This window comes from Longimicrobiales bacterium (genome assembly GCA_029245345.1).
Classification (GTDB): Bacteria; Gemmatimonadota; Gemmatimonadetes; order Longimicrobiales; family Gaopeijiaceae; genus CALFPJ01.
On the sequence record JAQWPM010000013.1, the window covers coordinates 57,672 to 103,698 of the forward strand.

Sequence of the window (46,027 nt, forward strand, 5' to 3'; positions counted from 1 at the left end):
AAGTGCACGTACTCCTCGTAGGTGCCCAGGTAGTCCCTGACCTCGTCCGGCTTGATTTCGACAACCCGCGTCGCGAGCTGACTGACGAACCAACGGTCGTGAGACACCAGGATCAGCGTACCGTCGAAATTCTTCAGGCCGTGTACCAGCGCCTCGATGGACTCGAGGTCAAGGTGGTTGGTGGGCTCATCCAGAATCAGGACATTCGGCCTTTCGATGGCCAGTCGGCTGAAGATCAGCCTCGCTGCTTCTCCACCTGACAGCGCCTCGAGTCGTTTCTCGCCCTCGTCTCCGGAAAAGAGCATCATGCCCATCTGGCCGCGCACATACCCGCGGTCACGGCTGGCGCAGAAGTCCCACAGCCATTCTTCAGCGGTTCGCGAAGCGTCGTCGAAGTCCTCTTTGTGATCCTGGGCGAAGTAACCGCGATGGGTCTCGTACCCCCACTTCACTTCACCTTCGTCCGCTTCGAGGTCGTCCATGACGATCTTCAGGAGCGTCGACTTCCCAATCCCGTTCGGGCCCATGATGGCGAGGCGATCACCGCGGCGGACCTCGAGGTCCACTCCGTGCAGTACCTGGTTCTCACCGAAGGCCTTTGTGATGCCGGAGATGGTCAGGACCTCCTTGCCGCTCGGCCGGCGTGGTTCGAACCGGAACTTGGGATATCGGCGCGAGCTGCCTGGAAGTGCCGTGAGGTCGGCAGACTTCTTTTCGATCAGCTTGAGCTTACTCCCAGCTTGACGTGCTTTGCTGGCCTTGGCTTTGAAACGATCGACGAACTTCTGATGATGCGCGATCTCTTTTTCGCGTGAACTGATTTCCTTCTCACGACGATCGCGGTCTTCCTGCTTGGCATTGATGAAGAACGAGTAGTTGCCCTTGTAGAGCATGACCGTCTGGTAGTCCACGTCCAGGATGTCCGTCACGACCTGATCCAAGAACCGATGATCGTGGGAGATCACGACGACTGGCCCGGCGAATTCACGCAGGAACTTCTCCAGCCAACGGATCGACAGGATGTCGAGGTGGTTGGTGGGCTCATCGAGGAGGAGAACGTCAGGAGCACTCGCGAGGACCTGGGCGAGCAGGACGCGAAGGCGGAACCCGCCGGAGAGGGTCGACAGAGGTCTTCTGTGTACCTCTGCAGGGAGTCCGAGCCCTTCTAAGATTGTCGCGGCGCGGGCCTCCGCCGTGTATCCGTCGTAGAGCTGCACGATCTCTTCGAGCTCGCCGAAGCGGTCTGCGTCGAATTCGGCCTCACCACCCTCGGCGGCCGCAAGGATCTTCTCTTTCTCCGCCATGGCGTCCCAGAGATCTGGGTTGCCCATGAGCGCCACATTCAGGACCTCTTGCTCTTCGTAGAGGAACTGGTCCTGACGCAGCACGCCAAGGCGTAACCGTTTGGGGATCGAGACAGATCCCTCGGTCGATTCCATGTGCCCGCTCATCACGTTGAGGAGTGTCGTCTTGCCGCATCCGTTGGCGCCTACGAGGCCGTAGCGCTGCCCAGAATTGAGCTGAAACGACGCGCCCTCGAAGAGAGTGCGGTCACCGAACTGTTTGGAGAGGTTAGATACGGAAATCATAGAGCGAAGAATCTACACAAAAACGGCCAGCCAACCCTTCCCGGGCCGTGTGCATCCATTACCATACCGTTTATGAAACTACTGATGTAATTCAACGTCTCGGGTCCCAACCCGAACCACTGCCCTATGACCGATACACCAAGCCTCGATATCGAGGTCATTCAAGCGAAGATCCAGCAGGAAAGTGCCTTCGTGGAGCGCCTGCTCACCGAGGTCGGCCGCGTCATCGTTGGACAGAAGACGATGGTCGAGCGTTTGCTCATTGGACTGCTCGCCGACGGGCATGTTCTGATGGAAGGCGTGCCCGGCCTGGCCAAGACGCTCACGGTGAAAACGCTGGCTCAGGCCATCGACACCGAGTTCCGTCGGCTACAGTTCACGCCGGATCTTTTGCCGGCGGATCTGACGGGAACCCTGATCTACGACCCGAAGGACCAAGAGTTTAAAACCAAGAAGGGTCCGATCTTCGCCAACATCATTTTGGCGGACGAGATCAACCGGTCGCCAGCGAAAGTTCAGGCTGCGCTCCTCGAGGCGATGCAGGAGCACCAGGTCACCATTGGGGAAAAGAGTTATCCCCTGGACGACCCGTTCCTCGTGCTCGCGACGCAGAACCCGATCGAACAGGAAGGCACGTATCCGTTGCCGGAAGCCCAGGTCGACCGGTTTATGCTGAAGTTGTCGGTGGAGTATCCGACGGGGGACGAAGAGCTGCAGATCATGCGCCGTATGTCGTCAGGCGTGACTGCGGAGGTGAATCCAGTCGTTACGCCGGCGGAGATCATCAAGGCGCGTAAGGCGGTCGAGATGATCTATATGGATCAGCAAGTCGAGCGGTACATTGTCGATCTCGTTCTCGCGACGCGTGATCCGGCGGCGTATGGATTGGATGATCTGACGGACCTCATCTCCTACGGGGCGTCACCCCGAGCGACGATCTGTCTGGCCAAGACGGCGCGGGCACATGCGTTCCTGCAGCGCCGCGGCTTCGTGACCCCGGACGATGTACGTGCCATGGGAATGGACGTGCTTCGCCATCGTGTCCTCGTTACGTACGAGGCTGAGGCTGAAGAAGTCACACCTGAAGATGTGGTACAGCGGATTCTCGACAGCGTCGAAGTACCCTAGGCCTTTCTGAGGCTGCTGCTTCTATGATCCCGCGCGAGATCCTTAAGAAGGTCCGACGCATCGAGATCTCCACACGGGGTCTGGTGAACGAGGTCTTCTCCGGTGAATACCACTCGGTCTTCAAAGGCCGTGGTATGAGCTTCGCCGAGGTGCGCGAGTATCAGTACGGGGACGACATCCGGTCTATCGATTGGAACGTCACCGCGCGCAGTGGCTCGCCGTTCGTGAAGATCTTCGAAGAAGAGCGCGAACTCACCGTAATGCTACTCTTCGACGTCAGCGGCTCCGGAGACTTCGGGACGCGGGAACGTTTGAAGAGCGAGGTCGCAGTCGAGATCTGCGCGCTCCTCGCGTTCAGCGCGATCAAGAACAACGACAAGGTCGGCCTCATCATCTTCTCAGATCAGGTCGAGAAGTTCGTGCCCCCAAGAAAGGGGCGACGACATGTGCTTCGCGTCCTGCGTGAGCTGCTGTACCACGAGCCGCAGGGGAAAGGCACGGACATCGCGGGAGCCTTGGAATACCTTACGCACGTGCAACGGAAGAAGGCCGTGAGTTTCCTGGTCTCGGACTTCCAAGACGAGGGCTTCGAGAAGGCACTCGCCGTGGCGGGCCGCCGGCACGACCTCATCGCGGTGCGGCTGGGGGATCAACGCGAGCGAGACCTGCCGGAACTCGGTTTCGTCGAGCTTGAGGATCCCGAGACGGGCGAGCGCGTCGTTGTGAACACATCTGGGAAGGGCTTCCGCTCTCGTTTCAGAGATCTCGCGGCTGCAGCTCAGCTGCGCACGAACAAGATGCTGCGGAAGAGTAAGGTCGATGTCATCGACATCGAGACCGGGCAGCCTTATGTGAAGCCGCTCATGCGCTTCTTCCGTGAACGGGCGTCCAGGCAATGATGCGTCGTCTCGTCGCCGTGCGACGCCTAGCGTGGGTCGCCCTGTGGGTCACGGCAGGGATTGGCATTGCCACGCCCGCAGCGGCGCAGAGCAGGCTGATGACCTCTATCGACACCACGCTCCTGACTGTGGGCGACCGGATGACGATGGAGGTTCGGGTCTCTCATCCGGCAGGGTCTTCTTTGGAGTGGCCTGACTCGGTCAGCCTGTCTCCCATGGAGATCCTGGATGCGGCGGCGTTCCCCCCGACTTCTGGCGAGGGTGGGTTGTACTCGACGTTGCAGCTCACCATGACCGCCTTCGAACTGGGCGAGTTGGAGATCCCGAGTTTCGACGTCGAGGTTCGTAGTGAAGACGGGACCGTAGAGACACTCAGGACCGATCGGTTCGGTATTGAAGTGGTCACAGTGGGCCGGGATGAGACCGGTGACATTCGCGACATCCGGGGCCCTCTCTGGATTTCTGTGGGTGTCATTCAGGTCGGTTTCTGGTTGCTGTTCATCATCCTGGTGGTTGTGGTCTCCACCTGGTGGTTCCGACGTAGGAAAGCGAGAGGCGATGACGGCGGTCATATAGATATCGGGCCGCCGCCACGCCCTGCGCATGAGGTGGCCCTAGAGGCTTTCGCGGTGCTCGAAGCGTCGCCGATGCTCGAACGGGGTCAGGTCAAGGAGTACCACATTGAGGTGTCTGACATCCTGAGACGGTACGTGGAGGGACACTTCCAGGTGCACGCGCTGGAGATGACGACGTGGGAGGTGCTTTCGGGTCTCGAAGGGGTCGGTGTGGGCGAATCGACCCGCGGGGACTTCCGGGGCTTCTTGGACCAGTGCGACATGGTGAAGTTCGCCAAGGTGCGGCCGAGCGGTGACGACTCTGGCAAGGTCTTGGTCTTGGGCCGGTCGATCGTTGAGGCGACGAAGGATTGGAGCGCGCCGGAGCCGGAGCCAGAACCAGAGCCGGAGCCGGAGCCAGAACCAGAACCAGAGCCGGAGCCGGACGCCGCAACGGAGGGTGAGCTGCCAACTGAGGCGACGCCTGAGGTGGAATCGGAACCCGAGCCAGCGGTTGCTCCTGATGTTGGGTCGGAGACTGAGACGGTGCCCCTCCCAGAAAGGGAGGCGCCCTGATGTTCCGTTTCAACGACCCACTCGTGCTGCTCTTGCTCCTCACGTTGCCTGTCATCGCCTGGATCCGTCACAGAGCTGAGGGCAGAAGAACCGGAGCGATTCGGTTTTCTTCGGTCTCGGCAGCACGCGAAGCCGCGGGAATCACATCCGGCTGGGCGCATCGCGTGCCTGGAATCCTCCGCGCAGTGGCGTTGACCGCGTTGATCGTCGCGCTCGCGCGACCGCAAACTGGGATGACGTCGGAAGACGTCCGCACGCAGGGTATCGACATCCTGCTGGCATTGGACGTATCGAGTTCGATGCTTGCCGAGGACCTCGAGCCGAACCGCCTGTCCGCTGCTAAGAGTGTCGCGGCGGAGTTCGTTCAGGGTCGGGGCAACGACCGTATTGGCCTGATCGCCTTTGCCGGGAAGGCGTTCACTCAGGCGCCGCTTACTCTGGATTACGGCGTGGTGACCGAACTCCTGGGTGAACTGGAGATCGGGATGATCGAGGACGGGACGGCGGTCGGCATGGGCCTCGCGACGGCGGTGAAGCGCTTGCAGGCTTCGAGTGCCACCTCGAAGGTGGTCATTCTGCTCACCGACGGCCGCAGCAACCGAGGCGAGATCGGGCCGGTCACTGCCGCACAAATGGCGCAGGCCTTGGGCGTGAGGGTTTATACGATTGGGGCCGGATCCCAAGGCACCGCGCGCATGCCCGTAGTCGATCCGCTGCGAGGAACGTCGTACGCGAACGTACAGGTAGACATCGATGAGGTGTCTTTGCAGGAAATCGCGGAACTGACCGGTGGGCAGTACTTCCGAGCCACGGACACGGAGAGCTTGGCTCAGATCTGGGCGCAGATCGACGAGTTGGAGACTACCGAGATCGAGGTTCAGAACTACACGCAGTACGAGGAGCGTTTCGGCCTCGTGCTCATGTTCGGGTTCTTGATGCTGGGCCTCGAACTCGGGTTGTCCTCTACAGTGCTGCGGAGGCTGCCATGACCGCCCGGAGGTCCGCCTGATGTTCCGGTTTGGCTCTGTCGAATGGCTCTTTGGCCTTCTGCTCGTTCCGGTCGTCATCACCTTGTTGATGATGGCTGCGCGGAGCCGTCGGCGAGCACTCGACGCGTTCGGTGACTCCGACCTGGTCCGGCGCCTCACGGGTTCGGTGAACCTGACGGCCCGGCGTGTGAAATCGAGTCTGGTGGTGACAGCTGTCGCGTTGGCGGCCGTCGCGCTGGCCCGTCCACAGTTCGGGACGCGGGTCGAGACCGTGAGCAGCGTGGGGCAGGACATCATCGTGGCGCTCGACCTTTCAGAGTCCATGCTCGCCGAGGATATGGCACCGAACAGGCTCGAAGTCGCCAAATTGGCAGTGCGCCGCCTGATGTCTCAGCTGGATGGAGACCGCATTGGCTTGGTCGCGTTTGCAGCGGATGCGTTCGTGCAGGCTCCGCTCACGATCGACTATGGTGCGGCGGCGATGTTCTTGGACGCGATGCACCCGGATATGATGCCGGTGCAGGGAACCGATCTTGGCGCTGCCCTGCGGGTATCACTCGATGCACTGGCCCGGAGTGAGCGGAGCGCGCGGTCGATCGTTCTTATCACGGACTTCGAGCACCATGAAGGGATCGATATGGAGTCGCTCGAGCTCCTAGAGAGCGGGGCGGTTCCGGTGCACGTTGTGGGCATCGGTACGCTGGAAGGAGGGCCGATCCCGCAGTTCGATGAGAACGGCAGGCGTGACGGCTTCTTGAGAGACGAAGACGGCAATGTGGTAACGACGCGCCTGGCAGAGGAAGCGGTGGTCGACGTCACGAATCTGTGGGAAGGTCGCTATGTGCGTGCTGCGGACGGGGGCGGAGGACTCGATGCACTATTCGCTGAGATCGCGGGCGAGACGGGTGAGGAACTCGATGAACAACAGATCACAGTCTTCGAAGAGCAGTACCAGATCTTCCTTGCCTTGTCTGTCCTGATGTTGTTGGTGGAAGGTCTGGTGTCCGAGCGTAAGCGGAGCGTGCACGAATGGGCGGGGAGATTCGAATGAGAACGTTCATGAACATCTTGGCTCTGACCGCATCAGTGGCATTCGCCCTGGCGGCTCCGTCGGCGGTGACGGCTCAAACCGGGCGCGCCCAGGTTCAGGAAGGAAATCGTCTGTACGAAGAGGGCCGGTTCGAGGAAGCGCATCAGCGGTATCTGGAAGCGTTGGCCGAAGATCCCGCGTCTGGCCTCGTCCGCTTCAATGACGGCAATGCGCTGTATCAACAGCAGGACTACGAGAAGGCGATGGAGTCGTATCAACAGGCCATCGCGACGGGAGATCCCGACTTCGCGAGCGCCGCGTGGTACAACCTTGGAAACGCCATGTACCGCGGACAGCAGTTCGAGCAGGCGCTCGATGCTTACAAACAAGCGCTTCGCCTGAATCCCTCAGATCCTGATTCAAAGCACAATCTCGAGGCCACGCTCCAGCAGCTGGAAACCGAAGAAGAGGACCAGGAGCAGCAGGACGACGGTGAGTCCGATGAGGATGAGGGAGACGAGGAACAGCCTGAGGACGGCGAGCAGCAGAACCAAGACGGTGAGCAAGATCCTGAGGACGAGCAGCAGCCTCAGGACGGGGAAGACGAAGACGAGGGTGAGCAGGATCAGCAGCAGGGGGATGAGGGTGAGGACGAAGAAGAGCAGCCCCCTGAGCAGGGTGAAGATGAGAATGTGGGAGAACAGCCGCCGGAGCCGCAGGAAGGTGAGGCTCAGGTGCAGCCGGGTGAGATGACCGAGGAAGAAGCCGAACGCCTCCTGGATGCCATCGAAGAAGACGCGGACGAAGTGAACCGGAAGCGTGCGAACGCTCGTGGCAGGAAACCCAGGAAGCCGTGGTAGCCTCTGCTGTCCTGCGTTTCGCCACTCGGGGGCTCGTTCTCGCCCTTCTGACGAGTGCGCTGGCCCCAGGTGTGTCCGCACAAGAAATCAGCGCGCGCGCGTTCTTGTCTCCCGGCACCACGGTCGGTCTCGGCCAATCGTTCGTGCTCAATGTCGAAGTGACCGGAGCTCAACGCATCGACAATGATCCTGTGATCCCGACGCTCACTGGATTTGCTCAGTATCTCGGTTCCGGCTCGTCCACGAACATGCAGATGGGCGGTGGCCGCACCATCGTGTCCCTGACGATCCAGTATCGGTACCAGGCGCTCGTTGAAGGGACTTTCGCGATACCACCCGTCGACGTTGTCGTGGGTGGTGAGACGCTCCGAACGGAGGCGCTCCAGCTCATCATTTCATCAGCTCCGCCGCCCCAGCAGCAGGATAGGCGCGCAGTAGGAGGCGGTGCTCAGGAGGTCGGTCCGGAGGATCTGTTCGTGACTGCCGAAGCGTCCCGGACCACAGTGCGAGACGGCGAGCCTCTTGTTGTCGAATACCGCATTTGGACCAGCGTGGACGTGAGTCAGTACAGCTTCACCTCACTGCCGGAGCCCCAGGGGTTTTGGGTCGAGGACATCACCCCGGCCGGGCAGCCCCAGGTTGAGCAGAGGACTCGGAACGGCCGCGAGTATGCATCCGCCGTGATTCGGCGGGTCGCCATGGTGCCGACAGGCTCGGGGCCACGTACGCTCGATCCTCTCGGGATCGAAGCGCAGGTTCGGGTACGGAACAGCCGTGACCCGTTCGAGGGAGTCTTCGGGCGGTCGTCCTTGTTCGGCACTTCGGTCGTTCCCATTTCGGTGCTCTCGAACCCGATCGAGTTGGACATCCAGGCGCTGCCGGAAGGGGCTCCGCAGCCGTTCTCGGGTGTCGTGGGGGCGCTGTCGGTGACGTCGAGCCTGGATCGGGACTCAGTCGCTGCGAACGATGCAGTGACGCTGACCGTCATCGTTTCGGGGCGAGGAAATATCAGGGGTGTGCCCGCCCCCGAACTCAATGTACCGCCCGACTTCGAAGTGTTCCCGCCTGAGATTTCTCAGGTCACGAATGCGTCGACGTCAGGGGTCACTGGGTCTAAGACGTTCGAATTCGTGATGATTCCCAGAGTGGGCGGCTCGAGGGCCATCCCTTCCATCGAGATGGGTTACTTCGACCTCGCAGCGGGTGAGTACCGCACGGCGGCCTCAGATCCGTTGCCGTTGACGATCGCGGCGGTGGGCGATGCTTCGTATGGATTCAGCCGACTGAACATTGATCCTCAGCGTCAGGACATCCGCTTCATTCGTCTCGACGTGCCGGTGTTGCGACGTATGGACCAGAACATCTTTTCGGGGGCTGCATTCTGGATGTTGGCGTTGCTGCCTCTGATGGGGATCGCTGGAGCTCTGGGGCTTCGCAAGCACCAGGACAGGCTCTTGGGTGACGTCGCGTATGCCCGGGGACGAAGTGCCGGCAAGGTCGCCAAGAAGCGGCTGACCGAAGCACGGCGCCTCGCCGGGAAGTCGGATTATCGTGCCTTCTATGCCGAGGTGGCTCGCGCCCTCAGGGGGTTGGTCGCGGATAAGCTCAACGTCGCCGAGGCCGGCATGCAGATGAATGATCTAGAAGCAGGCGTGAAACGGGCAGGCGTTGCGGACGCCCAAGTCTCGGAGCTCCGCTCCTGTTTGGAGCTTTGCGACCGACAGCGGTTCGCCCCGCCATCGGACGATCCTGGGGAAAAGACCCGGCTGCTGGATCGCGTGGGGGGCCTTATGACGGCTCTCGATCGAGAGATTCGGCGATGAGCGTGCGTTGGCTTCTCGTATTGCTCGTGGCTGTCGGCGCACCGCAGGTGGCGCACGGCCAAGATGAGCTGTTCCAGCAGGGCAATCAGTTCTACCAAGCTGAAGACTGGAGTGAGGCGATCTCGGCATACGAGAATCTCCTCGCTGCCGGATTCGAAGGCGCAGACCTCTACTACAACCTGGGTAACGCGTACTTCAAAAAGGGTGAGCTCGGGCGCTCCATCCTGAATTGGGAGCGCGCAGCGGCGATTCAGCCTGGAGAGCCCGACCTGAGGGCGAACCTAGACCTTGCCGGATCCCTGACCATCGACGTGATCGAACCGCTTCCAGAATTCTGGTTGTTGGGCGTGTGGTCTTGGTGGCTGCACCTCATCCCGTACACCGCGCTCGTACTCTTCGTGGGCGGGTCGTGGCTTTTGCTGGTCGGTGGGAGTATCACGCGCATTCTGGGACGTTCTGATGGCTCGAGCCGATGGGGCACTCGCGCCGCTTCGGTCGGGGCCGTGGTTTTGGTCTTGGCTGGGGCGAACCTGGTCGTGCGCGAACTGGGACTGGGTCAGGCGGATCGCGGTGTGATCCTACTGGAGGCCGTCCAGGTTCGATCGGCGCCGTCCGAAGATGAGGACCTGACTTTGTTCGAGATCCACGAGGGGACGCGCGTGCGCATCGATCAGCGTGCGGGTCTGTGGGCTGAGATCGTGCTGGAGGATGGAAAAGTGGGGTGGGTGCCAGTGGAGGCGATGGAGGTCATCTGACGCGAGGCGGCGTCACTGGTCGTCGAGTCGGTCGACGGAGGTGGGCGTCCTAGTGGAGGTCCGTCGCTACCTGACGAGTACAACGCAGAGTTCCGAAACCTCCTAGGGAAGGAATGACCGCGTTGGAGATCCGCGACTTCTTGGCGGGTCAGTTCACGCCGTTACCCGTGGAGGATCTCATGGCAGTTTTTCGGTCGTCCGAGGCCGCAGGTGCGATCCGGCTGGTGCGCCGATAGGGCGCTAGAAGACGTTGTCCTCGACAGGCACGTCTTTTCCGAATCGGTCGTGACCGAAGAGGCTCACGTCGACGGTATGGGATTGTCCGTCCACGATGATCTCAGAAACAGCGAGACCGGTCACCGGAGCGTGCATGATGCCGTGGCCGGAGAAGCCACATGCATCGATCCACCCCTCCACTCCCGGGTGGGGTCCGATGATCGGGCTGTTATCCGGACTCACGCCGTAGTAACCCCACCAGCTTCCTTTCATGTCGACGCCGAGGTCTTCCCACCAAGGGAAGCGGTCCACGCCCTTGAGGAGCACTGTTTCGAGCCATTCCGGGTCGATGCCTTCGGTGAAACCGAAGTCCTGCTTCAGATTGTCGAGTCCGAAGAGCACACGATCTCCTTCGCTTCGGACGTATACACCAGTGGCGGTGTCGATGGTGAGCGGGTAGGTCCGCTCGTCCGTGATGGGTGCGCTGAGGAAGATTTGGATGCGCTTGGGCCCAACGGGCACGTCGAGCCCTGCGAATCCACCCAGGGCTCCAGACCATGCCCCGGCGGCGTTCACCACGTACGGGGCCTCATAGGTGGACTCGTCCGTCCCGATCCGCCAATTCTCGGCGGTCCGTTCAACCGAGGTGACTTCAGACCCGAATCGGAAGTCGACTCCCGAACCTCGTCCCATAGAAACCCAAGCGTGCGTTGCCATGTGCGGATCGATCACGCCGTCCCACGGACCGTACGTAGCCCCTGCGACTCCCTCCGTGGAGAAGGGCACGAAGCGCTGCGCGTCCTCCGGCGAGAAGACCTCAACCGGTGCGCCGAGGCTCCGTTGGAGCTCGACGCTTTCGAGGTGTTGCTCCCAGCGTTCGTGCGGGACAACCAAGAGATACCCGATGTCTGAATACCCGACGTCGTATCCCAAACGTTCTTTGAAGGAGCGATAGAAGGGGAGGGAGTACATCGACAGGCGGATGTTGGCTTCCGTTGTGAACTGAACACGAACGCCGGCGGCGCTCTTACCGGTAGAGCCCATGGCGGGCGCCGATTCTCGTTCGAGGACGGTGACCCTCAGGCCCCGCTCAGCCAGATGCCACGCGATCGAGGCGCCCATGATGCCTGCGCCGACTACGATGACATCCGAACTTTGGCTCAACGGACGCCGGCCCAGCCCTTCACGGAGTCGAAGAGTTTCGCCGAGTCGTAGGCCACTCCGTCCTTGAAGACGATTCGCATGCGGCGGAACTGCTCGATGTCTGTGGTCACGTCTCCGTTGATCAGAACTAGATCTGCCCGCTTGCCGGCTTCGATCGTACCGATCTCATCGTCCTGCCCCAGGTAGATTGCCCCGTTCTTGGTAGACACCTCGACGGCTTCTTCCACGGTGAGGCCCATCTCAATAAGGAGTTGGATCGCACGCTGGTTCGCGTATCCGGGCACGACGTCTCCGCCACCCGTGGGGTCTGTGCCCACGACTAGGAAGCCCCCTCGATCGTAGAACGCCTTCTCCATCTCCATGTAACGATGGAGCAGGGCCGTTGCTGGATTGTCTTCACGTTGTGCGTTCCGCTCAACGCGAGCCATCACTGACTCGTGGAGCTCGGGGAGCATCGCCTGCTGCGCGCCGTAGGGCGGAGCAGGACGCCCGCTAGCACGGCGTTCCACGACCGTGAGGGTGGAGGTGAGCGCCACACCTGATTCGATCAGGTGGTCAACAACGTCCGTGAACTCAGGAGCGTCCAGGTCGAGGTCGAGGTAACGCAGGTCCTGCCCTCGAGGGCACTGGTCCGGCTCCTTGTTCTGTACCCAGTCGGTCGCGGCGAAGAAGCCATGCTCCAGGTTGTCGATGCCAAGGTCGGCCGCTTCCTGGTAGGTGATCGAACACAGGTGCCCGGTGACCTTCGCGCCGCGCGCGTGCGCCGCCTCGATGCCGGCACCTAGCGTTTCGCGCGTGATCAGGTTGTACGCCTTGAACGACGTCGCACCCTGGTCCATCCAGAAATTCACATGCGCCACCGCCTGCTCCGGAGTTGCGAGCTGAGGGAAGGATCGAATGAAGCCCCCAGGGCCCTCCAGATAGGGCCCCGTCACGTCCATGTGGGGTCCGGGAATCCGGCCCGCTTCAATGAGGCGGCGGGTGCTGAGATCCGAGTACGGGTCGACACTTCCGCCGGTGCGCATTGTCGTTACGCCGCCCGCCAAGTACAGCGGTGGGAAGGACTGCTCGTTCGTGTTGTACCGCGCCTGACCCGACGGGTAGAACATGTGCTCGTGTAGCATCACCAGGCCGGGGATCAGCGTCTGGCCGCTGCCGTCGAAGATTCGAGTCCCCGGCGACACAGGCAGTTCGGTGCCCGCCGGCGCCACGGCGGAGATGCGGTCGCCATCAATCAGCACCGAGGCGCCCCGCTGTGCAGGAGCCCCTGTGCCGTCGATCAGGGTGACGTTTCGAATCAGCACCTGATCGTTCTCGAAGCTGACGAACTCGCGCACCTGTGGGGACAGAGCGTCTAGTGTCTGAGCGTCGAGCGCAGTCGGTGTTGTCAGTGCCGTCACCATGCCGATCGAAAGAACAGCCACTGCGGCGATTCGGGCCGCCTCTCGCGTCCAGCGGATCATGATATCGGCCTACCTGGACGTGGCTGCGCGCCGGCCAGATAGATCCCGTTGAACAAGAACTGGAAGGTCCCGTGCGGCTGACCACGCATCGTGATCTCCGGACCGAACAAGAACAGGTTGCCTTCACCAACTTTGGCCTCGGCCATCGCGAGGCCTCCGTTCAGCCGGTGCTGCCCCCACGCCCACCCGCTGCGTAGCGGAGCATCGGAATCGAACCAGGCGATCGGGTTGACTCCGGCGGCGACGGCTGCCGGCCCAAGCCGCATTACGGGTGAGTTGCTGAAGAAGACGTCGAGCTCACTCGGCATCCCGAAGGCGAGCGGTCGTGTGTTGTCGACCTTCACCCGGAGTACCGATCCCGGGACGTAGTAGTCCTCCTCACCAAGAGCCTGACCTTCTCCGTCCACGATGTGATTGCTCAGCGGTAACCCGGCGTGTTGGGCCATCGCGATCGAGGAGCCGATGGCCACCACCGTGCCGCCTTCCTCCATGAACTCCACCAACTCCGGCACAGTCTCTGCGACGGTCACGTTCCCGAGCATGTGTTGATACTCGTCCGGGATCGACTCTTCGTCCGGACCGGCGCCGAAGATCGCGAAGCCATCGCCACCCCCACCGTCCTGAGCGGGGATCGCCCCCGTCACGAATACGATGACGTCGAAGTTGTCACGGAGATCACCGGCGTTCAGGTCGTCCGGGTAGACCATCTCGTAGGGGAACTCGAATTGTTCGAAGAGCCAGCGAGTCCACCCCGATGGCATTGAGCCACCGTAGCGGTCCCACAGACCGACTCGCACCGTGTTCAAGGCCAGCATGGCCGATGTGGGTGTGGAAGAGACCCCGGTTGCTGAGATGCCAAGCTCGGCTCCCCATTCAGCCAGTCTGTCCGCAACCCCGCTCGCGGCGGGGACCCATACGGTCCCGGCAGGGAAGGTCCTCCCTCCCATGGTGGCGGGCTCGGTGATCCAACTCACCTCCATACCTTCTTCCAACAGACGGTTCGTGATGATCGACACGTCGTTCGCGGCGTGGTTGAGCATGTACCCGACCGCCCCCGTCGCATTTGCCACGATCCCTGCAGGCGGCCTGGCCATCCCCTCTACTTTTTCGAACGGTCCATCAAATCCCTCGAGGATCCGGTCGAAGTCGATGCCCATCTGATATGCGAGTGTGTACCCAGCGTTGTCGTACGGAGCGACCGGCGGCCCTCCCTCATACTTGAAATCGTTCGGGTGATCCTGCGGCTCGAACATGTCGAGCACGTGCCCGCGATAAGCCTGCGCAGACTTGACGACCCAAGAGTTGGCCGGGTAGCTCGTGCCCATCACATCGAAGTCGCGAGTCGCCCGGTGCGCCGTGACCCCGTTCTTGATCAGCGTGTTCACGAACTTCGTAGCGGTCGGGAAGTCGGCCTGATCGGAGCGGAGGATGTAGCCACGCGGATCGCGGTCCTCTGGCTTCCTGAGTTCGTCGAAGTATTCGGTGGGTGAACCCATCGAGAAGTAGCCGGCTAGGGCTCCCGTCTGAGGTCCCACAAAACGCTCTTCCGCGTTGTTCTCGGCGAGCACATCCCCGAGCGCTGCCATGCGAGACGGTGTGACCCGCCACGTGTCCGTGTTGCCCTTCGCGATCTGGTTGGATCCAGCCTTCCAGATGTTCATAAGCAACTGCTCACGATAACGCGACGCGTAGTCCAGCACGGCTCGGTTCGCGGTCACGGAGTAATCGATCGATTGCCGGAAGTGCCACGGCTGCGGCTCGATGGGGAGGAGGTAGTCTCCGTCCGGCATGATGCGGCTCGGAATGAACGGCACCGTAATAGGGGTCGGATTCCCCTGCGTCTCTGTGAGAAGCCCGACGATGTTGTGGAAGTAGGCGGTCGTTCGCAGTCCACCGTTCCACCAGGTCGAGAAGGGACCACCTTCGCGCATGGTTACACCCGGCTTGTCTTCGAAGATGAAGCGAGACTGCATGGCCATTCCGACCTGCTCGATGCCTGACAGCACGAGGGGGTCGATGTTGTAGTTGGCAGGATACCGGAAGGGTGGAGCCCACATGATGGCGCCCGCCGGACCGATCTGGTGGTGGTTGTACATGATCTGTGGCATCCAATCGATGTACAGGACGCGCGCCATGTTCTCCGTCTCGGGCTGAGACACGAGATACGAGTCCCGATTATTGTCGTGGCCCACGTACTTCTGATACAGGGTCGGGATGCCGCCGGTGGTCCGCTCCAGAGGGTCGTCCTCCCGCATGTACCAGTCACCGAGCAACTCATGGCCGTCCGGGTTCGCGTGCGTGAAGAGGATGATGACGTCGTCCAGGAGGCGCATAGTCTCGGTGTCCGTGCCGCTTGCCATTTGGTACAGCGTCTCAGTGAGCTGCTGAGCGCCTAGGACCTCCGAAGCGTGCAGACCCCCGTCGATCCAGATCACGGCTTTTCCCTCAGCCGCCAGTTCTCGGGCAGCAGCCTCGTCCAGCCCCTCCGCGAGCGCGAGACGACGCGAGATCTGTCGGTATTCCTCGAGTCGCGCCTGGTTGGCCGGAGACGTGACAATGGCCATCATCTGCGGGCGATCCTCAGCCGTGCGGCCGATCTCGTCGAGCACGACGCGATCCGACTCTCGTTCCAGGGTGTGCCAGTAGGCCATGTGCTGCGTGTAGTTGGGCAACTGGTAGTCCGCACCGATTTCGTGGCCGAAGTGTTCCTCCGGCGGCGTAACGGACTGTGCGCTGAGGGGGGCGCTGGCTACGAAAAGCAGGGTGGCGGCGGTGAAGATGCCGCACGGGCGGTAGGCGTTCATGGGACCCATCGGGATCAAGTTGGCGGAGGGCTGAAGACAGATTGAGCCCTCTTTGAGAGACCCGCCACCCTCCTCTTCAATCGAGGGGACATGGGGGACGAGCATGGATAACCGTATGGAGAGATCGGGTTTCACGACCAGCACGCGTAAGGCCGCTGCTCGGTTGTGGCCTGATGGCCTGCCTGCGCGTTCCAGCACGGAGCTGCGGGGCTATTAGCTGCCCGCGGTCTCTTTCGCGCCTTCGAGGATCCAGGTCCGGATCAACTCGATCTGGTCCGCAGTCAAAGGGTCACCCTCTTCAGGCATAGACCCGTCCGCTACCATGGCCAGGAGAAGACTCTGTTCGTCTTCAGGGTCGATCACGGATCCGAACTCCGATCCCATCATCACGCCTTCATACGTCGTGAGATAGAGTCCTGCCTCAGCAATTTCGAAGCCGTTCTCATCCGTTTCCCCGTGGCACTTGATGCAGCTTTTTTGGAAGATCGGGAGGATGTCCTCCGCGAAGCTTACCGCGACAGTCGGCTCACCTCGGTGACCCTGCGTCGGCGCGCCGACCGGGGATCCCACAACGGCTAGAGCGATACCAGCTGACGCAGCAAGCGCAGCAACATTTTCGATTCGGGTCCACATCAGGGTCACTACCTTTAATAGCGCGGGGAATTTCTAGCGAAGTTTCTTAGGCTGCACGTCGTGAAAAACTACATTCTCACTCTGGTTCATGCTGCGCTGGAGGGCCCACTCGTTGTCGAAGAGGATCATGGGGTGGCCGTCAACGTCCTCGACCATCCGGCGCCCGTGGAGGGAGGCGATGTCTTTGGCCTCGGCTTCCGATCCGGTGACCCAACGGGCACAATGGTACGGGAGGCCGGCGAGTCTGGCCCTAACGTTGTACTCTCGTTCCAGTCGGTCCTTGAGTACATCGAACTGGAGTTGACCTACAGCTCCGACGATGGGCACTGGGCCGGTGATAGACGGCGCGAACAAGAGTAGGACCGTGCCCTCCTCGGCCAGGTGCGTCAGACCCTTGTCCAGCTGCTTCCGCTTCATCGGGTTGTCGAGGTGTACCTGACTGAAGTGTTCCGGTGAGAATCTGGGCACACCCGGGAAGTTCATTGTTTTTCCAACCGCCACCGTATCTCCGACGCGCAGACTTCCTCGGTCGTGGAGGCCCACTACATCACCGGCCACAGCGTCTTCCGCGTGGCTCCTCTCCCGCGCCATGAATTCCTGAGGCTGGGACAGACGAACCGTCTTTCCTGTTCGGGCGATGACGGCGTCGGCTCCGGCCTCGAAGCGTCCGGAGCACACCCGGAGGAATGCCACGCGGTCTCGATGTTTGAGATCCATGTTGGCTTGGATCTTGAACACGAAACCGGAAAACGGTGAATCGACTGGATCGACCAGGCCATCTGCACTTTCTCGTGCAACGGGTGCCGGGGCGGCCTCTAGGAAGCGCTCTAGAAGCACATCGATTCCGAAGTTGGTCAGAGCGCTGCCAAAGAAGACCGGCGTTGCTTCACCGCGAGCGACCGCCTCAGGATCCATTGGTTCTCCGGCTTCGGTCAGAAGCGTAATCTCCTCACGCACCGCGTCGGCACCTGCGCTTCCCATGCGTTCGTCCAACAAGGGGTCGTCGAGAGTGCCGACTGTGAACTCGGGTCTCGACTGACCGTGATCGGTGGCAGCGTCGTAAAGGATCACGCGAGCATCCATGCGGTCGTACACGCCGATCAGTCGTCCTCCGACTCGAATGGGCCACGTTGCCGCAAAGGCCCGGATGCCGAGGTCGTTCTGCACGTCGTCGATGATGCCGAAGGGGTCCTCGCCAGCACGGTCGCACTTGTTGACCAGCGTGAAGATGGGGAGCCGTCGCTTCTGACATACGTTGAAGAGCTTCCGGGTCTGGACCTCGACCCCACGGCGGTTGTCGAGCAGCATGATGGCGCTGTCGGCGGCCATGAGCGCCCGATAGGTGTCTTCGGAGAAGTCTTGGTGCCCCGGCGTGTCCAGCAGGTTGATCCGAAAGCCCTTGTAGTCGAAGTGCAGAACACTCGCCGTGATGGAGATGCCGCGTTCCTGCTCCATGGCGAGCCAGTCGGAAGTGGCGTGCCGGGCTGCTTTTCGGGACTTCACAGACCCTGCGAGGTGAATCGCACCACCAAAGAGCAGCAGCTTCTCGGTCAGCGTCGTCTTCCCGGCGTCCGGATGGCTGATGATCGCGAAGGTACGGCGGCGTCTGATCTCATGCGCGAGGTCGGCGTTGCTCATCTCTGCTTCGCCTTCAGGATGGTGATGCGGGTTGGGCCATCGAAGTCGTAGCGTTTGCCCTTCGGCACTCCCACGTGGTCCTTCGCGTGTTCCAGCGCCAAGTAGGAAGCAAACGGCACTTCCAGCCAGCGTGCGATGACTCGGTCTAGCTTGCCGGATCCATAAGGGGGGTCCGCGAATGCGACATCGTACGCGTCAGCGCTCAAGCGCTCCACGTATGGAATGACGTCCTGTTTGAAGATGCGGCACTTCTTACTGGCTTTCAGGGCCGCGACGTTCGCTTTTAGAGCGTGGAGCGCCGGGGCTCCGTTCTCCACGAAGTCTACGTAGCGTGCCCCCCGCGACAGCCCCTCCAGACCAACCGCCCCAGACCCTGCGAACAAATCGAGCATGCGCGCGCCGGCGAGCTCGTCCTTCAGAAGGGTGATTACCTTGTCCCGGATTACCTCGGGTGTGGGCCGGACGGCCTTTCCGGGGGACGTTAAATGCCTGCCGGCGAATTTCCCTCCTACGATGCGCATCGTTCTTCCGTCACGTAGGGGTAATTGGGGCAGGAGCGCCTGGCGCCGAGTTCGATATGTCGAGCGTAACTTAGCGACCTAGCGACTCAGTTCTAGTCGTCAAAGGTCCCGGCCGAGGGATCTCTCCTCGACCGGGACCTCTTTCTCTGGTGATGCTCTAGGCTAGAACTCGTACTGGATCTTCAGCATCCCAATGCGTCCCATTCTCGGAGCACCAATGAACTCTTGGTGCAGTTTGTTGAACGCGTTGTTCAGCGTCACGGACACGATCATGCCCGAGTAACCGGGCACTCGGTAGCCAAAGTTCAGGTCGAAGACCGAGTAGCTCTCCACGTCGCCGACGTAGACACCCGAGTTCATGGGGAACCCGTCGCTGTAGCGAACCCTACCGTTAACGAACGTTCCGGCCAGCTTGTTGTCGTAGCGCATGCCGAACGAACCTTTGTTCATCGGAGCGTTCAGCGCGATGTCCGTCGAACCGGTGCAGATGCCGTCGTTGTTTAAGTCATGACAGTCTGCACTGACGCGTGAGTAGGAACCGATCATCGTGACCTTATCCGTCGCGTGGTATTCCAGGCCCAGGTCGGCTCCGTAGAACTCCACGTCACCGAAATTGCGGTAGGTCAGGATCAGATCCGAACCGGTCCGCTGGTCTGCCTGGATAGTACCGAGAGGCACGCGGGCTGCCGTGGGCGCGATTGCCGCGGCGATGCCGCTCGCGTACTGCAGCGGTACTCCCGCCCCGGTGAGCCGCGTTACGAGATATTGCGCGACCGAGTTGCCATCGAGGAACACGCTCGGCGTCTCGACCCGGAGCGGGCCAACGAAGTCGTTGATCTTCGTCCGGTAGCCTGCCACCGCGATGCGTAGCTTGTCACCGATGAGACCGTTGTACCCGAGCTCGAACGTGTTGGTGATCGTTGGCTTGATGCTTCCGACCGGGCTCACGCCCGGGTCGGGCAAGAAGGGCACTGCGGGATTTTCGCTGTTGAAGCGAAGCAGGTTCGACGCCAGTTCACCCGGCTGCGGTGCGCCGACGATCGATGCGAAGGCCTGAGCCGAAATGCCCAGGAGTCCGAGCGTGTGCATTAGCATTGGATCCGAAAGCGCCAGCGGGACCACGACCGCGTCCCAAAGCGCTGCGCCGGTCGCCGGCATCTGCACGCCAGGCGCGAACGGGGAGTACATGCAGTGATTGTTCACACCGCCGGCACACGTGTTCCTAAACGTCAGCCCCGTCGACGGGACACCGAACGCCCGAACGTTGTAGCCGATGGTCGGTGTGATCGGGATCTGACCCGCAACCAGGTCGAGGAAGAGATTGTTCGTAGTCGGGGTGCCGAAGGCCCGGTTGTACGTCCCTCGGAAAGAGTGTCCCTCCGCAGGGGTGAACACGAGCGCAGCGCGTGGCGAGAACACGGTCTCTTCCAGGTGTTCGTGGTCGTCCGCTCGGAGGGCGGCGACCAAGTCGACTCTGTCCGTCAGGGAGAGAGTTCCGTGTACGTATGCGCCGTACTCGGTGGTCTCATCGAAGTCTTCGTTGGACCCGTTGATCGTGCCTTCGGTGTTCGGTGTCGTCTTGCTGTAGTCGAAACCCGCTAAGAGGTCGAGACGCCCTCCAAACTCCAGGCCGTATTGCAGTTGTGTCGCGATCATCTTCGACTTGTCGACGAGTGGCTGGCCCGTGCGAAGAAGGAACGAATCCCCGGCGCCGGAATTGTTAATGAAGGCCTGGGCGTAGAGACGGCCCTTGCTCACCTGTACCTGCCCGAACTGGTAACGCCAGTTGTCACCCTGTCCTGCGCCGATTCCGGTCAATTCAATGGAGCTGACCAGCTCGTTCAGTCCGTAGGTGAAGATGATTTCGTCATCTGGGTTGTCCCACGGACGCAGGTCGAGACGGACCTCGCCACTAAAGCGCTCACTCTTGAAGTTGCGTGCGCCGATGAGCGGGTTCGTCCCGCCGCTCTCGCTCGGATCGAAATACTCGAAGTCGTCGCCCCGGAAGTACTGGCCGGAGAACTTCAGGCCAGCCTTATCGCTGAATTTCCAAGCTTGGCGGAAGACGCCGTGGAAGATGTTCCGACCACCGCCGGCGATGCTGAAGCTCGAACCCGGTTTGTCGATGGGTGACGTCGTGATGATGTGCATGACACCGTTGGCCGAGTTCGGTCCGTACAGTGCGGCTGCCGGGCCGAGTACGACTTCGACTCGCTCGACGTCGAGCGGCGTGGCCGGGATCATGTTGTAGGCGTTCAGGCGGAGAGACGGCACGCGGGCGTACCGGTTGTCCGTTAGAACCAACAGTGCACCGGAGAACACGTTGTTGAAGCCTCGTGTCACCGTGTTGCTCTGGTTGATGCCGGTCTGGATTACGTCGACACCGGGCATGGCTTTGACGTAGTCGACTGCGGAGGTCGCGGAAATTTCCTCGATCAGCTCTGCGGTCACGACGTTGACCTGGGCAGGCGCGACAGAGGTTCTTTCTTCTCGACCACGGTTGACTGTAACCGAGAGCGGGTCGAGCGCCAGCACGGTAGAAGTCATCTGGACTTCTACTCGCTCGGTGCCACCGTTCGCGACACTGACGCCATCTACACGATGCGTTTGGTGCCCGATAAGCGTGAACACGACGGAGTACGATCCGGAGGAGACGCTAATGGAGAAGTTGCCTGAGGCGTCCGAAAGGACACCCGTCGCGCTGGCGCTTCCAACGATCTGTACCTGCACTGAGGCGAGCGGCTGCATCGTACTGCCGTCGATCACACGTCCGGCGATCGTCGCTTGCTGAGCACTGACTGGTGCAGCAAGGGCAAGTAAGACTGAAAGCGAGAATCCGAGAAAGCCAGCTAGTCGAGGACGCATCATCCGCCTCACTCCTTCGTTGATTCGATAAATGCCGTGGAAAGGTTAACAACGAACCTACTACCTACTTCCCAGGGTGTGCAAAACATTTCGATACGTAGCTGAGCAAGCAATTTCGACCTGCCCACCCGTCGGCGGGTCAAAGATGGGCTGTTCGCCGCACAAAACCGTAGAATACGGTTGGCAGATGCCGTGCGTGAATTGAGGGTTCGAGCGCTCGGTGATGTAGATCTCAACTTGCTGCCAGTATCCTTCGTCGTCGCGCGCTTTTTTGCAGTTGGAACAGACTAGGGATGAGTCCCCGCAGCGTCTTGATCTCGGCGATGTGCTCTTCGAGTTGGGTGTTCTTCTCCTCGATGTCCTCTACATATGCGGCGATCCGGTCCCGTTGGGTCTGGAAGTCACAAAACCCCTCGGACTCATTGGTGACGATCACCCTTCCGGGCTCCCGGAAGCAGTGCTCGCGTCGCCAGACGGATCTCAGGACTGTCATCGACCACGAGAACGTGGATGTCGCGTGGTTTAGACACGGCTCCTCATCGACTGGTGTGATATGGGGAACCCTCAGGACACGCGGCATTGCCGTCCGCGGCCAATCGCTCCCGAGTCCTGTGGGCCCCCGAGATTGCTCACGTCGCTCGTGGGGATCGATGGGTCACAGGTGGTCCTGAGCGAGACGAATGTCCGGTTCGCGCCGGGTCGCCTGTGGCTTATCTTCTCGTCTCTATCCAACGAGAGGTGAGGCCTTATGCGGTTCTTCCACAGGGTGATTCCGGTCGCCTTCCTAATGAGTATCGGCACCACCCCGGTTTCAGCGCAGAATCTTCCCGACTTTCGAACTGAGATCCTGGGGCAGTTCGAGGGGTCTGCGCGGAAGGTCGTCGCGCTCGCCGAGGCGATGCCGGCAGATACGTACGATTGGGAGCCAATGGAAGGCGTGGCGTCCGTTGGGACGGTCTTCATGCACATCGCTCGGTACAACCTGATGTATCCGGAGGAGAATCTGGGCGTTCCTGGGCCGTTTCCTGCTTCGGATTACGGGGACTGGGAGAATTCAGTGACCGAGAAGGCCGAGACGGTGCGGCTGCTGTCCGAGTCCATGGATTGGGTCCGCAAAGTCATCGGAGACATGTCCGACGCCGACCTAGAATCGTCGACGGTCTTGTACGGTCGTGACGTCGCGAAGGCGTCCGTTCTGCTTCAGCTCGTGACCCACATGAACGAACACCTGGGCCAGTCGATCGCGTACGCCCGTATGAACGGTATTGTGCCGCCATGGTCGATGTGATGACCATGCGCACTAAGCTCTTCGGGTCGTCCCGGCTGTCATTGCTCCCGCTCTCCCTGTCGATGTCCGTCCTCTTGGTGGGCTGCAACGCTGAGTCCGCAGAGGACGCTACCGCGACCCCGGCCGTCCAGACGACTCTGATCCAACTGTGGTCAGAGGGGAGCCCCGCCTTCGGCGTGTTCGTGCCCAACGAACGCTCCCGGCAGACGGTGGCGGAGGACGGATCGAGGCTGCCCGCGCTCTACACCGCGGCCGGTGGCGCCGCGCTCGCACAGAACGACCTCTTAGACTACCTCTTCTTGAACCTCGAAGCGGATTTCGACCCCGAGGCGGTCACGGCGATCGCAGAAGGTCTGGCCGCGTCGGGTGTCGCCGTTCCTCCGACGCTGCTCGTACGCATTCCCCCGATATCGTCGGACGGCGTCGACGCGGCCCGCGCGCGAGTCGCCGACGTTCTCTCACGCGGCGCGCAGGGCGTCGTGATTCCGCACGTGCGTAGCCCGGACCAGGCGCGGCGGGCGGTGAGCTTCTTTGCGGATGCCGGAGCCAACGTCTGGTCTCCCGCCAACCCCACTGGCGACGTGATCGCGTTCATCATGATCGAAGACGAGGGTGCGCTGGCCGCGGCTTCCGAGATTGCGGATACACCTGGGTACAGCGTCTTGGCTTGCGGCATCGGGAGTCTGACCCGCGCATTGGGTGGTGACCGCGAGGCGGCCGAGGCTGGGAATCAGGTCGTGCTGGGCCACGCGAAACGCATCGGTGTCCCCGACGTGATTACCGCCAACGCGGACGATGTTGCTCGACGGATCGAGCAAGGCTTCTTGGGACTGCTCATGTCCGGCCGGGAGGCGGACGAGGCGATCCGAGTCGGTAGGGCTGCGGCTGGCCGCTAGCCTGCGGGTCCCGGACACGTCGGACCACATGCGCATGAGCCGGCCCTGGCCGACCGCGGCAGCGGCCTGACGGTCCTTTAGGCGGGTAGCGGGCACGCTGTGCTCCAGGATCCGGAAACCGGAGGCCACAGCGCCACTCGACACGATGACGACCTCGGCGTCTTTGTCCTGCGCCACGGTCGCCACGGTCGCCGCGATCTCGGAAAGGCGCGTGACGCTCAGTCCGTCGCTTGAGCGGCCTCGACACCCGCTTCCAGCGCTTCGACCAACGGAGGCACCGCCGTCACAGGTGTGGAGCACAGTGCCACCCGAACCGCGCCGTCCAGCGGGATGATGTACACGCCCAGTTCACGCATGGCGGCGGCGGTGACCTGAGCGTCCGGAGTAAAGACGGACACAAAGAAGCCCCCATCGTACCGCGGCACGTGAAGGCGCCCGGTGGCTTCGGCGTTGAAGACGTCCACACGGTCCTGCAGCATCCGACGCAATGTCGAGCGCTCTGCATCGGCGGCGACCTTAAGGTCGGGGTCCGACAGCAGTTTGCCGATCGCGAGTTGGCCGAGATGGTTGCAGTTGGACCAGGTAGCGCGGCAAGAGTACCCGAGGGCGTTCTGGAGCCGCTCACGTTCGTCCGCCTCATGATTAAGCGCTATGAGCGAACCGATGCGGGCTCCGTATTGGGCGAACGATTTGGATGCGGTCCAAGCGACCATGACCGTTGCCCCGTCGAGCATCGAGGGGACCGCATCGAGCCACGGCGATCCATCCTCACCCGCGAACCGCAGATATGCGGCGTCCAGCATGACGGCCGTGGGCACCTGTGCCGCGACCTCACGGACCGCCGACGCGACGTCCGTCCACTCGTCCGCGTCGAGCGAGTATCCAGTCGGGTTGTGGCACGGAAAGTTCAGGATGAGAAAGACTCGACCCTGTTCCTTCGCGTGAGTCTCTATTCCGGCCCGCAACGCCTGGAGGTCCAGGCGCCCACTTGAGTCGAACATGTTAAACGTGGTGACGCCCCGTCCCGCATGGGCGGCGATCACCTGGTACGGTCCCCAGAAGTAGCTGGTGGTCAGGGCACTCTGACCGGGTGCCAAGAAGTTCATCATCGCTTGGTAGACCGCGCCGGTACCGCCGGGCGTCGACACCGCGACAGCAGATGAGGCCAGGCCGGTTCCCGCAAAGACGTCTTGAATCGTGGCGTCCAAGAAGGCGGGAACGCCGGAGATGGGGGCGTACCCTGCCGCGGCGCTGGACGAAATGCTCTCAAAGGCCCGGCCGACGGTCGGCATGATGGCCAGGCGGCCCCCTTCGTCCGTTAATGCCCCCAGGGTGGCGTTCAGGATCGACTCGCCGTTGGCGGCGCGTTGGGCGGCTTCAGTGTTCAACTCGAAGATCGGGTCGTTCCCTTGGCGATGCTGCGCCTCGGGGATCAGAGCACTGGTCGGACAGACCTCCATCAGTTCGCTTCAGGGAGTTCGTTGTTGAGTTCTGCGTAAACCTGTTGGATGGCGCGAGGCCCCTGACTCGAGAAGAGCGACCACCCAGCGAGATCGCCGAAGTCCGCTTGGGCCTGGGCGTCCTCTAGGCTGAGCCCTTGGCTGTGGAGGCTCGTGGAAACTTGGATGACCCGGGCCACCGCAATGCGGTAGGACTCGAGTTCTTCTGTCAAAATTTCCGGGCTGTCCACGAAACCGTGACCGGGGACGTAGACATCAACATCCATGGCCTGGGCTCGTTCAATCATCGCGACCCACTCCGACGGGTACGCCGACCGCATGGCTGGGAATACCCGGTGGAGGTACGCCTCGCTCATGAACAGGATCTTCTCCGCAGGGAGATAGACGACGAGGTCTCCCCCTGTGTGGGCTCGGCCCAAGAAGAGCACTTCGACCGTCTTGTCACCCAGCGTCAGTGATTCGCTGTTTGCGATCATTCGGGTCGGGACAATGACAGGTGCTGCGTCCGGAGCGCGCTCGGGGTTCTTCGCCGAAGCCTCAAGGATCGCCGCTGACGTAGGATGTGCGATGAACTCCGCGGTTGCGGGGAAGGCCGAGTTTCCGGCGGTGTGGTCTCCGTGATCCGAGCATACGACCACGTGGGTGATCGGCTGGTCAGTGATCTCGCCGATGCGGTCGACCATGCGCTGTGTTTCCTCGACGCTGCCTTGGCCATCCGCTACCAAGACGCCCTCGCTCGTCACGACGAACAGGCTCACCGTGGTGAACTTCTCGTCGCCTGCCGAGCGGAGTTGTTCGTACGAGTAGACGTTGGGAGCGAGCTCTTGGATACGCGGAAAATCGTCATCCGTATAGCCGCGGGCGTAAGGGTCGGCTGTACGCAGGAGCTCCGTGATTTGGGCCTGATCCGCATCGCTCGAGGTATCAGAGCCCGCACTCGTGCAAGCGCCCGTGACCAGTAGGGCGGTCAAGGCCAGCGTGGTAGTCGTTCTCATGCTCCGGATTCCCGCTCCGCCTTCCATGCGTCATATCTCATGCGCAGTGTCTTCACCGGGTTCGCGTTTTCCTGAGGCGTGATGTCCTCGTCCGTGGCGCGTAGGTACATGTGGTAGTCGCCGTCGTTGAAGGAGTCGCCGTTAGGGTCGCTGGACAGCGCCTCCGTGATGTACGCCACGTGAGCGGTCTTGCCCTCACAGGGAACGTCGTCGAGAACAGGCGCGCTTTCGCATGTGCAGCGGCTGTCGCCTCCGGCTGCGTCGGCGGCTTCCATCGCTGCCATCACGCGATCGGCTAGGGACGGGCCGGCAGATACGAAGGCCGCCACCGCGCGGCGCACGACGTCGTCTGAGGCGAGGATGTTGCCCTGGATGGAGAAGTGGATGGACGTCTGAGGTACAGTGCTCTGAATGTCCAAGGACGCGGAGCCGTTGCCGCGGCCAGAGAAGCCTGCGGCGCGTCCGCGCATGTCCACGATCCCAAACTGCCGCCGCTCGATGGCGGGGTCTGCCCGCAGCATCTCAATAATCTCCGCCGGGTCGGTCCCGGCTTGGATCTGACGGTAGATCATCCACTGGTTCTGCCTAGAGCCGTCCACCCCCGCTTGGGCGGCGGCAACTCCGATCCCCGGTACGACGATCGCCTGAATGTCCATGAGTCCCGTGGCCCCTTGTTCGCCGAAGCTGGCGAAGCGGCCCTGTGCCACGCACGTCGCCGAAGCGATCACGATGCGCCCCGTGCGCGCATCCACAGCGATGACTGACCAGGTCGCTGAAGCGGCTGTCGGGAGAAGCCCAAAAAGCAGGGCCGCGAAGAGGATGACCAAGGGCTGTGTGCGTGGGCTGCGGAGTACCATGTGTCCGGCCTTCATCAAGGGGATGAGAGGACACAGAATGCGTCGAGCAGCCCGTTAGCCGCAACCACCCGCCTGCCTCTTAAGGTGGCCAATTCTGCCCCGACGATCGCGATAAACAGCGCGAGAAAACCAGGCGTTGCCCTTCGTGCTGTAGGACGTTCCGAGCGATCACATAGAGATTAGTGTCCGGAGCCAATTGTACCGGCGCGGGATTTTGAGCCAGCGCGCCAATGCCCAGGCGTCCCAAGTCCTCGGTCAGAGGGCCGTTGGCGCAATAACGCCACATGAAGACCTCTTTCCCTTCTGCGGAGAGCCGCTCGGCAGGCACACTGAAAACGCTGGCATCCAATCGCTGGCCGAGGTTCTGTACTGGGGGCCCTGGCGGTGTGGAGAACCAACAAATCGGGTGTAAGATGCCAGGCACAAAAACGGGCAGGCCGTGTTTTCGGCCTGCCCGTTTTTGTTGTCAGAGTCCGCTGTCTACTGGCAGCTCTGGCAATTGTGGTTGTTCATGGCGCCCAGTCCCTCGAGTAATGCGATTGTCTCAGGGAAGGGCTGCACACGCTGCTGCGGGCCGTTCGCCACGTCGACCGTTGTCTGCCCACGGCGACTGACATGCGTCACGTCGGCGCCCTGTGAGACCAAGTACATGATCATCTCGTTATCACCGCGTGCCGCCGCATGGTGCACAGGGGAGTAGCCGTCGTGGTCACGGGCGTTCACGTCCGCGTCAAGCTCTTCGACGAGGTATTTCACGGCCGGGAGCCAACCATCAGTAACGTGACGATGGGAGTTCCCGGCGCGCGAACCCGTGTATCCGACCCCGGAGGCTGCGTGAATTGGGAAGACGGCCGGTCCACCGTTTGGAACGGGCTCTAGCCCCGAAGGGTCGGTAGTCGAGCCCGAACTGCCCCGCCTGCTTCGGCCCGGAGTCTTCTTCGTCGGGATATCGGGATCCGCCCCGTATCCGATGAGAAGCCGCATGGCAGCCACGTCTGTGGCGTGTGCAGCGCGCCAAAACGCAGTAGCCCCGTCGAACTTCACGCCCAGGATGTCGAAGTTGAACGACGCGTACCAAATGTGTCGTTCCGTCCGGTGGTTGATGTCGGCGCCAGCCTTCAGCAACGCTTCCATCATGGTGAGATAGTCGGTGGCCTGCTGTTTGAACGCAGTCGGCTGCGGGTAGAATGCCTTCGGTGCCCACCGGTTGTTCAGAGTGGCGAAGAGCGGCGCTGCGCCATCCTCACTCGCGATGTTCGGGTCCGCGCCCAGCTCCAAGTACTGCATAGCTATGTCGTAGTTGCCGTTGATCGTGGCCATCAGGAGCGGAGTCGTGTTGTCTCCCGCAGTGGGCGTGTTCACATCTGCGCCGGCCGCCACGAGGAGCATCGCCGCTTCATGGTGCCCGTCGCGGGAAGCGTAGTGCAGGGGCGTCAGTCCTCCCTCGATCCCGACCAGGTCCGTATAGGAGAGAGAACGGGCTCCCGTTGAGCTTGAAGAGGTTGTTGATCCCGTGCCGCCCGTGCCTTGGGTCGCTCCACCAGGGACTCGGTCCGAGCCGAGCTGGGAGTTATTGTCATCCTGAGCCAGCGTCTGAGCGCCATCCCGGTTTTCGTCCGGGTCGTCATCCGGATCCTCGTCCTGCGGCGCCGCTTGCAGCGCCTGTGCGGGAGTCACCGCAACAGCCTGCGGCTGGGCTGAGGGTTGTTCAGCTACCGCAGTCGTTCCTGTTTGGGTTGCTTCTGCCGCTCGATCCGCCTCGCGAACCGCTGCGACCACCTGTTGGCGACGCCTGCGGTCGGGGGCAGCTGCTGCGGATATGGCGGCGTAGTCGATGACCTTTGTGACCGCCTGTACGTCCGCACCAGCCCCAATGAGCGTTTGCATCGCACTGAGGCGGTTGGCTGCCGTCGCCCAGTGAAGTGGGGTCTGTTGGTGCGTCCCTTCCGTGGCGTCCACCTGGGCGCCCGATGCGACGAGCGCCGAAACTGCGCCGGCGCTTCCAGACGCAGCTGCGAGATGCAGCGGGGTAGCACCGGTCGTCGTGCGAGACGTGGCATCTGCACCAGCACCAGCGAGTGTGGTGATCGCCTCAGCATGACCGTTCTTGCTGGCCAAGTGCAGTGCGGTAAACCCACCAAGTCGGGTCGTGGCTTCGCTGTTGGCTCCCGCATAGAGCAGGACCTCCACCATGGCAGCGTTGCCCTGCATGCCCGCCCAATGGAGGGCTGTCATGCCGTCGCCCTGTGCACCATTCACATCCGATCCATCGCGTAGGAGGGCCCGAACGGTTTCGGTGTCATTCCGCTGCGCGGCGTCCGCGACGGGTGACTCTGTCGAAGCGGCCGTGATCAGCAGGGTGAGCAGGAGCGCTGCGATCCCGTTTGCGTGGAGTCGATTCTTCATTCGCCTAGTCTCCTCAGGCCGACCACGAGAAGTCGCCGTTGCTGTTCCCGAACGTCTCGACGTTGTCTATGCCCAGCTTGTGGATCATGGACAGCATCACGTTCGCCATCGGAGTCCCGTCAGGTGCCTTGATGTGCAGACCACCGCGCGGGAGATGGCCGTTGGCTCCACCGGCTACGATGAGCGGGCAACGCTTGTGGTTGTGCAGATTCGAGTCGCCCATGGGCGAGCCGTACACGATCATCGTCTTGTCGAGCAGATTCGAGTCGCCTTCCATGGTGTCCTTGAGCTTGTCCATGAAATACGGAAGCAGGCTCACATGGTATTTGTTGATCTCAGCGAACTCGGTCACGCGCTCAGGCTGGCCGCCGTGGTGCGACGCGTTGTGGAAGCCCGAATCGATGCCCGAGTCCGGGTAGACGCGGCCAGAGCCATCGCGGCCCATCTTGAACGTGAAGACCCGGGTCATGTCCGCCGCAAATGCGAGGGCCTGGATGTCGAACATCAACTTGACGTGATCCGTGTAGGAATCGGGTACGCCGGCCGGCGCTCCAGCCAACTGGCGTTCTCCACCGCTTCGGTTCCGTACTTCGATGCGCTGAATGCGACCTTCGATCTCGCGGATGTTCTCCAGGTAGCGCTCCATGCGCTGCCGGTCTCTCGCCCCGAGTTGGTATTTCAGCGAAGCCACTTCGCCTGCGATCCAGTCCAGAATGCTCTGGTCCGTTTTGCGTCGGGCGGCTCGTTCCTCAGCCGTGGCGCCCGCGCCGAACAACTGATCGAAGGCGACCCGCGGGTCCCTGATCATTGGAAGCGGCACACTCTCGGACTTCCACGAGATGGTGTCGGTGTACACACAAGCGTAGCCATAGGCACAACCACCTGCCTGATCCACGTTTTCGATGCAGAGCTGCATGGACGAAATCGGCGTGTCGTCACCGACTTCTTCTGCGTAGATCTGATCAAGCGACTTCCCGGCGCGTACGTCGGACCCTTCCGTCTGGAACGGGTGCTCCTGGGTGAGGAATACGGCACTCGACCGGAAATGGTCACCACCGATCTCTTGGGCCGCGCGCGCTTCGGCGCCCTCGACGTCTGTGTTGGAGACGATCGTGAGGTAGTCGCGGAACCTCTCCATGGGAGCCAGGCTGCCGCCGCTCAGGTCGAAGTCACGCCCGATATCCGCAGGGTTCCAGAGGTGTTGCGAGGCACCCCACTCGTTACTGCCCGCTGCGCCGTGCACCATCTCGATGCCCACGAAGCGAGTCTTGTCGAGTTCCTTCGCGGTCTCGGACCAGGGACTACGGGCCGGGATCATCGCGTCTAGAAAAGGCAGTGCGACGCTCGCGCCCATTCCACGAAGGAAGGTGCGCCGCTCAATGTGCTTGTTGGTCAGGAAAGTCATCGCCTGAGTTCCTCGGGTCTTAGTTAGCGATTCGTAATTGCTTGTGTTTCTAGTGCCCCATTTCGTCCGCGACCGCTTCTACTTTACTCATGCGGAACGCCGGGCTCTGGACTACGCCCATGATGAACGACGACATCTTGTAGCCGTTCTCAGATGCATCTGCTTCAATTTCACGAATCGTCGGCATGTCGAAGTATTCGACCCGACGACCCAAGGCATAAGCCATCATGTTGCGCGCGAAGGTGCGCACGAACACGGATGGACGGCTCAGGATGGCGTTGCGCAGGTCGGCCGGGCCATTGATGGGTGATCCATCGTACAACTGCCCAGACGCGTCGATTTCCACCCCGTTCTCTTTGATTCTCCATGTGCCGGTCACGTCGAAGTTGTCGAGTGCCAGGCCAATGGGGTCGATCACGTTGTGGCAGGAGCTACACGACGGGTTGGCCCGGTGCTGTTCCATACGCTCACGTGTCGTGAGTTCACGGCCATCGGTGGCGGCGGCAGTTTCTTCGAATGCTGGAATGTTCGGCGGTGGTGGGGGCGGCGGACTTCCAAGCATTACCTCCATCACCCACTTCCCGCGTAGTACAGGAGACGTCCGGTTCGCGTGGGACGTCATCATCAAGATGCTGGCGTGTCCGAGTAGGCCGCGACGGTTCGTGTCCGCGATGGGAACCTTGCGGAAGTGGGGCCCAGTGATGTCTGGGAGGTCGTAGTGCCGCCCGAGGCGCTCGTTCACGAACGTGTAGTCGGCCGTGAGCAGGTCGAAGATGTTCTTGTCTTCCTGCACGATGTTGTGGAAGAGCAACTCCGTCTCGCGGTTCATCGCTTCAGCCAACGTGTTGTCATAGTACGGATAGAGCTGCGCGTCCGGGTGGATCTTCTCTAGGTCCTGGAGACGCAGCCACTGCGACGCGAACCGCGTCGCCAAGGACTCGGCGCGAGGGTCCGCCAACATGCGCCGCGTCTGTTCTTCGAGGACATCCGAGTCGGTCAGGTCCCCGCTTTCTGCGACCGCGATCAGCTCTGCGTCTGGGGGTGTAGCCCACAGGAAGAACGACAGGCGTGTCGCGAGATCATTGGCACTGATGTCGTACACGTCGCCCGGTGTGACTCCAGACGGAATCTCCTCCAAGCGGAACACGAAGTGCGGACTCGCCAGGATTGCCTGCAGCGCGGTTCGGATCCCGTACTCGAAGCCGCCCCCGTCGTTGCCCTGGTCGAAGAAGACCATGAGGTCGCTGAGGTCGTCACCCTTGAGCGGGCGCCGATACGCCTTGGAGGCCAACTGTTCCACGATTTCTTCAGCGCAGGGACGTTCCTCAGCCATCGACGTCGGCCGGCACGTGAAGATCACGTTGCGAGCGGGGGTCTCGGAAACTCCCGAAACGCTGAAGGGTCCGGAGATCGTCATGTCACGCAGGTGCGGCCCTGTCGTAACGCCGTACGCGGTCCCGATCTGTGAGTCGGCCAGCGTATAGTCGACCGGGGTGATCAGGTCGACCACGGGCCCTTCGAACTTCTGGATGAATGCAGCGGAGACCCGGTGCGGCCCGGCGGGCACATGAATCGAAGGGGTCTCGAGGCGTAGCCCGGTCGGGTCGGATTCGGACATCCACCGATCGATGTGCAGCAGCGCCACACGCGAGCCATTGATCGAGACCTCAAGTTGTTCGTTCGGTGACGTGAGGCCGTAAAGATTTCCTGTTGGCTCCGGGTGGAGCTCGAGTTCGAAGATGTACTCGCCGTCGGCTGGGAAGTTGTGTACAACCGATGTGCCGCCACGTGTGCCGAGGGGCGTCCCTTCGATGTGAACCATCTGGGACATCGTCTTGGCGACCTTAAATACCGCTGAAGACGGCGAGGCGTCGGGATCCCCGACCGCAGCTCTGCTCAAGAACCCTGCAGCGCGCATGTAGCCTTCCATCAACGTCGCGGACAGCATCTGCATGTCGGCGATGTTGTCGAAGTTCTCGCTCATGGTCTCATTCGGCAGGAACGCAGAGGCGTCCATTTCGAAGCCGAAGAGTTCTCGGGCCGCCCCCTCATACTCGGCGCGATTGAGCCGCTGGAACGTCCGGTACCCCGGGTTCGGGTTGTCTCGGGCTGCCTCGTCGAGGGAGTTCTCGAGGGTTTCAGCCAGAAGCGCCAGCGTGTCCTCAGGGGGACGGCGAGAGGTGGCGGGAGGCATCATGCCGGCGCGGAGCTTGTGAACAACCTTTTCCGCCAGCTCGGCCTTGGTCATCGGGTTGCCGATGTCGAAGCCTTCGAGTGACATGTTGCCCGTCATGCGACGATCCGAGTGACAACGCACGCAGTACTGCTGAACAACTTCGTTCAGTGTCTCATCCAGCGGCCCTTCCGGCACGGCGGCTGCAGACACATGAGGAGCGTAAGCGACGACCGGATCCGTCCCGGTCGAGGGAGCGACCCCAATTAGCACGAGACCCGCAATCAGCATCGCGGACGCGTAGTTATTCATTCTGACCTCGGTTCACACGCACAAGAGATTGCAGCTTGTCACATAGAATAAGGACCCTTGGACAGCCAAAATGCTGACCGCTGCAGGACCCCGGTTGTAATTAATGAAACAATACCTGTGGTCCGGCGCTTTGGCTAGTGAACGGGCGGGGGTGGCGGCGGCTCTAAACGTGGTGATCTTGGGCGCATCATGAACCAAGAAAAACCGCACCTTGGGTGGCTTCACCGATTCTTCGACGCCTATTACGCTAGGCGACCCGTAAACGCCACCTTCGTCGGCGTGCACGAGCACGACGGGGTGCTTCCCGATTTTTCCGAGGTGGGTCTCGGGGAAGCGGTCGCAGAGATGGAGGAGTTGCTTGATACGGCTTCGACGGATGACCTCGGATTCGTGGAGAATCTCGACCGGAGACTCGCGACTGGCTTCTTACGCACCCAACTGTGGGAATACGGCTCGGCGCACGGGCCGTTGGGGAATCCCACGCTGTATACGGGCGAGGCTGTATTTGGAGTGATGTCCCTGTTTCTCAGTGATTACTCTGACTTTTCCGTTCGAGCTGAGGCCGCTGTGGAGCGTTTGGACGGGCTTCCTGACCTCCTCCGACAGGGAAGGGCCAACGTCAAAGAAGCCCCGGTATCGTGGACTCGAAGAGCGATGCGCGAGTGTGAGGGAGGATTGGCCTTCGTCGATTCCGGTATCGCTCACCTAGCAGCCAGCGCCCCGTCATCGCCTACGGTCGATCGTCTCGTGCGTGCGTCGCGGGCGGCCGCTCAGGCGTTCTCAGACCATGCCACTTACCTTTATAGGGACCTCCTCCCTGCAGACGTCGAGTCGTACACTGCGGGTGAGGAGGCGCTCGATTTGGCGATTCGCGAGGCTCACTTCCTGCAGGAAGATGCAGATGAGATCGTGCGGTATGCCGAGGACCAGATGGCTGTCGCCAAGGCCTTCCTCGACGAACACGCGGGTGATTTTGGGGCCTCGGACGCAACTGGCGCGATGGCCGAGCTCGCTGAGGCCCATCCCGCGGTCGACGGATACCTTGCACGGTATTCGTCTGAGTGGGAGCGCATCCGAGCGATCACGGAGGAGCACGAGCTCCTAACCTGGCCCGATCACCCGATTGAGTATGTGCCGCGTCCAGAGTGGACGCGTGCTGCAGCGCCCCACTTGTACTTCCTGTTCTATCGATCTCCCGCGGCATACTCCCGTCCGCCTCTCCATCGGTATCTAGTGACGCCCATCGAACAGTCGATGGCGGTTGAGAGACAGGAAGAACTCCTGCGCGCGAACAACGACAGCGTGATCCTGCTCAATCATGTGATTCACCATGGGAGCATTGGGCACCACGTTCAGAACTGGCACGCCTTCCGAGCTGAATCCCGGATTGGGCGTATGGCGGCGGTCGACTGCGCGGCGCGAACCGCGATGCCCTCGGCGGGCACAATGGCTGAAGGTTGGGCGTGTTACGCGACGGATCTCATGGCCGAGTTCGGAGCTCTGACCCCGCTCGAAGCGTACGCTGAGAAACGCTCACGGGTGCGCATGTGTGCACGGGCGATCGTGGATGTGCGCCTGCATCAGGGACGGATGTCGTTCGCCGCCGCCGTGCGCTTCTATCAGGAGCATGTTGGGATGTCCGAGGCTGCGGCCGACGGAGAAGTGACGAAAAACAGTATGTTTCCGGGTGGAGCGCTCATGTACTTGACCGGAACGGACGGGATCCATGACCTCCGCCGAGAGATGTCGACCCGTACTGGCTTCTCTCTGAAGGACTTTCACGACCGCTTCCTTTCGTATGGATCCGTTCCCGTGGCGTTGGTCTCCGAGCACATGCTCGAGGAAGTAATCGATGAGTGAAGATTCGCCGAATCTGTCACAGGCGACGCTGGCATATGGCCTCAGAGCCGCCCAATCGATCCTCGGACTCGACGCCCTGTACCGCTCCGAGAGCGGAGACGGCACAGGCCTGGCAGTGCTCGACATGTCGGAGCCCGGCGAGCTTGAGGCGGATGTTTTTGCCGACTATGCTGCCGCCGATCACGCGTTCAGGGGGCTGAGGGCCGACTCGGATGAACTGGTGGAGCCGGATCGACAGCGCTACTACGACCAGCTTTGCCATTCGTCCCTGGCGTTCATTCGATGGCGCGATCGAGGACTCCCATTCAAGGAACAGCTCGCCGGTTTTCTCCACGTGCCCGCCGAGCCCGCGAGTGGTGAATCCATCGACGCGTTATGCGCCGAGTTGGCGCAGAGGCTCAAGGCGATGGGCTTCAATGGCGGCCTGGCGGAGCAGTGCGGTACGTGGGAGGAGAAGAATCGGGTTCCTGCCGACGAGGTGCCTGGCGTTCTGAATGAGCTGTTGTCGGAAGCGTGGGACCTTACGGTCGAGCACGTGGTGGATATCCCTGCCGAGAAGTCCGACGGGATGCAGTGCGCAGCGGTTACCGATGTGGCCTTCAATGCGCGGTGTGACTACCTGAGGCGCACGATCGACCTCAACGTCGAGCCAACCTTGACGCGCCCTGGCCTAAAACATCTCGCAGTGCATGAAGGATACCCGGGCCACTACCTGCAGTTCAAATTGCGGGAGACCTCGTTCCGAGAAGGGCGGGGTGCCGCGGATAATCTGCTGTCCGTGGTGAATACGGCCAGCTCGTCGGTCTTCGAGGGCATTGCAGACGCCGGCCTCGAAGCGATCGGCTGGGCGGACGGGGAGGACGACACGATTCAGGCGCTCCTCAATCGGCACCGAGCCGCGATAGGAACTGGAGCGGCGTGGCGGTTGCATGCGTTGCACCGCTCTAAGGGTGAGGTGACAGATTGGCTCAGAGGCCAGGCACTCGTTGGCGGCGACGGCTGGGTGGAGAATCGGATGCGCTTCATCGCTGCACCGGAGCGGGCCGTGCTCATTTGGTCGTACTGGTGGGGCGAACAGGTGGTTGCGCCGGCTTGGGCGGCCGCCGAGAACGGCAGCCGCGACGCATTCGTAAGATACCTGTACGAGCGTATGCACTCGAACGAGACCGTCCGGATGGGGAATGGCGCGCGTTGACCTCACCGGGGGTGGGTTGATTAGACTCCTTTGCCACTGAACCATGGGGCTTAGCACCTCCAACCCATCAACCCATCGATCGACCGCCGGAGCATCTTCCTGTGAAGCGTTCTACACGTGAGCTCGTCCTTCCCGCCGCTCTTATTGTGGCTTCTGGCCTCGATCGCCCGGTCCCCGGGTACGAAAATCCTGAGGCCTGTCTGAGCAACAAGGCCGAGCGGGTCGCGTTCACAAACCGCGGGTTCGACGCAGTCGACGCGACTGTGTCAGGCTGGAGCTCAGACGACCTACGTGAAGAGACGAATCTGTTTGGCCAGGAGATGGTGCAGCGTGGAAGTTTGCCGGTGTGGCTCACGAGCACGCAGTGTGGACGCTTGGTGCGCACGTACGGTTCCAGGGTGGCGCGCCCGCGCGCTTTGACTTGGTTCCAAGCGGCGACTAAGCCCGCGAGAGCCGACTGGGCGTCACCATGAATGGTTCCGCTTCACGCGCCATCGTCGGGGTTGTTGCCTCGGCGATGGCGTTCGGGTGCGGCGATGAGGCACGCGATCCGCTCGAGTTGATCGACGGCCGGCAGATTCTCCGTGTCGCGTACGAGCGTGAGGTCGACGTACTGAATGCGTTCACGAGTCAGATGCTTGTGGACATCCACTTCAGTATGGTCGAAGGTCTCGTCACCACAGACGAGAACAACACGTACATCCCAGTCCTCGCAAAGGAGATCCCAAGCGAAGAGAACGGGCTGATTGAAGATGCCCCGGACGGCACGGTGCGAATGACCTGGCCGCTGCAAGAAGGTGTGCGTTGGCACGACGGCGAAGCGTTCACGAGTGAAGATGTGTGTTTCACGTGGCGTTTCGTGTCGAGTGAGAATTCGCAGACGTACAACCGTGATTGGTATCTGCGGATCCTCGACTGTGAGATGCCGAACGACACCACCGTGGTCTTCACCTGGGAGAGCGAATACGCCTACTATGCAGGCCTCTTCGAGGCGGTTCTCCCGGAGCACATTCTTGGGGGCATGACGACGGAAGAGATCGTGAACTACACGCCGTACAACCGTGGCGCCGAACTCGTCGGGACCGGCCCGTTCCGCTTCGCAGAGTGGAAGTCGGGCGAGTACATCCGGGTGGTACGGAATGAGGACTACTGGCGAGGGCCTGACAAACCGGCGATCGATGAGATCGTGTGGTCGTTCCTGCCGGACCAGAACACGCGCCTCAACGCGATGCGAGCAGGGCAGTACCACTACGCCCGTCTCGAGCCTACTCAGGTGTCCGAGGTGCAGGGGCTCGACGGTTACAGCGCGAACCTGATCAGTTCGAACACCTTCATGCACCTGGATCTGAGCCTGAACACGGATCGATCCAGGATCATGTTCAGCGACCAGGACGTTCGGCGCGCCCTGTTCATGGCCATCGATCGCGATGCGATCGCGAACCAACTCATGCAGGGCACCGTCCACGTCGCGAACACACCGATCAATCCGACGAGTCCTTATCACAATCCGAATGTCTCGGCGACGCGCTACGACCCGACTGAAGCGGCGCGTCTCCTGACTGTGGCAGGATGGATTGAAGGGTCGGACGCCATCCGTGCGAAGAACGGGCAGCGATTCTCCTTCACATTGCTGAATCGCGCCGGAACCGCGGACCGCATCGGGATCGCCCAGGTCATTCAAGCTCAGCTGAAGTCGATCGGGGTCGAAGTCACCTTCGAGACGCTGGAGAGCGCCGCTTGGACTCAGAAGTGGAGGAGCTTCGACTGGGAGGGTGTCGTGTCTGCGTGGTTCTTACCGGCGGACCCGAGCTTCACAGGCCTGTACGAATGCGACGGGCCCAACAACATGACGGGCTTCTGCGATGAGGCGCTCGACGAAATCATGCTCGCGTCCGACAGGGCGCTCGAATACGTAGATCGGAAGACTCTACTGGACGCTGCGCAGGTAGCCCTGGCCTCAACCGACCGGATGCTTCCCATCTACTACAATGTGATTCCAGAGTTGGTGAGCGACCGGATCACGGGGTACCGCGGGAGCGGTACCAACTTCGGAAGCTTCTGGAATTTGTGGGATTGGAGCGTCAGGTAGAGTTGCTGGTCTTGGACGCGTTGTAGGCTGTCACGCGACAGATCTGCCGCGAGGCGTTGGATCCGTTGATCACTTCGCTGGGACAGAATCTTCCACACGAGCCACGGTTTACGAAAGCGCGTCTGAGGAGATCCCCACCTTTTTGGGCGATATCCTCAAGGTCGGACATCGACAGGCCGGATGCACCACCAGATCCAACGCCCTCTTCGATTTCGGCAGCCTGCCTATGATGATCCTCAGCCCCGCCATGTGTTCTCGAACACCCTCACCCAATTTCCATACGCGATTTGGGCCAGGTCTTCTTCTCCGAAGCCGGCGGTCCGCATCGCGTCCATGAGGCGGGGCAGGGCCGTCACATCTCCGAGATCGGTCGGCATGGTGGCTCCATCGAAGTCCGAGCCCAATGCGATATGTTCGACCCCAATCCGGTCTGCGATGTACCGAGCGTGCCTGACGATCTCTGTGAGCGGCGTGAAGACGTCCCCGCTCCCATCCCCGTCCTCCCGAAGGAAGCCCACGTGGAAGTTCACGCCGATGATTCCGCCACTCGCCCCGATCGCGTCGATCTGAGCGTCGGTCAGGTTGCGTGGGGACTTCGACAGGGCGTGTGCGCCTGAATGAGTCGCTACAAGAGGAGCGTCGGAGAGGTCAGCGACATCCCAAAAACCACGTTCGTTCAGGTGGGAGAGGTCGATCATCACGCCGAGGGCATTACACCGTTCGATGAGGCGGCGGCCCGCCTTCGTCAGGCCCGGGCCGGTGTCAGGCGACCGCGGGAAGTCGAAGGGCACTCCATGGCCGAAGATCGTGGGCCGGCTCCATACCGGGCCGAGCGAGCGGAGGCCTGCCTCGTAGAGCACATCCAACATTCGGAGGTCCGAATCGATCGCCTCGGCGCCTTCGATGTGGAGGATGACTGCGTACGTCCCGGTGCCAATGCATCGACTGAGGTCAGCCGAGTTGCGTACGACCTCGACCTGGCCGTCCGAAGCCTCGACGATCCGCGAGAGATCAGAGATGACCTTCAAGACGTAGTTCGTGGCTTCTTGGCGTCGCAGCTTGGGTGGCAGCGAATGCGCGACTCCGCCAGGGACGACGTTGCCGGCATCGTCGATGAGGGGCTGAGCGTCTCCCGCGTGGTACGGAGAAGCGGTGAAGATCGCGTGGAATCCCCCCGCGAGGCCGCCTTCGCGAGCCCTGGGCAGGTCGATGTGCCCCTTGTCACTCCGTGCCAGGAATGAGCGTACATCGTCACCCGTCGCGTTGCGGATCTGGGTGAGGGTGTCGTTGTGACCATCAATGATCGGGATGTGGCTCATGCGTCTCCTTGCGTAGCTGGGTGGCCGATCGGCACGTCGCAATCTAGTGTCTGCGCCATGTTCAGCTATATCGCCCGGCGCGTCCTCCAGATGATCCCGCTCATTCTTGGGATCACAGTAGTGTTGTTTGCCGTGATCCAGGCGGCTCCCGGTGGGCCCGAGGCGGCGCTCCTCGAGTCTGACCGATTCATAGACCCGGCCGTAATCGAAGCATATCGCGAGCGGCTCGGTGTCGACCAGCCCGTGCCCGTCCAGTATATAAAGTGGGTGACGAGCGCGGCGATGGGGGACCTGGGTACGAGCTTCTCCACAACCCGGCCGGTATCGGAGATGATTCTGGAACGACTCCCAGCGACGCTCGAACTCATGGGGGCTTCGTTCCTGCTGGCGGCCATCCTTGCGTTCGGTCTCGGTATCCTGAGCGCGGTGAAGCAGTACACATGGTTCGATCACATCGGGACCGGGGTCTCCTTCTTGGGCATTGCGATGCCCGTCTTCTGGTTCGCCTTAATCCTGCAACTCGTCTTCGGCGTGTGGCTCGGCTGGCTGCCGGTCGCCGGCACCGAGACGGTCGGAGCTACCGGTTTCGTGGACCACATCGCCCACCTGGTGCTGCCGGCGTTCGTTCTTTCCTTCCGATATGTGGCTGGGTGGTCCAGGTACCTGAGGTCGTCGCTGCTGGGCGTGCTCACCGCGGACTACATCCGGACGGCCCGGGCGAAGGGGCTGCCCGAACGATCGGTGGTCGGGGTGCATGCCCTGCGTAACGCCATGATCCCGGTGGTGTCGGTCATGGCCCTGAACATGGCAGGGTTGTTCTCAGGCGCGGTCATTACGGAGACCGTATTCGCCTGGCCGGGCATTGGGCGGATGTTCGTCCAAGCGATGTTCTCGCGGGACTACCCACTCCTGATGGGCATCCTCCTGCTCGGCTCCGTGATGGTGGTTGTGTTCAATCTCCTCGCGGACGTGCTCTACGCCGTCCTCGATCCCCGGATCCGCTATGAGTAGTGGAGCAAAGGGCCTGATTTGGCCGCGATTACGGAAGCACAAATTAGCCGTGATCTCGATCGGGGTCGTGACGCTCATGGGGGTGGCGTGCCTCGCTGCTCCGTTGCTGGCGCCCTACGACTTCGATGAGATCGACCTCTCGAACATCCGGGCTGCGCCGTCTGCCGGTCACCTCATGGGAACGGACGGTCTAGGTCGTGATCTGCTCACCCGTATTCTGTTCGGCGGGCGGATATCGATTCTGATCGGTCTGTTCGCCGCGATCATCGGGACGGGATTCGGTTCCTTCGTTGGGTCGCTCGCCGGGTACTACGGTGGAAAGATCGACAACCTGCTCATGCGCTTTACCGACGTCGTTTACGCGATCCCTACACTCCCGCTCTTGATCGTCCTCGCGTCCTACACCGCCGCGGGCGCCGTCTCGATGGCACTCGCGATCGGCGGACTGTCTTGGATGACCACGGCACGGGTCGTGCGCGGCGAGGTCTTGAGCATTCGTGAGATGGAATACGTGCAGGCCGCTCGCAGTCTCGGGGCCACCCATACGCGCATCATCACGCGGCACATCCTCCCGAACGCACTCGGCCCGATTGTCGTCGGGGTCACTCTCGCAGTGGGCAACGCGATCATCATGGAGTCGTCGTTGTCCTTCCTGGGGCTCGGTGTCCAGCCGCCTACTCCTACGTGGGGGAACATGCTCATGGACGCGCAGTCCACCATGAGTTCACAGCCCTGGCTTTCCATCTTCCCCGGTGTCGCGATCCTGCTGGTCGTGCTCGCGGTGAACTTCATTGGCGATGGGCTACAAGACGCGTTGGATCCGCGATCGTTGAATCGATAGACGGCGCGTGGAGTAGGGCGGGGTGCTGCCCTTAGTTCATCGTCGGGTCGTACGGCATCTTTGACAGCCGTGCGAACTCAGGCCCTTTCCTGCGAAGGACCCGGCTCCACAGTAGATCGGGCTCTGTGGTGAACACGTCGTCCGGGAGCGCTGGCTCCGTTAACCAGGCGTCCGCGTCCATCTCGGCTTCGAGCTGACCGGGCGCCCATCCTGAATAGCCGGCGAAGACCCGGGCTCGCCCGATGTCTTCCCCGACGTCGGACGGCACATCGCCGACCAGGAAGCCAATCGATTCGAATACCAGAATATCGGCAAAATCTGGAGTCGCGAACTCTGCTAGGAGAACGGGGCTCATCTGTTGAACCGGGCCGCCCTCGAAGAGCATTTCCCCACCCGGGATTAGTGGGCTGAGAGGCGGCACTGCCTCCTCCACCGTCACCTCCAACGCACGATTGAGGATGATGCCCAGAGCGCCATCCGCGTTGTGCTCGCCTACAAGCACGACCGTGTGCCGGAAGTTCGGATCGAACAGGCCGCCGCTGGAAATCAGGAGTTGGCCCTTCAGACTTTCCATTCGTATGTCTCGTGCGAGTGGTTCGGGGAGGATCTCACCAACCCGAAAGTACTCGGACGGCTCGCAGATGTTACGCCGAATTAAGCGACGCCCCTAGGAAGTCTCGGTGTGAGGTGAGCCAGTCAACGCTGCCGCGCGCGCGATCCTGCGCCCGATCTCTTCGCCGGTCCCGCGCGCGGTCTAGGGCGACCTGATGGGGATTCGTTCCGGGATGCGTTTCGTTCGGGGCCGCCATTGCGGCCGCGGACAACTGCTCGTTTCCAGAGCCTAGGCATCCACTCGCCGCGCCCGTAAGTGCCACCGTCAGGAAGGCCCGCCTCTTCATCTACTCATTCTCCTCGCGTGTTGGTCACCGCGTCGGAAAAATGGAAGGACGGTGCCCACGGAGAACAGCCCTAGAATGGCTTAGATAAAGGACAAAGCGTTGTCCGGATGTTCGTGGCCTGTCCTCTTCCTAGAATAGGGGGTGTCCGCAGTTTGGCTCGGCTACTTGCTATCGTCCTCCGACCGTCGCGCCGGTCAGCCGAGACAAAGCGGACAACGTGGTCTGACCGGCGTTCAACCCGAGACGAAAGTCGTCGTCCGTGAACGTTGTCCACACGTCGAGCACGGTATGCCACGTGGGGTTCCAACCGGCTCCGGTCTGCATGCCGCGCTCGTTCTCGCGCAAGCTGATCGCTGGGATGATGTTCATGAACGGAGACGAGTCGGTGTTGGTCATGTGCGGACCGACGGTTGCCGGATAGTCGGTGTTGTACGCGTCGGCAGCAGCCTTGAAGACGAAGGCGAGCTTCATGGACTCTTCGGCCATCTCCGAATTCGACTGGAACTCGATGTTCACGTCTGCTTCCGGGCGCTGATTTCGGCTGACAGTCCCGTCGGCGCGTGGGGCGCCGTGATCCCACAGCATCATGTCGTGCTGAATCATGCCGAGCCAGGTGGGCTCCGGGTACTGACCAGAGCCTGCCGGGCTCTCGATGCCCTGGAGATCCCGTCGCTGGTCCACGTAAGCGTTTGCGCCGTTCAGTCCGGTCTCTTCGTTGTTCCAAAGCGCGAATCGGATGGACACTTCGGTCTCGACGTCCGGAGCGTGGAAGATGCGCGCGAGCTCCATGACGAGTGCGGTGCCTGAGCCGTCGTCGTTCACGGCTTCGTTCACGCCGTGGCCGTCCATGTGCCCACCAACGATGTACATCTCGTTCGGGCGAGTCGTGCCGACCTTGGTGCAGTAGACCTCAGTCCGCTCTCCGTTCACGGGCTCTTCGACGTTCAGGGCGCGAATTCGTTCGTCAGGCTGGGCCATGAGGTCCCGGTTCACCCCGGTGCGACCTCGGTTGCCATAGATGGAGCTTCCCCCCGGTCCGTTTCCATTCCGTCCGACGATGCCACCGGTCGGTGTCGTGAGGTCGGGCGGCGTGGTCGGGCCTGCGCGGCGCGGACCACCGGTCCGGGCCGGCCTGGGTGCTGGGTCGAACTGGTAGGTGATGCGCTCGGTGTTGGTGCAACCCACTGCTTGTAGTTGTGCTTCGATCCAATCGATGGCGTTCCGGTTTCGCTCCGTACCCTGACGGCGATCCCCGAACTGCGTGAGGCCCTTCAGCGTCGCCTTGTAGTTCTCAAGCGTGAGTCGACTTACCAAGACAGCCGTCGGGTCGTCCTGTGTGTCCTGCACGAGAGCGGCTGCTGGGGTCGGTGCCGCGAGGGTGCCGGTCACGAGGAGTATCAAGGGGGCGGCGGCGAGCAAAAATCGCATGCGCATTGGTATGGCCTCAGCGGTATGTCCAGCGGTTCGTTTTAGATCTGATTAGACCATACGGGCCGAACGCCGACTGGACAACGCGGGACTCCTGCGAGTCGCTACGCCCGTTGAGTCACCCTGCGGAACGCGATGGTAGCTGCGAGGCCGATCACGCCGAATGCCGCGACAACCGCAAAGACGTGCTGGTGCCCCACGACCCCTGGCGAGTTGTCCAACAGGACGCCCATGAGCGGGCCCATGAAGACGTCCGGTGTGAAGCCGACGAGCGAGACGACCCCGATTGCACTGCCTGTGAACGCGAGAGGAACAGCCCCCTCGGCAAGCAACGCGAAGTAGACGCCCCGCAGGGCGTAAATACCCACGCCCGTCGCGGTAATCGTCGCGATCAGCATCCAGGCGACACCTGGTGCCAGCCAACCGGAGGCAATGAGCGCGCTACCGGCGATGACGATGCCGAAACCCCATGCGATGACTCGGGAGGAGTCGATCCGGTCGCCCAGGTAGCCAGCGGCCACAGCTGTAACGGCGCGAATCCAGAAGGACAGCGTTCCGATCGCTGAGGCGGCCACGTCGTCGAACCCCAGCGCGTCACGTGCGAGGAGCGAGAAATCGTCGGTGGCTTTGTAGCCGACATAGGCACACACCACGATGACTGCCTGCAGCCACACCGCGGGCATCTTGAAGGCTCCCTGAAGGCCTTTCAGCGAGAGCTTGGGCCGATCGCCTTGATCACTCGTTGGGGCGTTGTCTGGGACGACGACCCACACTAGGAAGGCCACGAAGAGGGTGAATCCAGTGAACACCCAGATCACGGCCCGGAACGCGGCTTCGATCTCATCCGGTGTGGCAGTCGAGGCATCGCTAGGGAGCAGCATCGCGAACACGACGACCGTAGCAGACGCGATGACGGCCGCGAGTAGTCCCCGGCCCCCGTCGAGCAGCCCGTATGCTCGTCCCTGGTTGGCCACACCGCCCCATTCGCGAGTCGCCCGGAGCATGGCCGCCCAGAAGAGCAGGATCGAGGTGAGACCCCAGAATGCCCAAAGCCCGTTCATCACGGGGATCGAAGGGACTCCCGCGAGTACCGCTCCGCCGAGTCCGGTTGCCACCAGCGCGGCGGCCATAAGACGGCGAGCCGAGAACCGGTCGGCGAGCGGGCCACCGGCGAAGTACGCGGCCATGGCCACGATGCCGTAGAGAGAGAACGCCGTGCCCAGCTCGAGGTTGGTGATCTCGAACACGTCGAGGAACGTCGGGCGAAAGACGCGCGCCAAGACGAACGGGAGCAGGAAGACAGATTCGCCTGCGACCATGAGGGCCACGATGACCATGCCACGTCGGACGCTCGGCATTTCTGCTGTGGTGTGGCTCATGGTTTCTCGGTGGGAGGCCTCAAGTCCCCACGTTCACATATCTCATTGGATGCGATGTATGTGATTGCCCCCGCGCGAAGTGCGGACCTCATCGAGCTTCTCTTTAACGATTTGTTCGTAATCTTCGCGTGAGATCTCTTCACCGTCTTCAGGCGGCGCGATAACGGATTCGAGTTCGCCCAAGTCGATCGACGTCGCCGAGTACAGTTCTTCTCCACGGTTCACTGAGAGGACCAGGATGAGCCCTGGAAGGCCTCCGAACTGTCCTGGGCCTGCTGAGACCGGGACCTGAGGTGCGAACCAGGCTTCGATGGTCTTTCCGTCGTAGTCCGTCTCGGCCTTCTGCACCGTGTAGCCCATGAAGTCGCTCTGTTCTGCGACGAGCCGCCATTCGTAGGCCGGTCTGATGCCTGTGATGCGGAATGGGCGCCCCATGAATTCGAACTGTTCGATCAACGTGCCGTCGTTGCTCGAGTAGGAGCCGAGGCGTGTTTCCTGAGCGCTGCGCAGGGGCGAGCTCATCATCATGCGGTTTGCAAAGTCCCCCGTGTGGGTGTGTCCGTCGGAGCCGTCCGCGATTTCCTCCGCCGCCTCCTTCTCTTCCTCTTCTGCCTGAGCCATGACGGACTCGGAGGCGTTGAAGCGGAGAACGACCGAGGCGAAGCTGTTGGTTGGCATCCCTTCCGGCATCCAGAAGTCGGCACCGC

Annotated in this window: 38 protein-coding genes (1 of these 38 running past the window's edge); 17 read left to right on the forward strand and 21 right to left on the reverse strand. The window is 61.7% G+C overall.

The annotated features are described in order from the left end of the window. On the reverse strand, window positions 1–1,589 hold the 5' portion of the coding sequence (locus tag P8L30_07255; GenBank protein ID MDG2239984.1) for an ABC-F family ATP-binding cassette domain-containing protein. Its footprint begins 367 nt before the window's first position; only the first 1,589 of its 1,956 coding nucleotides appear in the window; the start codon lies at window positions 1,587–1,589; the stop codon falls past the left edge of the window. Between the two features lie 126 nt (window positions 1,590–1,715). Between P8L30_07255 and P8L30_07260 the strand changes: the two genes are divergently transcribed. From P8L30_07260 to P8L30_07300, 9 genes are all read left to right on the forward strand, one after another. Continuing rightward, entirely contained in the window at window positions 1,716–2,717 is a 1,002-nt protein-coding gene (locus P8L30_07260; GenBank protein MDG2239985.1) for a MoxR family ATPase, read from the forward strand. Window positions 2,718–2,740: 23 nt separating this feature from the next. Continuing rightward, entirely contained in the window at window positions 2,741–3,616 is an 876-nt protein-coding gene (locus tag P8L30_07265) for a DUF58 domain-containing protein (protein ID MDG2239986.1), read from the forward strand. Beyond that, on the forward strand, window positions 3,613–4,746 hold the full coding sequence (locus P8L30_07270) for a hypothetical protein (protein MDG2239987.1): 1,134 nt from the start codon (window positions 3,613–3,615) through the stop codon (window positions 4,744–4,746). Before P8L30_07265 ends, P8L30_07270 begins: the two co-directional genes overlap by 4 nt. Then, the gene (locus P8L30_07275; protein ID MDG2239988.1) at window positions 4,746–5,735 is read left to right on the forward strand and encodes a VWA domain-containing protein; all 990 of its coding nucleotides are present in this window, start codon (window positions 4,746–4,748) and stop codon (window positions 5,733–5,735) included. The genes P8L30_07270 and P8L30_07275 overlap by 1 nt, the downstream gene beginning before the upstream one ends. A gap of 19 nt (window positions 5,736–5,754) precedes the next feature. Beyond that, a complete protein-coding gene (locus tag P8L30_07280; protein ID MDG2239989.1) occupies window positions 5,755–6,786 on the forward strand; it encodes a VWA domain-containing protein in 1,032 nt (343 codons plus the stop codon). Then, window positions 6,783–7,625 carry a tetratricopeptide repeat protein gene (locus P8L30_07285; GenBank protein MDG2239990.1) on the forward strand — a complete coding sequence of 281 codons (843 nt, stop codon included), beginning with the start codon at window positions 6,783–6,785 and terminating at the stop codon, window positions 7,623–7,625. The genes P8L30_07280 and P8L30_07285 overlap by 4 nt, the downstream gene beginning before the upstream one ends. Beyond that, window positions 7,619–9,448: a BatD family protein gene (locus P8L30_07290; GenBank protein MDG2239991.1), complete on the forward strand. Its 1,830-nt coding sequence runs from the start codon at window positions 7,619–7,621 to the stop codon at window positions 9,446–9,448. The genes P8L30_07285 and P8L30_07290 overlap by 7 nt, the downstream gene beginning before the upstream one ends. Continuing rightward, entirely contained in the window at window positions 9,445–10,203 is a 759-nt protein-coding gene (locus P8L30_07295; protein MDG2239992.1) for a tetratricopeptide repeat protein, read from the forward strand. Before P8L30_07290 ends, P8L30_07295 begins: the two co-directional genes overlap by 4 nt. A gap of 113 nt (window positions 10,204–10,316) precedes the next feature. Further along, window positions 10,317–10,439 carry a hypothetical protein gene (locus tag P8L30_07300; protein MDG2239993.1) on the forward strand — a complete coding sequence of 41 codons (123 nt, stop codon included), beginning with the start codon at window positions 10,317–10,319 and terminating at the stop codon, window positions 10,437–10,439. 4 nt (window positions 10,440–10,443) lie between these two features. Here the strand turns inward: P8L30_07300 and P8L30_07305 are convergent, their stop codons facing one another. The 8 genes from P8L30_07305 to P8L30_07340 all read right to left on the reverse strand — a co-directional run bounded on the left by P8L30_07305 (window position 10,444) and on the right by P8L30_07340 (window position 21,943). After that, on the reverse strand, window positions 10,444–11,583 hold the full coding sequence (locus tag P8L30_07305; GenBank protein MDG2239994.1) for an FAD-binding oxidoreductase: 1,140 nt from the start codon (window positions 11,581–11,583) through the stop codon (window positions 10,444–10,446). Further along, window positions 11,580–13,046: an amidohydrolase family protein gene (locus P8L30_07310; protein ID MDG2239995.1), complete on the reverse strand. Its 1,467-nt coding sequence runs from the start codon at window positions 13,044–13,046 to the stop codon at window positions 11,580–11,582. Before P8L30_07310 ends, P8L30_07305 begins: the two co-directional genes overlap by 4 nt. After that, window positions 13,043–15,850: a M14 family metallopeptidase gene (locus P8L30_07315; protein MDG2239996.1), complete on the reverse strand. Its 2,808-nt coding sequence runs from the start codon at window positions 15,848–15,850 to the stop codon at window positions 13,043–13,045. Before P8L30_07315 ends, P8L30_07310 begins: the two co-directional genes overlap by 4 nt. Before the next feature lie 213 nt (window positions 15,851–16,063). Next, the gene (locus P8L30_07320) at window positions 16,064–16,483 is read right to left on the reverse strand and encodes a hypothetical protein (protein ID MDG2239997.1); all 420 of its coding nucleotides are present in this window, start codon (window positions 16,481–16,483) and stop codon (window positions 16,064–16,066) included. 33 nt (window positions 16,484–16,516) lie between these two features. Beyond that, window positions 16,517–18,121: a peptide chain release factor 3 gene (locus tag P8L30_07325; GenBank protein MDG2239998.1), complete on the reverse strand. Its 1,605-nt coding sequence runs from the start codon at window positions 18,119–18,121 to the stop codon at window positions 16,517–16,519. Further along, window positions 18,118–18,642, reverse strand: a complete 525-nt coding sequence (locus P8L30_07330) for an RsmD family RNA methyltransferase (protein ID MDG2239999.1) — start codon at window positions 18,640–18,642, stop codon at window positions 18,118–18,120. The genes P8L30_07325 and P8L30_07330 overlap by 4 nt, the downstream gene beginning before the upstream one ends. 162 nt (window positions 18,643–18,804) lie before the next feature. Further along, window positions 18,805–21,507, reverse strand: coding sequence for a TonB-dependent receptor (locus P8L30_07335; GenBank protein ID MDG2240000.1), 2,703 nt, complete (start codon window positions 21,505–21,507; stop codon window positions 18,805–18,807). Between the two features lie 232 nt (window positions 21,508–21,739). Beyond that, window positions 21,740–21,943, reverse strand: coding sequence for a hypothetical protein (locus P8L30_07340; protein ID MDG2240001.1), 204 nt, complete (start codon window positions 21,941–21,943; stop codon window positions 21,740–21,742). 312 nt (window positions 21,944–22,255) lie between these two features. On the opposite strand from P8L30_07340, the gene P8L30_07345 reads away from it, so the two are divergent. Together P8L30_07345 and P8L30_07350 are read left to right on the forward strand one after the other, a co-directional pair. After that, complete coding sequence (locus P8L30_07345) at window positions 22,256–22,795, forward strand: DinB family protein (protein MDG2240002.1); 540 nt, start codon at window positions 22,256–22,258, stop codon at window positions 22,793–22,795. Window positions 22,796–22,800: 5 nt separating this feature from the next. Then, complete coding sequence (locus tag P8L30_07350; protein ID MDG2240003.1) at window positions 22,801–23,691, forward strand: aldolase/citrate lyase family protein; 891 nt, start codon at window positions 22,801–22,803, stop codon at window positions 23,689–23,691. Window positions 23,692–23,909: 218 nt separating this feature from the next. Here P8L30_07350 and P8L30_07355 read toward each other — a convergent pair whose 3' ends face one another. From P8L30_07355 to P8L30_07380, 6 genes are all read right to left on the reverse strand, one after another. Beyond that, window positions 23,910–25,151, reverse strand: coding sequence for an aminotransferase class I/II-fold pyridoxal phosphate-dependent enzyme (locus tag P8L30_07355; GenBank protein ID MDG2240004.1), 1,242 nt, complete (start codon window positions 25,149–25,151; stop codon window positions 23,910–23,912). After that, the gene (locus tag P8L30_07360) at window positions 25,151–26,146 is read right to left on the reverse strand and encodes an MBL fold metallo-hydrolase (protein MDG2240005.1); all 996 of its coding nucleotides are present in this window, start codon (window positions 26,144–26,146) and stop codon (window positions 25,151–25,153) included. Before P8L30_07360 ends, P8L30_07355 begins: the two co-directional genes overlap by 1 nt. Continuing rightward, a complete protein-coding gene (locus tag P8L30_07365) occupies window positions 26,143–27,003 on the reverse strand; it encodes a DUF1028 domain-containing protein (protein MDG2240006.1) in 861 nt (286 codons plus the stop codon). The genes P8L30_07360 and P8L30_07365 overlap by 4 nt, the downstream gene beginning before the upstream one ends. Before the next feature lie 480 nt (window positions 27,004–27,483). Next, window positions 27,484–29,409 (reverse strand): ankyrin repeat domain-containing protein, encoded by a 1,926-nt coding sequence (locus P8L30_07370; GenBank protein MDG2240007.1) that lies wholly within the window; start codon window positions 29,407–29,409, stop codon window positions 27,484–27,486. Between the two features lie 13 nt (window positions 29,410–29,422). Then, on the reverse strand, window positions 29,423–30,814 hold the full coding sequence (locus P8L30_07375) for a DUF1552 domain-containing protein (protein MDG2240008.1): 1,392 nt from the start codon (window positions 30,812–30,814) through the stop codon (window positions 29,423–29,425). Between the two features lie 49 nt (window positions 30,815–30,863). Next, window positions 30,864–33,299, reverse strand: a complete 2,436-nt coding sequence (locus P8L30_07380) for a DUF1592 domain-containing protein (GenBank protein ID MDG2240009.1) — start codon at window positions 33,297–33,299, stop codon at window positions 30,864–30,866. A 189-nt stretch (window positions 33,300–33,488) separates the two neighbouring features. On the opposite strand from P8L30_07380, the gene P8L30_07385 reads away from it, so the two are divergent. The 4 genes from P8L30_07385 to P8L30_07400 all read left to right on the forward strand — a co-directional run bounded on the left by P8L30_07385 (window position 33,489) and on the right by P8L30_07400 (window position 38,443). Beyond that, entirely contained in the window at window positions 33,489–35,159 is a 1,671-nt protein-coding gene (locus P8L30_07385) for a DUF885 family protein (GenBank protein MDG2240010.1), read from the forward strand. After that, window positions 35,152–36,354, forward strand: coding sequence for a hypothetical protein (locus P8L30_07390; GenBank protein MDG2240011.1), 1,203 nt, complete (start codon window positions 35,152–35,154; stop codon window positions 36,352–36,354). Before P8L30_07385 ends, P8L30_07390 begins: the two co-directional genes overlap by 8 nt. 101 nt (window positions 36,355–36,455) lie before the next feature. Continuing rightward, complete coding sequence (locus P8L30_07395; GenBank protein MDG2240012.1) at window positions 36,456–36,827, forward strand: hypothetical protein; 372 nt, start codon at window positions 36,456–36,458, stop codon at window positions 36,825–36,827. Then, window positions 36,824–38,443: a peptide ABC transporter substrate-binding protein gene (locus P8L30_07400; GenBank protein MDG2240013.1), complete on the forward strand. Its 1,620-nt coding sequence runs from the start codon at window positions 36,824–36,826 to the stop codon at window positions 38,441–38,443. The genes P8L30_07395 and P8L30_07400 overlap by 4 nt, the downstream gene beginning before the upstream one ends. 236 nt (window positions 38,444–38,679) lie before the next feature. Here P8L30_07400 and P8L30_07405 read toward each other — a convergent pair whose 3' ends face one another. Next, window positions 38,680–39,762: a dipeptidase gene (locus P8L30_07405; protein ID MDG2240014.1), complete on the reverse strand. Its 1,083-nt coding sequence runs from the start codon at window positions 39,760–39,762 to the stop codon at window positions 38,680–38,682. Window positions 39,763–39,819: 57 nt separating this feature from the next. Between P8L30_07405 and P8L30_07410 the strand changes: the two genes are divergently transcribed. Continuing rightward, entirely contained in the window at window positions 39,820–40,773 is a 954-nt protein-coding gene (locus P8L30_07410; protein ID MDG2240015.1) for an ABC transporter permease, read from the forward strand. Further along, window positions 40,766–41,614: an ABC transporter permease gene (locus tag P8L30_07415; protein MDG2240016.1), complete on the forward strand. Its 849-nt coding sequence runs from the start codon at window positions 40,766–40,768 to the stop codon at window positions 41,612–41,614. The genes P8L30_07410 and P8L30_07415 overlap by 8 nt, the downstream gene beginning before the upstream one ends. A 31-nt stretch (window positions 41,615–41,645) precedes the next feature. Here P8L30_07415 and P8L30_07420 read toward each other — a convergent pair whose 3' ends face one another. The 5 genes from P8L30_07420 to P8L30_07440 all read right to left on the reverse strand — a co-directional run. Further along, entirely contained in the window at window positions 41,646–42,188 is a 543-nt protein-coding gene (locus P8L30_07420) for a YqgE/AlgH family protein (GenBank protein ID MDG2240017.1), read from the reverse strand. Between the two features lie 70 nt (window positions 42,189–42,258). Next, a complete protein-coding gene (locus P8L30_07425; GenBank protein MDG2240018.1) occupies window positions 42,259–42,513 on the reverse strand; it encodes a hypothetical protein in 255 nt (84 codons plus the stop codon). A gap of 168 nt (window positions 42,514–42,681) precedes the next feature. After that, entirely contained in the window at window positions 42,682–43,947 is a 1,266-nt protein-coding gene (locus P8L30_07430) for a M20/M25/M40 family metallo-hydrolase (GenBank protein ID MDG2240019.1), read from the reverse strand. Between the two features lie 98 nt (window positions 43,948–44,045). Beyond that, on the reverse strand, window positions 44,046–45,320 hold the full coding sequence (locus P8L30_07435) for an MFS transporter (protein ID MDG2240020.1): 1,275 nt from the start codon (window positions 45,318–45,320) through the stop codon (window positions 44,046–44,048). 42 nt (window positions 45,321–45,362) lie between these two features. After that, the coding region (locus tag P8L30_07440; protein MDG2240021.1) for a GLPGLI family protein at window positions 45,363–46,027 on the reverse strand (665 nt) is incomplete at its 5' end.

What these genes read in the sequence shown, in the direction of transcription:
- P8L30_07260 (MDG2239985.1), top strand. Translation starts at nt 1,716, where the DNA reads ATGACCGATACACCAAGCCTCGATATCGAGGTCATTCAAGCGAAGATC.
- P8L30_07265 (MDG2239986.1), top strand. Translation starts at nt 2,741, where the DNA reads ATGATCCCGCGCGAGATCCTTAAGAAGGTCCGACGCATCGAGATCTCC.
- P8L30_07270 (MDG2239987.1), top strand. Translation starts at nt 3,613, where the DNA reads ATGATGCGTCGTCTCGTCGCCGTGCGACGCCTAGCGTGGGTCGCCCTG.
- P8L30_07275 (MDG2239988.1), top strand. Translation starts at nt 4,746, where the DNA reads ATGTTCCGTTTCAACGACCCACTCGTGCTGCTCTTGCTCCTCACGTTG.
- P8L30_07280 (MDG2239989.1), top strand. Translation starts at nt 5,755, where the DNA reads ATGTTCCGGTTTGGCTCTGTCGAATGGCTCTTTGGCCTTCTGCTCGTT.
- P8L30_07285 (MDG2239990.1), top strand. Translation starts at nt 6,783, where the DNA reads ATGAGAACGTTCATGAACATCTTGGCTCTGACCGCATCAGTGGCATTC.
- P8L30_07295 (MDG2239992.1), top strand. Translation starts at nt 9,445, where the DNA reads ATGAGCGTGCGTTGGCTTCTCGTATTGCTCGTGGCTGTCGGCGCACCG.
- P8L30_07300 (MDG2239993.1), top strand. Translation starts at nt 10,317, where the DNA reads ATGACCGCGTTGGAGATCCGCGACTTCTTGGCGGGTCAGTTCACGCCG.
- P8L30_07310 (MDG2239995.1), bottom strand. Translation starts at nt 13,046, where the DNA reads ATGATCCGCTGGACGCGAGAGGCGGCCCGAATCGCCGCAGTGGCTGTT.
- P8L30_07315 (MDG2239996.1), bottom strand. Translation starts at nt 15,850, where the DNA reads ATGAACGCCTACCGCCCGTGCGGCATCTTCACCGCCGCCACCCTGCTT.
- P8L30_07320 (MDG2239997.1), bottom strand. Translation starts at nt 16,483, where the DNA reads ATGTGGACCCGAATCGAAAATGTTGCTGCGCTTGCTGCGTCAGCTGGT.
- P8L30_07325 (MDG2239998.1), bottom strand. Translation starts at nt 18,121, where the DNA reads ATGAGCAACGCCGACCTCGCGCATGAGATCAGACGCCGCCGTACCTTC.
- P8L30_07330 (MDG2239999.1), bottom strand. Translation starts at nt 18,642, where the DNA reads ATGCGCATCGTAGGAGGGAAATTCGCCGGCAGGCATTTAACGTCCCCC.
- P8L30_07335 (MDG2240000.1), bottom strand. Translation starts at nt 21,507, where the DNA reads ATGCGTCCTCGACTAGCTGGCTTTCTCGGATTCTCGCTTTCAGTCTTA.
- P8L30_07345 (MDG2240002.1), top strand. Translation starts at nt 22,256, where the DNA reads ATGCGGTTCTTCCACAGGGTGATTCCGGTCGCCTTCCTAATGAGTATC.
- P8L30_07350 (MDG2240003.1), top strand. Translation starts at nt 22,801, where the DNA reads ATGCGCACTAAGCTCTTCGGGTCGTCCCGGCTGTCATTGCTCCCGCTC.
- P8L30_07355 (MDG2240004.1), bottom strand. Translation starts at nt 25,151, where the DNA reads ATGGAGGTCTGTCCGACCAGTGCTCTGATCCCCGAGGCGCAGCATCGC.
- P8L30_07360 (MDG2240005.1), bottom strand. Translation starts at nt 26,146, where the DNA reads ATGAGAACGACTACCACGCTGGCCTTGACCGCCCTACTGGTCACGGGC.
- P8L30_07365 (MDG2240006.1), bottom strand. Translation starts at nt 27,003, where the DNA reads ATGGTACTCCGCAGCCCACGCACACAGCCCTTGGTCATCCTCTTCGCG.
- P8L30_07370 (MDG2240007.1), bottom strand. Translation starts at nt 29,409, where the DNA reads ATGAAGAATCGACTCCACGCAAACGGGATCGCAGCGCTCCTGCTCACC.
- P8L30_07375 (MDG2240008.1), bottom strand. Translation starts at nt 30,814, where the DNA reads ATGACTTTCCTGACCAACAAGCACATTGAGCGGCGCACCTTCCTTCGT.
- P8L30_07380 (MDG2240009.1), bottom strand. Translation starts at nt 33,299, where the DNA reads ATGAATAACTACGCGTCCGCGATGCTGATTGCGGGTCTCGTGCTAATT.
- P8L30_07385 (MDG2240010.1), top strand. Translation starts at nt 33,489, where the DNA reads ATGAACCAAGAAAAACCGCACCTTGGGTGGCTTCACCGATTCTTCGAC.
- P8L30_07390 (MDG2240011.1), top strand. Translation starts at nt 35,152, where the DNA reads ATGAGTGAAGATTCGCCGAATCTGTCACAGGCGACGCTGGCATATGGC.
- P8L30_07400 (MDG2240013.1), top strand. Translation starts at nt 36,824, where the DNA reads ATGAATGGTTCCGCTTCACGCGCCATCGTCGGGGTTGTTGCCTCGGCG.
- P8L30_07405 (MDG2240014.1), bottom strand. Translation starts at nt 39,762, where the DNA reads ATGAGCCACATCCCGATCATTGATGGTCACAACGACACCCTCACCCAG.
- P8L30_07410 (MDG2240015.1), top strand. Translation starts at nt 39,820, where the DNA reads ATGTTCAGCTATATCGCCCGGCGCGTCCTCCAGATGATCCCGCTCATT.
- P8L30_07415 (MDG2240016.1), top strand. Translation starts at nt 40,766, where the DNA reads ATGAGTAGTGGAGCAAAGGGCCTGATTTGGCCGCGATTACGGAAGCAC.
- P8L30_07420 (MDG2240017.1), bottom strand. Translation starts at nt 42,188, where the DNA reads ATGGAAAGTCTGAAGGGCCAACTCCTGATTTCCAGCGGCGGCCTGTTC.
- P8L30_07425 (MDG2240018.1), bottom strand. Translation starts at nt 42,513, where the DNA reads ATGAAGAGGCGGGCCTTCCTGACGGTGGCACTTACGGGCGCGGCGAGT.
- P8L30_07430 (MDG2240019.1), bottom strand. Translation starts at nt 43,947, where the DNA reads ATGCGCATGCGATTTTTGCTCGCCGCCGCCCCCTTGATACTCCTCGTG.
- P8L30_07435 (MDG2240020.1), bottom strand. Translation starts at nt 45,320, where the DNA reads ATGAGCCACACCACAGCAGAAATGCCGAGCGTCCGACGTGGCATGGTC.